We start from the raw sequence: 53,008 nt of genomic DNA, 5'->3' as shown, positions 1-53,008 counted from the left end.
AGGTACTCGATGTCGAGGCCGGATTCCTTGCAGGTCGGGATGTCGCCCCACGACATCGTGGTGGTGACGTTCTCCTTGAGGGGGATGCGCGCCTTGTCGAAGACGCAGAGCGGCTTCAGCTCGCCGGCTCGCCACTGCGCGACCGCCTCGATCGGGTTGTTGACGCTCGAGGTGATGTGACCGCCCACGAGCTGGGCCGCGACGTCGCCGCCGCCCTTGAAGGGAACGTAGGTCATCTTCGTGCCGGTCGACTGCTCGATGGCGGCGGTGATGATCTGGTCCTCCTGCTTCGAGCCGGTGCCGCCCATCTTGACCGAGTTCGGGCCGTCCGCCTTGGCGGCGTCGACGAATTCCTTGGCGGTCCTGTGGGGCGACTTCGCGTTCACCCAGAGGACGAACTCGTCGAGGCCGAGCATCGCGACCGGAGTCAGATCCTCCCACTTGAAGGGCACGCCCGTGGCGAGCGGGGTCGTGAACAGGTTCGAGAGGGTGATGATGATCTTGTGCGGGTTGCGGCTCGAGCCCTTGACGTCGAGGAAGCCCTCGGCGCCCGCACCGCCGGCCTTGTTGATGACGACGAGGGAGTGGGGCATCAGGCTGTGCTTCTGGATGATGCCCTGAAGCATGCGCGCCATCTGGTCGGCGCCGCCGCCGGTTCCGGCCGGCACGATGAACTCGACGGTCTTCGTCGGCTGCCAGGCCGAATGCGCCGGGCCGGCACAGAGACCAGCGACTGCCAAGCCGGCAAGCGCCACACCTCGCATGAGCGAACGCCCCATCTTGAACGTCATTGGTTTCCTCCAGCCGGGTCACTATGGCACCTCGAGTGGATGCACTAAGACTCTCGGACGACTATTATGCAGCCACCGTAATGTTTGTCAGCGCAAGCACAAGGGTGACTCTTAAAAATACGACAATTGTCTTTGTTGCGCCGCAATATATCTCATCGGTATTCTGTATTTCATTGTGTCTACCCGGACTCAATGCATAGCCGGTCATGAGATAAAAAATCCAATTCAGCCTCGTTTTTGATTGGATCAGCGAGGAAGGCCACTCCGCCAAGTCATTCCTCATCGACGGCAGTGCCACGATCGGTTACTCCGGATGGTCCCACCGAACTCCATCGACAACTTTGACCCCGCGCTTAAGATGTTGAGAGCGCATGAAACGGGCAGGTCGGCCCTATCTGTCGGAACCCCTGCGCAACCCTCCGGTGAGGTTTTCCATGCGCAACATCATCCTTGCCCTGTGCCTCGCGATTGCCGTTTCCGGCGGCGCCGAGGCCCAACAAGAGCCGCCGATCCAAAGCCCGCAGGATGCAGCCTGCCGGAACGATGCCCGAGACAAGGTCTTCACGGCCGCGAATCCGAACAATCTCAGCCTCTGGGATCTCGGATCGCAGATCTATCATGCTTGCATGGCCGCCTATCACGGTGGCGGTCCGAACCCGGGTCGGCGCGAGCAGCGCTTCTAGCCAGTGTCACCATCGGCACGCAGGTTGAACGATCGACGTCAACCCGCCGCTCTGCGTCCCAATCCGTGTCCCTGCATACGGGAGCCCATCGATGGCCGAATCCGAGATCGCGGTGGTTCGCGACCTTCTGCTCTCGAAGCCGCGCCCGAACGACCTCGCCGCCCGACGAGAACGGATGAATGGCTTCGGCGAACGCTATCCCTTGCCCCCCGACGTCCGTGTCGAGGTCGTCGACGCGGGTGGGGTGCAGGCCGAATGGACGACGACGCCGGCTGCCCGAGCCGATCGGATTCTCGTCTTCCTGCACGGCGGTGGCTACATCGCGGGCTCCCTCACGAGCCACCGCCATTCGGCGGCCCGGATGGGGCGCGAGGCACGGGCACGCACGCTGGCGCTCGACTACCGTCTTGCCCCTGAACATCCGTTCCCGTGCGCTCTCGAGGACGCGCTTACCGGATATCGTTTCCTGCTCGCGTCGGGCGCCGATCCGGGCGCGATCGCGATCGCCGGCGAGAGTGCCGGCGGCGGTCTCGCCCTCGCGTTGCTGCTGCGATTGCGTGAAGCCGGCGAGCCCCTGCCCGGCTGCCTCTGGCTGAGTTCGCCCTGGGTTGATCTCGCCCTGACCGGAGCGAGCCTCATGACGAAGGCCGACGTCGATCCCCTGCTCCAGGAGGCCTATCTCGCCGAACTGGCGCAGGCCTACCTGAACGGAGCCGATCCGCGGGACCCGCTCGCCTCTCCCCTCTACGCCGATCTGCGGGGCCTGCCCCCCACTCTCGTCCAGGTGGGCTCGGCCGAGACGCTCCTCGACGACGCGGTGCGGATCGCCGGTGCGGCGGGCGCGGCCGACGTCGCGGTCACGCTCCGGATCTGGCCCCGCATGATCCACGCCTGGCATCTCTTCCACCCGCAACTCGCAGAGGGACGCGAAGCCCTGGCCGAAGGAGGCCGGTTCGTGGACGGCCATCTCGGCGGCGGTGGATGAGTGCGGGGGGTCTCTGGAAGCCCGCGGACGACGTGGTCCGGCCGGCAGGCTCTGCCTCGAGGATATGCCGATGGACGCAGCACTTGGTCTGCACGACATCACCATGACCCATGTGGTCATGACGGACCGGCTCGCTGCGACGCCCAGCTGCGTCACGAGCGGAGCCGCCAGCGGCGATTGAGTTCGTCAAGATGGTGCTGCTGGACAGGATTGAACTGTCGACCTCCTCATTACCAAAAGAGCGCGTCAGCTCTTCTTCATGCTTCGTTTCCACCCCGTACACACATCGTTCTCACTTCTGAGCACTCTCTAGGACGTTACGCCCCTGATCCAGGTTCAAGCGAACCTGCGAGCACATCATAACTTCCGCGGCCCGCCGACCTCGAGGGCGTTGGCGGTCTGCCGCAGATGGCTCGGGCTGAACTTCGCATAGACCCGCTGCGTGACTAGGTCGTCGGCATGGCCGAGGTACGTCGCGATCTCCCCCATGGGTCGGCCCGCTTCCGCCATCCACACTGCAGCCGTGTGCCGGAACATATGAGGCGTGACGTTCCCGATGCCGGCGCGCTTCGCTGCCTTGCCGAGCGCCGTGCGAACGCTCCTGACCGGCTCTCCTCCCCATTCGATGACGCGGTCGCCCCGCTTGTAGGCCCTGGCGTCGCTGAGCGCCGCGCGTAGCGCGTTCGTCATCGGCACCGTGGCGCGCCCCTTCTGCGGGCGAAGCAGGTTGCGGGCACCAAGGAAGATGAGCCCGCGCTCGAAGTCGATCCGGTCCCATGTGAGCTCGAGCAGCGCCGCGTTGCGGCCAGCCGTCGAAATGGCGAGGAGCAGGTACAGGCGAAGGTGCGGGGTCTCGGCCGCGGAGAGCAGCGCGTTGAACTGGTCGCGCGTAAGGTGGCGCTCCGTGGCTTGGGGAGCACCGGGCATCTCGATGTCCGGCGCCTTGCCGATGTGCTTCGCGGCCTCGGCCCAGAGCAGAGCTGCACGAAGCTGGTTGAGCTCCGTCCGGATCGTGCCGTTGGCGACGCCGATCAGCTCGACCTTGTTGGCGTTGCGCCGCCGCTTCTGCTGCGCCTCGGACCCACGCTTGTCTGTCCGACGCTGTGCGACATAAGCCCGGCAGGTTTTCGTGCTGATCTCCCCGGGCTTCATGTCGCCGAAGAACGCCAGAACGGCCTTGCCGGACCAGCCCATGTTCTGGGCGATCCGGCGGCCGACTTTGTCCTCACGGTAGGCTTCCCAGATCCAGCGGATGTCTGGGTCTATGGGGCGCTTGGCGTCCTCAACGATCCGGTTGAACTCCGCCGCCGCTCCCGCCGCATCGCGGCATTCAAGCTGTCGACGACTGAGACGCTTGCCGCCTTCGGAGACGACGATTGCCCATCCTCCACGGAAACGTTGGAGCTTGTATTCTGGCATTGCTCGTATTCCAGGAGGGTGGCCTCGGTGATCCTAAGCAGCTTCCCGCCCGCGCGGAAAGCAGCCAGATCCCCATTGTCGATCAGGCGGCGGACGTGGTTCGCGGAGCACTTCCAGCGTGCCGCGACTTCGGCCGGGGTGAAGCAGATCATGAGCAGGTCTCCACCTTCTTCCAGTTGCGGCAGGCCGGCGCGCGGGCGAGCACGTCGGTGCCAGTTCCGCCGGTCCAGTGCGGACGCATCAGCCCGCATTTCAGGTACGTCTTCGCCATCTCCTTGCGGACGAGGTGAGCGCAGGATCGGCACGTCTCGCCGGCCGGCCCGGTACCAGGCAGGGCCGCGTAGCCCTTCGGCCGGGGCGCCGTCAGGCGCTTGCGCTCCCGAGGCGTGAGCGCGCGCGGCAGGTCGAAGAGTTCGGCCTGCAATCGGGCTTCAAGCATGGCTGGCTCTCCCCTCGATGCGCTGGCGGATGCTGCGAGCCTTCTTCGCCATGCCCTGCGCCATGACGCGGCCGGGCGGCGTGGTGCGCAGCGGCGATGGCTTCCCGACGAGGACGGCTCGCGCGTCGTCGCGGTACGTGTGGATCTCGGCCTCGGTGAAACCGGCCGCGCAGAGGTGCCCGAAGGTGCAAGCGCCCTCCGGCCCGTGCGCGTGGTACCGCATGGCCTCGGCCATCAGGAGGATGCGCTCGCGCCGATCGGGCGCGCGGCGAGCGGCGTGGATCAGGGATGGAGCGGTCATGCTGCGACCTCCTGGTTGGTGGCTTGCGTGGGCCGGACGCCGCGCTCGGCCAGGGCCTCGAGGTCCGGCACCATCTCAGCCAGGACCTCCGCCGGCTTGTAGACCCACCCGGGCAGCAGCTCGTGAGAGTAGAGGCCGTTGGTGCGGCACAGCCCGGGCAGGTTGGCCCATGTCGTGATCCAGAGCCCGCGCCGCGGATTGCTCAGATCGAGGTGTGCCGTGAACGGCTCGCCCATCTCCTCCGGGTGCATGATCGCCGACTTGATAAGCCGAGCTGAAACCCGGGCCGCGTCGCGCTCCTCCTGCGTCGGCGCCGGCAGCTTCTTCGCGCGCTTTTCCTTCTTCGGCTTGGCCGGCTTCGCCTTCGCCCATGCGCGGATTTCCGGATAGGTGACGCCGCGCAGGCAGTGCCAGGCCTCGCGGCATTGCTCGAGCGTGAACATCGCGACGTGACAGTCGGCGACGTCGAGCTCGAGGCCCGCGGCCAGGTAGGCATAGACCCGGCGCCGCGCCGTCATTCGAATAACCGTGCGGGCCTTCTCATTGTCCGGCCGATAGTCGGCGCACCGGTCCGCGCCCATCCAGATCGGATCGAGCATGTCGCGATGGAGCATGCGCCGGGCGTTGCGCAGCTCGGGCCCGGCCGGCGTGCCGAGCGCATCCTCCGTGCCCTCGTGGCAGCGCACATACGCGTCCGGACAGACGTCGCATTTCCAGATGCGGTTCTCGAACAGGTCGGCGCGGTGCGGGTAAATCTCCGCACCGTTCGTGAGCCTGGCGGCGGTGCCGCACGCGGGGCATATCGGGGCGGCCATCAGGCGCGCCCCATGGCCGGCGCGTCGACGACAACGTCGTTGTGCGCGTCGCCTGGCTCCCGCTGAAGCCTCCGCCGGGCCTGGACGTAGATGTATTCCATCGTGGTCGTGAAGGCGCGTTGCGTCTTCTCCGGATCGGTGTCGGCGAGGGTGGAGCAGAAGCTCGCGATGACGTTGCCGAGGGCGCCGCAGAACGCGCCGCCGATCTGGGCATCGTCGATGTTTCGGTCGCGCGCGTCGGCCAGCTCGAAGAGGGCGGCTTCTGTGGAGGCGATCGTCAGTGCCCGGTAGGCGCGCTCCGCCTCGGAGCACGGTGGCGGCCGTCTCGCGTCGTAGTCCCGCATCCCCTGGATGCCTTGCTCAACGCCGTCGCGGTGTGGCGTGATCGTAGCCATCAGGCGCAGCCCTCGCCGGCCCAATCCTCGCCGCTGATGCTGTGGCCTCTGCCACGCAGGGCGGCCTCTTTGTCTCGGAGCAACACGCGGAGCCAGATCAGATCGGCAGGCCAGGTCCTCGTGGCGGAAGCACCGAACTTCCTCAGAGCGTGAAGGACCGTCGTGTGATCCCGGTTGAGCAAGCGGCCGACGCTCGGCAGGCTCATCGACGAGATCTCGAGCCAGAGCGCCACCATCGCGAGCTGACGCGGCCGGACGACCTTCGCGCGTCGCCCTTCGCCTTCCACTTCCTCGACCGTGACCCCGTGATGGACCGCGATCGTGCGGATGATGAACCGGGTCCGTGCGTGCCGGCTCATCGCCGGCGTGCCCTCATATTCGCGAGCCCACGCCTGCATGGCCTGGCGCTCGGCCTCGGCCGGATCGATCGCGGGCGGCGCTGCCTCCGGGGTTACGAAGACAGGTTGCGGTACCGGCGCCGGGCGCGCGATCGGCGCCGAGCTCCTGGCCGGGGCCTCTCCCATGAGGCGCGCCTTCAACGCCTTGGCGTCGGCGCGCATTTCCTCGGCGGAGGAATACTCTCGGACGGGTGCGCCCATCAGGGAGCGATTGCTGTGCATGTTCATTCTGAGACCTCGGACTGCGACGGGGGACTAGGCGGCGAGCTTCAGGGCGAAGCGCTCGCGGATGGCGGCCTCGCGCTGGTCGAGCTCCTCGAGGAAGGCGGCGACGTCGGCCTCGATCGCCGCAATGGCCGCGTCGTCGCGCGGCACGCGCACCACCAGGAGGTCCATGCCTTCCGGGAAGCGCGGGTCGAAGCTGGCGAAATCGCACCAGGCGCGGCCGGTGCACGCCATCTGCCAGAACACTTGCGGTAGATACTCTTCCGGCACTTGGCCGGTGGCCAATGTGGTCGCGTGCGTCTTGCTCGTCGGGCACTTGAACTCGACGAGGCCGTCGGCGCCGATGAGCCCGTCCGGCGAGGCGCCGGCCATCGAGAAGCGCGGGTGCGGCACGAAGCCAGCGAGGTCGACCGTGTGGTCCGTGACGAACTCGTAGGCCGCGCGAGCGCGGGGCTCATTGTCGGTGCCCCACTGCATCTCGCGGCTGACGAAGTGGTCGACGGCGAGGCCGGTCAGGCGCTCGGCGATGAGCTCGAGCATGTAGCTCTCGCGTGCCGCACCGGGCTTCCCACTCTTCAGCTTCGCCGTCAGGTCGGCCATGCGGGAGGCCGTCACCTTGCCGACCCTGGCTTGGAGCCAGGCCGCGGAGCCTTGCTTCATCTCAACCATGGTTGCGACCTCCACGGGCTTGCTGGACCTTGCGCATGAGCTGCGCCTTGGCGCTCTCGAACTGGTGCGCGGGGATCTCCTCGATGCTGGGCACGCGGCCGTAGGCGAGGAACTTCGCGAGGTCCGTGTCGCCGGCGCGCACGAGGGCGTGGAGCTCGCAGGCCTGCGCCTCCGTGATGAAGCTCGGCTCCTCATCCTCGCGCGGGTCGGCGCGGTTGCCGTCGTTGTCCTCGTCGGTCAGGGCGATGTTGAAGACGAGGAGCGTTAGGTACCGGCGGCCGTAGCTCATCGTGGAGCCGAAGGCCTGGATGCCGGTCTTGTTAGCCTTGCCCTGCGAGCCGGCCGCGTCGGACGGGAGGTTTGCCTTGTGGTCGCGTGAGAAGCCGGCGGCGTGCGCCACCTTGCAGACCATCCGGTAGTGCCCGGGCTGGTCGCAGTCCTCGGTGTCGAACGACAGGCTGAACCCGTGCTTCGTGTAGATCGGGGTGATGGCCTTCGCGATGTGCTCGAGCTTCGCGTATCGCGACTTGGTGTGGGTGTTTTCCGCCCGGCGTAGCACCGCCGGCATTTCGGCCTGCGTGGCGCTCATCGCGGCGTTAAAGATCTCCTCGGCGGCCTGCAGGCGCATCCGCTCCTGCATCGCCATGAGGCGTTCCATCTTGTCGATGTCGATGGAGGGATCGCGCGCGGCGCGCTCGATCAGCGCGAGCACAGCGCCGGTCTCGGACGCCGGCGGTCGGGGATCGTCGTGCAGCGCGACGTCTTGCTTGAGGGCTGGGGTGGTCAAAGCAGGCTCTCCTGAGTGAGGGCGGCGAGCTCGTCGCGAACGGCCACCAGGTTGCGGGGAAGGCGGGTGTGGTCGGCGCCGTTCGCCATCAGGACCCAGACGAGGGTCCCGATCAGGCGATGGTCGGCTGTCACCTCGTCGAGGTGGATGTTCTTCTCGGCGAGCCACTGCGCCGCCAGGGCCGGAGCGATCGGCTCGGGGACCGCTGCGGCCCCCACGACGATGGCGTTGTCGACGATCTTCCAGAGCGGCCCGCGATCGATGAGGACGCCGCTGACCAGCATCGTCTGCAGCGCCGCGAGCATGGTCTCGGTAGGGCTTTCGAATGGGAGCGAGGGCTTGCGGGACATGCTCATGGGCGGACGAGCCATCCGAAGAGGAAGGCCGCCGCGGTGAGCACCCCGGCGAGCAGAGGCGCCACGAACCGACCGGCATGGCCGGCGATGACGCTGAGAGTTTCGATGGGATCGGCCGGCGTGGCGGCACCGCCGACGATGCGGCCGGCGATATCGCCGAGCGCGTAGAGGGAGCCGATGAACACGGCGCCGAGGGAAACGGCGAGGCACGCGAGTTGGGGATCGGACATGGCGGCTCAGTCCAGGGAGGGGTGATCGAGGCCGAGGAAGCCGCACGCCGCGAGGTGGAGGGCGCGGGTCTCGTCGTCGGAAGAGGGCGACGGGTAGGCGGACAGCATGAGGTTCAGCGCATCCGCGAGGGCGGTGGCGATCTCCTCGATGTTCGGAGCCTCGCCATCCCGGACGGCGCAAAGCAGGAAATCGATGGCGGTGGTCGCTGCGGACGCCGCGGCGATCAAAGCGCGGGCATCGGGATCGGTGACGTTGGGGCCTTGCTCCGACATCACGCAGCCCTCGACAGGCCGAGGTCGGACGCCGTGAGGCGGTGCTCGTCGCTCTCGTCGACGGCGTCCTCGGGCTCGTAGCGCTCGACGCCGTAGGCATCGCACGCCGTCCAGAGACAGCCCGGGACGTCCTCGTTGTGCGTGTCACGCCACCAGGCGACGGCGCCCTGTAGTGTGGCCGCGGTGACATCGGCGACGCTACCGGCGGCGAAGTCGACCGCGTGTACGGAGATCAGGGGGAACGGGAGGCCGCCGGCGATCGAGCGTGTCGCCTCGGCGAGGGTCAACCCGGCGCGGTCTTCCTGGTGGTAGGCGCCTGCTGATGCTTGGCAGGTGATGAGGTGAGAGACGAGGGACACTGAGCAGCTCCACCGCGAGAGGCGATGAAGCAAAGGTAGCGATTTCCGCTACAGTGTCAATAAGCAAGTAGCGCTTATCGCTACTTTCCGATCAGGCCGAGTAGCCACTCCCTGAGGCGAATTCGCTTGGTGTCACGCTGAAGGGTAGCAAACTCCACCTTCATGTAGCGATCATAACGCGCATGCAGATACCGCTGGGCGGTGAAGGCAGAGGAACTATTGTCATAAAATCTCGCATGTTCTCCTGCGCAGCGGCCAGCCAAGCGCCATGCCTTTTCCCGCCACTCAACCCGCATAGCACTTTGCGCCGACGGCCGAAGCTTCGCCATGGCTATGAACCCAGCGTCGATCCAGGCTTCTCTGTCTTCGTTGAGCGCATAACGGAGAATGTCAGATACGCTCATCAGCCTCGGAGAAAATAACGGTAATTGCTCTAAGATTTTGGACTGTGCTGCTGCTGTTACCTCTATATCGAACAGCCTTAGCTTCGAAACTTTTGCGACCCAATCTTCCACAAGGTTAGCGCCATCAGCTAACTCGCGGACGCTATCGAGCAGCGTTTCCTCTACAATTTTCTTCGCGCGCTGCCGGATTTCCATTTCGATAACGGCAAGGTCTTGAGCGCGAAGATCGCTCGCGGAGAGATGGCCGAGTGACCTTGTTACAGTCCCCTCGATCAGTGCATCGAGAGTGGCGCGCTCGTGCTCCGGCATATGCGGCAGCAGGCTATTCGGCGGCACGCAGAGGGCGGACGATGCCCCCAGTCCGCTCAATACGTCGCCATTGCTTCTCCGGGATGATCGCTATGATCTCAGCGACCCATTGGAGCCTAACGTCACGCATCAGGTCAGCGTTATGGCTCTGTAGATCGTAATGTCCGGGCTTGCTGCCAGGATGTAGGATCTTCAGGAAGCGGTTGCCGTCGATGTCACAGCAAGCAACCTCATCGCCAAACTGTGCTTCGGCATCAGCGACCTCCGGGCCACAGACAATTAGTGAGCCGGGCCGAAAGAACGGCATCATTGAGGTGCCGACAATTTCGTATGCGGTTGTGGCTCGTGGAAGCTGAGCTTTGATCTCGGCAACGATCTCGATGCCTGGATCAGGTTGTTCCACATCCGTGTTGATCGCCCCACCTGCACCGATGATGCCCGCAAGCCGCACAGAGGTCGGGTGAAGTGCGATGCCGGCGGTAGGAGCTGGGTAGCCCGTGATAGCCTCGATCGCGATCATCTCATCGGCGGAGACCTTTCGACCGTCCTCCTTAAGCATCTTGTTTACGGCCGCTTTATCGATGGACCTTCCGAGATGCTCAGTCAGCGAACGCGCAAGTTCCACCTGCCCCATCCCAGCATGATCCAGTGCCTGTCTGACCCAATCGTGCAGCATCCTTGAGGCGTAGCGTTTTTCGCTCCACAAGGCAGTTTCTAGATACGCTACCATCCCGCTTGCAATAGTAGCGATATTCGCTACTCTCAGCGGCATCATGGAACCAGCCCGATCAATCATCAGGACACTCGGTGGAGTGAAAGCCACGGCAGAAGTCGTTGGCGTTCACCGAACACGCGTCTCCAACTGGATGCGCCCCACCGCCGTTGGAGGCACGAACGGGACGGTGCCGCACTGGCACATTCCTAAGATCCTCGAGCACGCCCGGTCGCATGATCTCCCTCTGAGCGAGCGAGATTTCGCACCGCGCGTGAATATGCCTTCGGCTGAAACGAGCGCCGCGTAATGCGGCCCTCACGAGATTGCGCCTCTCGAGGCGCTCACCAGGCGGCAGGCGGATGGCGTCCGCCGGTTGCAGCCCACCTTGGGCGTTTCCTCCCAATGACTGGCCGGGGCTTCACCGCCTCGGCCATTTTTGGCCCGCCTCATCTCACCTCCCGCGCCGCACCACCCCGTCGCTCTGAGCACGGGACGCTGGTCGTTCGCGAACAATGTCGAGCCGCCCCATGAAGCTGGTCACGATCCAGGAAGCGAACAGCCGTGTGCTCGGGCTCGTCGAGCGGCTGGTCGCAGAGCGGTTCAAGGAAACCGGCTCGCGCATCACGGCCGCGGAGGACATCGCGGCGGCCGTCGGCAAGTCCGCGTCCTGGCTGCGGAAGCTCCGCTCCGGCTCGGCCGGCGCCGTCGTCACCCTCGCCGACGCGATGAACGTGGCCACCGCCTACGACCGTCTTTGCTCCCGCATCGAGGCCGCCGCTGAAACCGAGAAGGCGCGCGCGGCCGCCCTGCGGAGAAACACCGATGCGGCTGTGTCGAGCGCTCTGGACCTGGTGGACGGAAAGGCGCGTGCGCCGGGCCGTTCAGAAGGCCTCCGCTTCCGCAAAGCCGCCAAGCCCGCCGTCGCGCCCCGTCCGCGTCGTGCCGCGCGTGAAGCTGCCCAACACCTGAATTGCCCGGCGCTGGGCCGGGTCTGACCCCGAGGCACCATGACCAAGAAACCCGAACGCCTGATCCGCGCCCTGGTGCAGGAGGCTACGTTTACGGACCGCGCCGCGCGCGAGTTCATCGACGACCTCGATGCCCGCTATCTCAAGCCCTCCGCCGCCAGCGACGACGTTCCCGCATCCTCTGCCCTGCAGGAGGTCGAGCTTCTCCGCGCGGACATGGGCCAGCAGCTCACCACCCTGCGCGAGGACAATGCTCGCCTGACCGAGCAACTCGACACCACCCTCAAGGCCCTGACTGATCTCGTCGACCGGGTCGCCGCCCTCGAGGACGCGCCTGACCTGACGCCGGCGCCGGCCGCATCAGAACCGACCGCTGACGCATCAGAACCGGCGCCGGCCGCACCGAAGCCGGCTTCGCGCGCATCGAAGAAGCCCAAGCCCACCGCATAGCGCAAAAAAACACCCGGCCCCCGTTCGCAGCAGGGGCCGGGCTTCTTTGTTCAGTCTCAAGGTCTCAAGTATCATGGAAACCACAAGTTCCAACGACGCGCAACAACACGCGTCCTCCGTTGCTGCCGATCAACTGAAATCTTTCATCGAGCGCATTGAACGGCTCGAAGAAGAGAAGGCCGGGTTAGCCGGCGATATTAAGGACGTCTATGCCGAGGCCAAGGGAACAGGCTTCGACATCAAGGCGCTGCGCAAGATCGTGTCGCTGCGGAAGAAGGATCACGCCGAGCGCCAAGAAGAGGAGGCGATCCTCGAGCTGTACCTCCAAGCCCTCGGGATGGAGTAGCGGCCATGTCAGTCCGCATCATCACCGGTGATTGCCGGAACATCGTTCCTGCCCTTGAGCCGTTCGACTGCATCCTTACCGATCCGCCGTATGGCGAGACGTCCTGCAAGTGGGACCGTCGTGTCGCGGGTTGGCCCGCCCTCGTGCGTCCGCTGCTAAAGTCGACCGGCTCAATGTGGGTTTTCGGCTCGCTGCGCTTCTTCATGGAGACGGCGAGCGAGTTCCTCGATGCGGGCTGGCGCCTATCTCAAGATGTGATTTGGGAGAAGCAGAACGGGTCCGGCTTCATGGCCGATCGGTTCCGTCGGGTGCATGAGCAGGCCGTCCTGTTCTACCGAGACGATGCGCCCTGGTCGGGCGTCTACAAGCTGCCTCAGGTCACAAACGACGCGAAAGCCCGCCGCGTGCGTCGGCAGGTGGGGCCCGCCCACACAGGCATCATCGGAGCGAACGTCTTCGAGAGCGAGGAAGGCGGGCCGCGCCTCATGCGCTCGGTGATGTACGTACGAAACGGCCATCGCCAGGGCACCGGCCACGCGACACCGAAGCCCGAAGAGCTGCTCGAGCCTCTGCTTCGCTACTCCTGCCCGCCAGGCGGGAGGGTCCTGGACCCGTTCGGTGGCTCTGGCTCCACCGGCCTTGTCGCCGATCGGCTCGGCCTGGACTGCACACTCATCGAGGCTGACCCGGCAACGTCAGCCCTCGCTGCAGACCGCCTCGCGCGTGTCGGCGGCATGTTCGCCACCATGGCTGCGGAGTAGCGCGATGGGAAAATCTCATCGCCTACTCTCCCTGCTTGTCTCATGCCCGAAGTGCCGTGTGCCAGTCGGTGTCGCCTGTTGCGGTAAACGCGGCGCACGCAAGGCGCCACACCGCGAGCGCATGTATGCCGCCCCGGCGCACGCACCAGCCGCCCCTCCCCGGGAAGCGCCGGGCAGCTTCTACAGGTCAGACGCGTGGCGGACGCTTCGGTATCAAGCTCTCCGCCGTAGCAGCGGCGCCTGCGAATGCTGCGGCACCGGCCCATCCCCCGGGCGCCCGCTGCACGTCGACCACATCAAGTCGCGGTCGCGATTCCCGAACCTGGCGCTCGACCTCAGCAACCTTCAGGTGCTTTGCGCCGACTGCAACTTGGGCAAGGGCGCGGTCGATCAGACCGACTGGCGTCCCGTCGAAGGACGCTTGCAATGAGTGTCCAAGCGCACGCCTGGGCCAAGACGGTCCGTACTGGCTCCCCGACCCTGAAGGCGGTCCTAGTCGCGATCGCGGACTATGCCGACGCCCATGGCGTCGCTTGGCCGTCTCAGGAGCAGATCGCGGCTGACACAGAGTTTTCACTCCGCGCGGTTCGCAATGCTGTCGCCGGGCTGGAGGAACTCGGCATCCTCGTTCGCGAGGAGCGCCGGCGGCGGGATGGTTCACGGCAGAGTGACATCCTCACCCTGTTGATGGGGAAAGGTAGCAACCGGCACGACGTGCCGCATGACCAACCGGCACCACGTTCCGATCAACCGGCACGTCGTTCCGACCAAGCGGCACCTCACGACAGCCAAGCGGCACGACGTGCCGGGCTCACTTCGTTTGAACCGTCAGAGAACCACCAGAGGAACCGTCAATCCTCCGAAGAGACCTGCGCGTGGCCTGTCGATTTTCGGGAGCAGTTCCGATCGGCCTACCCGCATTGGGTCAAGGGCCCGGTGGTCTTCGCCGAGTTGGACCGGCTGCACCGCGAAGGCGACACGCCGTTCGAGGACATCCTCGCTGGGATCGCCCGGTACGTCGCCAGCAAGCCACCCGATCGAAACTGGATAGGGCCTGACCGCTTCCTTGCCGATCGCCGGTTCGAGGATCGCCCTGCCCCGGTCGCCCCGCGCCTCGTCCGATCCGACGGCGCTTCCTACCAGCCCGCCCCCACCGGCCAGGCCGCCCGCCTGGCAACCCTGCATCGCCTGAGAGCCGAGAGAGCCGAGGAGGCCGCCCGTGCAGCCGACCAAGACGACACCCGCGACTTCCTCATCATCGACGGCGACCTTGCCGGCGAACCGGATGACGCCCGAGGCGGCGGCGGCGTTGGTGGAGACCTTGCACGCCAAGCTCTCGCCGATCGACGGAGCCTGGAACCGCTACAGCGTACCTTCGCATCTCGCACCGACGACGCTCGAGCGCAGGCAGCTCTGCGCCGTCGTCGACCGGCTTGAGCGGGACCTCGCCGACATCGGCGACCCGACCGAGCGCGAGTATGAAGTCGCGACCCTCCTCCTCGGCTACGAGAAGAGCAAAGGCTCCGAGCTCAACGCGGGACTGTTGAACGAGCAGTTCCTCGAGGCGGTCGAGGATCAGCCCCTCGCGGCAATCCGCGCGGCCTGCAAGCGCATCCGGCAGGGTAAGCCTCTGACCAAGATCGAGCGCGGATGGCGCCCGTCTCCGGACAGCTTCGCGGAAGAGGTCCGCGAAGGTCTGATCCCGGTGCGCGCGAGGATGGTGCGTGCTCGCCGGATCCTCGACGTCGAGGTCGACGCCCCACCGACCGAGGAGGAGCTCGCGAGGGTCGCAGCCAGAGCGGAGGCCTACCGGCTGCGCAGGATGCCCACGCAAGACCATCCGGGGCTGGTTGTGCCGGACCTCGCTCCACCTCGCCCGGCCGACCTGGTGGCGCCGCTCCGCGACCTGCAGGTCTCCCCGGGCCTCATGGCCCGTCTCGACGAAAGGAAGGACCGCCACGCATGAGCACGCTACAAATGGTGACGCTTGCCACCGTCTGCCTCTCGTTCGGCGCCTGCTTCGGCGCGTTCATAGCCCTCCTCTTTGCCGGAGGACGGCGCTGATGGCGGCCCGGCCTAAGCTCACCGGAATGGTCACTCATGCGCCCCCGCCGCCGCCGAAGTTCCGCCCGCGCCGCTGCGCCATCTGCGCTGCTTCTGCCCCGTTCGGTTTCCGCGATTTCCTCGGCAAGCCCGAGCTTGCAGTGTTCGCCTGCAGGGAGCACCGCGACCAGGTCGCGGCGGCCGTCGCCTAACGGTGTGATGCACGTTCGCCTCGAGGGGCCGGACCCACCAGAGAACTACCCTCCCGACCGGGTCCGCCTGTGGCTTCTGGCGGCCTGGATGGGCCACGCCGAAGCCGACAACCAGGCGGGTCCGAAACCCGGCGACGTTCGCGTTCAGCGCTGGCCTGAAACCTACGTGGCCGACTGGACGATGAAAGCGCAGCTCAAGGCTTACCTCAATGCTCAAGCCGGCCGGGAGCCGAGTTTCAGGCAAGCCTGCAGTGCCCACGGATGGCACAGAGAGAAGGCTATGCGCGGTGTTGAAATGGCGCTGCAGCTCATCTCCATTGGGCTAACCAGTCGCAGATAGTCGCGCAGGTATAGGGTTTGCACATTATTCGATTGACTTCCGTCCCAGGCGCGCCGGACGCCTAAGCTTCAGGGCGGACATCGAGACCGACCCACGCATGAGGGCTACCCTAGTGAGCGCGTCGGCAAAGCAGTCGGTCGTTTCTGCGAACCTCCCGAGCATCTCCGCGCAACGGAAGCGCAAGGCCAGCCCATCCCGCCAGCGCGACACGCGCGGCGATCGGTATTCGCTGACGAACGCCTATCAGCCCGGCGCCGGTCTCGCCCGCGGCCCGCAGTCGTTCGGCATGGGATCGCCCGTCGGTCAGCCGAAATCGCAGGTCGTTGTGGTCCGCAACGACAAGGCCACCGTGGCGGTGGCGGATCCCTACGAGCCCGGCAAGCGCATCCAGGCGACGGTGAACCGGCGCGTCGACCTGCTCGAGTATGAGCGCTCGCACGGCAACATCACGGTCAGCCAGTACGAGGTCGGCCGCCAGGTGCAGGCGACGTTCGAGCGAGCCGCCGGCGCCAGGAACACGCGCGATCGTGCCGCCATCGACGAGACCATCGTCGACCGGTCCAAGCGCACCGAGCTCAAGGACCTGGCCGCGGTCCGCGCGATCGATAGCGCCCGCGAAGTGCAGGAGCTCATGGTCAAGATCGAGCGCGCCATCGGCGGCGTCCCGGCTCACTTCCTCCGCGAGCTGCTCACCCGCGGCGGCACGATCAAGGACTACGTGCGCAGCAAGGACATGCTGGCCAGCGATCGCAAGGTGACGGAGACAGCCATTCGGTTTCGCTACCTCCTCGAGGCCCTCGACGACACCTTCGCGGCCACCGGCGCCGTCGTGCGGGACCAGGAGGGCAACACCCTGATCCGCACCGAGCTCGGCGAGGCCACCGGCGAAGAGACCGACGAGAAGGGACGCCTCGTCCCGGCCGGCAAGGGGCACCGTTGGGGACGGGTCCAGGGCGAGGAAGTCTGACGCACCGAATACGGGTGCGAGGCCTTGTAGCCCTGCAACCAATCTCATATGTTCGTGTTTGTTGAAGATATGAGGTAACGCATGGCGAAAGACCCAGACGAACTCAGCGTGCTCGAGCAGCGGATAATGCTCGCTCTCACTCGTCTGCATCCAAGCGGCTACGGCGTTTCGGTGCAAGATGAGATTTTGAACCGAACGGGAAAGTCTGTCTCATTCGGTTCAATTTATTCTTCCATCGATAGGCTCGAAGACAAAGGCTTCGTCGAGCCTCGCGAGGGAGAACCAAGTCCTGAGCGGGGAGGTAGGCGTAAGGTCTATTTCACCGTCACAGGCTTGGGGCAGCGCGCCTTGCAATCATCCATGTTGGCAACCGATAGCCTTCGTGAGGGGATTAGCTGGGGAGTACTGGCATGAGTAACCTGAAGGCTTCCTCCGAAGAGCTGGCGAGATTAGTAGTAGAGTCGAGGGTTAAGCTTAATCTATTGATGGAAGAAAGAGCGCATCTCACAGAGACAAGGAACGAACTTCAGGCGCGTTACAATGCTAATCCTTTGCCAGAGTTGGCAAATAAAGTAGCCGAGATGGAAGCGACCTATGTTGATCTCATGGCAAAAGCCGATCAAATCGCTGCCGAGCAGAAAGACAGGGAGGCTGGCGCAATTCAGTTGCTGTCAACTGGAAGGCCGCATTTGGTCGCTGAGATGCTTACCAGATTGGTTTCAAAACCTAAGTTAGCGGACAGAATTATCGATGACAGGAATGAAGCCTTCGCGCGAAATTTAATAAAATATGGATCATTCAGGGCGCACGCTTATTACTGGACTGACACTGTCAGATCACTCTGGCCAGCGGGGAAGACGTTGATAGGCTGGCTTATTGCTGGCGAATTCCTCAAAAAGTGGTCTGGTTCTTGACCCGACGGGCGTTCCCCGTCACAACACCAACGTCCGAGAGACGCGCCCGCAGCCGCAAGGCCTGCGGGCGTTGTCGTTTCTAGATCCTCTCACATCGCCGGCTGCACATGACCGCTCACGAGATCGCCCACGCGATCGAGGATGAGGCGCGGGCGTTCAGCCGCGCGCCCTTCACCGATACCGCCTCGTACCTCGAGGCGAAGGACCTGCACTGCAGGCGCATCATCAACCTGTCCATGTCGATCGTGCGCGAGCTCGGCACGCCGCCCCGCCTCTCGCTCGGCACCGGCCGCCGGCAGTTCGGGGAGACCCGCTTCGATGTCCGCATCCGCGATCGGGTCCGCGACCAGCGCCGTACGGCCAACGCCGCATAGGGTCTGAAACCCTCCAAAACGTCGCCTTGTCGGAATTACCAAGACTATTCCACCAGGCCCGCGGAATCACTCTGAAAAGCTCAATAACTACAGGGGCTTATCGGTGATTTCAGGCTCTAAACGTACCTCCCGCATCAGGGGTCGAATAAAATCCCAAGAGGCCGTGAAGGCGGTCCTCTCCACTAAGGCGGTGGCCTACCTCCGGGTCTCCACCGACGAGCAAGCCAGCAACGGTTTCGGCCTCGAAACGCAGGAGCGCGCCCTCCGCGCCTTCGCCGAAAGCCAGTCTTACGACCTGGTCGAGATCATCACCGACGGCGGCGTCTCCGGCGCCACCCGACCAGCGGAACGACCAGGCTTCGCCAAGGTCCTCGAGCTCGCCGAGCTCAAGGCCTTCTCCATCCTGCTCGTCTACAAGTTCGACCGCCTCGCCCGCGAAATCCGGTACGCCGTGACCACGGTCGCCGACCTCGCCGAGCAACACGACATCGGGATCCGCAGCGTCACCGAACCGATCGATACCGCTACTCCCATGGGTCGGACGGTCTTCGCGATCCTCGCCGGCATGGCGGAAAGCGAGCGGTTCACGATCCGAGACCGGACCGCCGGCGGCAAGCTCTCCAAGGCCGGCCGCGGTGGCTTCGCCGGCGGACGCGCTCCGTTCGGATACGAGACCGACCTCGAGGGCGGCCTCCGGATCATCCCGGAGGAAGCGGCGATCGTCCGCCGGATCTTCAAGGAACGCGGACCGGCCGCCCGGCCGAAGCGCACGCTCCGAGACATCGCCGCCGGCCTCAACGCCGACGGGATCCGGTCCCCGACCGGCAAGGCCTGGCGCCATGACGGCGTTGGGTACGTCCTCGATAATCCCAAGTATCGCGGGCTCGTCGAATACCTCTTCACCTGGACCGGGACGGAACAGCACGTCCTGCAGCCAGGCACCCACGCCGCGATCATCTGATGTCCGGCCGCGAGCACACCGCGGCCGACGCAGCTCGAGCCCTTCGCGACATTCAGTTCTGCCCCGCGGCTTCGGCCTACGGCGATTGGCTCCGACGCCGAGCCGCCGGCCAACCCACGGTCCCACCCCGCCCCGCTCCGGCGGGGTTTTTTTTGGCCCAAGCGAAAGCCTCAGCATGAACGCCTTCTCCGCCGCCCTGCGCCTGCAGGAGGATCGCAACGCCTTGCTCGCATCCCGGCAAAGGGAGGTCCTGGTCGCCCTCTATCAGGGCAGGCCGGCGCCGAAGTTCGCGAAGCTGCGCCGCCTCTCGACCGAGAGCGCGACCCGTCGCGTGCTCGGCCTCAAGGGCCACCGCTGATGAGCGCCGAGACGACGTGCCCAACGTGCGGGTTCGAGCTCTCGGCCGAGTGCGAGTTCCTCGGATGCCCGACCCATACGCGAGCCGTTGGCCTCTCCGCCGCCCCGAACATCTCGCGGCCCCTCACGCCCATCGAGGCGCTGCAGCGGTACGTGAACGGCGTCGATGCGCGGACCTTCAAAGGTGACTGCCGGCCGACCCTCACCGAGTGGGCCGTCGTCGTCGAGATGGTCCTCAAGCTCGAGAGCTCGGCCGTGAACGTCGCCGGCTCCGATGGCGGTCCGCTCCCGGTACCGGCTCCGGTCGTGGCCGCCGGCAACGTCATCCCGTTCCGGAGGCGCTGACATGCAGGAGCTCATCACCATCCACCGCGACGAGGATCGCGGCCGGGTCGTCGGCGTCGACATCAACCTCGGAGGCGTCTTCGCCTTCGTCGCGCTCCTGGTCGTCGTCGCGTGGGCGTTCCGCTGATGCCCCGCCTCTGCGCCCTCCTGGTGCTCGCCGGCGTCGCCGTCGCAGCGCTGTCCTGCCGCCCTCGCGACCCCATGGCAGCGAGCCTCCTGACCAACCCGTTCCTGTCGGACCGGTACCGGCGAGAGCTGGAAGAGCGCGCCTGGGGCTACCCGATCGCGCTCACCGTGCACTGATGCGTCAGCTCGCGTTCCGCCTGGTCTGCCTGGTCGTCTGGTGCGGCTTCCTCGCAGCTTGGGGGACCGAGCTCGCACGCGCTGCACCGCCGGCGTTCGGCGTCGAGCTCCACGCCTGCCGCGCGGGCAAGTGCCATGACCGGATCCTGACCAAGGGTCCGCAGCAATTCGTCTGCGAAAGCCAAGTCCGCGTGTTCGAGCGCCTCACGGTCCCGAAAGGCTGGACGGTCTCGTTCCGCTGCGTGTCGATCCCTGGGATGCCGGAGGCCTGATGTTCAGCCAGTTCCACGAAGGCTTCGCCGGTACCGCCGACCCAACGCCGCCCCCGATCATCGAGCCCTGGCGCGTCGCCGCGCTCTTCCTCTCGGTGAGCTCGATCATCTGGTTCGTGCACAGCGTGGTGCACTCGTGATCCAACTCATCGCCGTCATCCTGGTCTGCGCCTCCGCGACCAGCCCCGCCGACTGCACGCGCGAGACCGCGCTCGATGTCGTCACCCGTCCAGTCGCGCTCCCGACCGAGTGCATGGTCGCCGGGCAGCTCGTCGGCGCCGAGGCCCTCGATGTTCGCCGCGAGGACCGGCGGTATCTCATGGTTCGCTGCGAGCGTCGGAAGAGCTGATCCGTGCTGACCGATAAGCAGGCGTCGTTCGTCCAGGAGTACCTGGTCGATATGAACGCCTCGGCCGCGGCTCGCCGCGCCGGATATAGCGCCGACACGGCTGGATCGATCGGCCACGAGAACCTGACGAAACCTGAAATCGTGGACGCGATCGCCGTGGCGCAGGCCGCTCGAGCTGACCGCGTCCAGATCACCGCCGACCAGGTCCTCCGCGAGCTCGTCGACATCGCTCAGACGGACGCAAATGAGCTGATCGAGCACCGCGTCGGATCCTGCCGGTTCTGTCATGGCGACGGCTTCCGGTACCAGCGCACGCCCCGCGAGTTCGAGGAGGCGCTCGCCGACCACGACGCGGTCTGTGACGCCATCATCGAGAAGGGGCGGGATGATCCCCTCCCCGTCTTCAACGAGAAGGGCGGCGTCGGCTTCAACCCGCGCAAGGCTCCGCATCCAGACTGCCCCGAGTGCTTCGGTGAAGGCGTCGGCCGGGCCGTGTTCAAGGACACTGGCAAGGCCAGCGCTGCAGCTCGTCGGCTCTATGCAGGCGTGAAGCTGACCAAGGACGGCATGGAGATGAAGCTCCATCCGAAGATGGACGCCGTCGAGAAGCTCTTCCGTCACCTCGGCATGGCCGCACCGACCAAGGCCGAAATCACCGGCAAGGACGGCGGCGCCATCAAGACCGCGGACGTCACCGACGCCGAGCTCGCCCGTCGCATCGCTTTCACCCTCCGCCGATCGACGATCGCCGGCTCCAAGCCCAAGGACTGACACCATGATGACGCTCGAGGCCTTCACGCCGCGCCCCAAGGCGACGGTGCAAATCTCTGCGACCACGACCTCGGCCAACGTCGCCTTCCCCACCACGATCGGCGACCAGGTGCTCGTGAGCGCCGGCGCCTCCGACGTCCGCATCGAGTTCGGCAAGGACAGCTCTGTCGTTGCGACCAAGGTCGCCGACGGCGCGCCCTTCTCAATGCAGGTTAAGGCCGGCTCCTCGCAGATCTTCGGCGTGCCAGCCAATACCGCCTACGTCGCCGCCGTGACTGATGCTGGCGCTTCACTCGTCGAGTTCACGCCAGGCATCGGCCTCTAAGCCATGACCCTCCGCGTAGGCATCGGCCGAGGACCTCGGTCGACACGCGGCGGTCCTCTCGCTCTGAGCGGGCTTCCGCCGACAGCGTTCGTCGGCGAGGCGTTCGCCTACCAGGTGGCCATTCGCGGCGGTAAGGCGCCCTACAGCGTCGCCGCCTCGAACCTCCCGGCCTGGCTCACTGCCAACACGGCAGGCCTCGCCACAGGCACCCCGCCAGCCGTGGCAATCGCGTCCGTCACCTTCACCGTGACCGACAGCCTCGGCGCTACCGCCACCCTCACCGTCCCCTTCTCGTCCGTGTCGCGCGCTTCTGCGCTCCTCGGCGAGGCGGGCTCCTACCTGCTGCTCGAGAGCGGCGGAAAACTCCTGCTGGAGAGCTAAGCCGTGCCCGATCGTAAAATCTCAGTCCTCGATGCCCCCGGAACACTCACCGGCAACGAGAAGCTCCCAGGCGTCCAGGGCGGGGCCAACGTCTCCCTCTCCCTGTCGCAGGTCCGAGATTACATCCTCGCCGGCGTCCCGGTCCTGGCAGATCTGCCAAGCACCAACCCCGGCGTTGTCGGCAAGTTCTGGAACAACAACGGCGTGCTCAGCATCAGCAGCGGTGGCGCCCCAACTGTTGGCCCGATTACCTACGGAGCAGAATACGTCCCGACGCAAAACCTGGCTGACGCCGGGCAGTTCTTCACCGGGCGCGGGATGGTCGTGGGCGGCACCGACACGCTGACGGCGCCGGCGTCAGTCAATCCGGCCGGGCCGGCATATGGCATTTATTCGCTGATCCTGCCGTCGAAGGTCTTTTTCCTCGACTTCGATGTCGAGTGCGTCACGCCAGGCGCTTTCAACGCCGTCTTTAACGGCTCCGGGACTGAGATCGCGGTGGCTGTTTCAGGCATGATCGCCGGGCAGAAGCGCCACTATCAGATTGCGTTCGATCACCGGGCCGGCGGTCCGGAGCACGTCTGGGGCTTCACGTTCCCCGGCACGGCCGGATCGTACAAGCCGACGAACATCAAGTTCCGTGAGTACGTCAGCGGCGCTCTGCCGGCATTCAATACGGCTGTCGTCACCAACGACACGCCTCCCGCGGCGGTCACACCACCGACGAGTTGGGCGGCTGAGTTCGTGGCGCCGGGCGGTCCGGCCAATTACACGGCGGTTCCGGCCAACGCGACCAACCCGTTCAACATCGGCGTGTTCAGTGCCTACTCCGGCGGGCGCACGGCGGCGTTCAACACATGGTTCGGCCGTCAGGTCGACGAGGGCGAAATCCACATCGGGCGCGGCGCATGGTCGGAGCTAGAGAGCGGCTCTGGCGATCAGCTATTCAATCAGCTCCAAGCGTCAGACGCTAAGACCATCACGTTTTGCCCGCCGCTGTTCCCGGTCGGATCGAACTTCGCCGAAGTGACCGGCGGCACGCACGACAACGAGATCCGGGCCGGCGTCCGCAACATGCTCAACTCGGTCCGTCCCTCGGGCGGCAAGTGGCCGTCAGCCCGTGCGATCATCCGCATTGGTCAGGAGATGAATATTCCCGGCTATCAGCCGTGGCGCATCACCAACGACAGCACGGGAGAGATCGACGAGACGAAGGCCAAGGCGTCGGCTGCGGCTCGCCGTCATTGGGCCAAGCTGGTTCGCCAGGTCGAGACAGAGCTAGGGTTGGCGAACGGCTTCACGCTATTTGACCTGTGCATGTCGTTCCGCTGCAAGGTCAATCACGCTGACTGGTGGTATCCGGGCGACCAGTTCACGGACATTATCTCAGTCGATACTTACCAGAACTCGGAGTACGGCGACCCAGCTACCGGTCCGGAGAGCTTCGTCTATCACCGTGACGATCCGCGCGGCGGCTGGGCGTGGTGCGCCGACTTCGCCAACAATGCCTCCTCGCGTCCGCCGATCACGTATGTCGACGCGGGTGGGGTCACTCGCACGGACACTCCGTCCGGCAAGCTGCTGTGGGGCATCCCTGAGCTTGGTCTGAAAGCAGAAGCCGACAGCGCCGCGTTTGCCGGTCCGTACCTTACCGGCCTCCGCAACTTCATAGTCGCGAATGGCGGAGCCTTCATCCGCTATTGGGATGATCCGGGCGATTACTCCTCGCAGATCTCCAACGGTGCGCTGCCGAACATCGGGGCGGCGTTCAAGGCCGCGTTCAACCGGGCCACGGCAGGCGCGCCCGCCTACGTCTCGAAGTACACAGGGCCGACTGTTCCGGCCTACGTGCCCCCGGCTGGCGGTACGAACCTCCTGGTTGCGCCTAGCGATTTCAACAACGCCGCTTGGTACACAGAAAATGGCGCCTCTAAGCCTGCCGCTAACCGGATGGCGTTTTCCGCAGGGCAGGTCGGCGAGTTTGGTCAGAAGGCCGATGCCGGTTTCGGCGCTCAAGGTGCAAGCGTAACCTACACGTCAACGCTTACGCTGAAGTTGATCTCTGGAACGCCCGGACCTCTTGAGATTTTCTGGTTCGATAACTTCGGCGACAACCAACAGCCTCTTGGCACGGAGGCTGTACAAGTTGGTCAGTCGATTACTGTAACGAAAACCTACAATTCTTCAGGGTCCGGCGGCGGTCGCAACTGGAGCATCCGCAACACCGGGCAACAGCCGTGCGTATGGGAGCACACGGTCGCTCCCTCGGTCACGTAGCCAAAGCCCTCGCCCCCCCTTCCTCACCCCACCCCAGCACCAACCAACCGGAGCACACCATCATGGCTGACCAGGTCGTCTACACGCACGCCCGCACTCTCACCGCCGGCGCCGCCCTCGTCGCACCAGGCCAGGCCGTCGGCGTCGCGCCGACCGCGACCGGCACCGTCACGCTCCTGTTCTCCGATGGCACCGAGTATCCCGTCGCCGCGACGGCTGGCATCCATGGCCAGTTCGACGGCCTCGCGATCGCCGGCGTGAAGTCTGGCGGCGCGGCCGCCGTCGTCACCATCCTGAGCTGAGGCGAGCGCCATGACGGGCTTTCACACACCCTTCGACGGCGCCGGTGGCGGCTCATCGGGCGCATTAGTGCCTTACCCTGGACAGGGCGCCACGCGCAGTTTTCCGCCCGACTATTTCTATAACGTCAACAAGCAGCAGAACTCTCGCATCCTTCGCTACGCGAGAACGGACATAATCAACCCCGTTCTGAGATATGCGAATTACTATATTGACGGACCCCGTATGGGCTCGACCTTCGCTAAAATCGCATCCGGCGCCGCGGCGGCTATCGATTGCGGCATTGAGTTTCCGCTTGGGACATACACGCAAGGCACGTTCGGCGGGGTCGTCGGGGGAACGATCGCGAACGGCGGCGAACTGTCCTCCGACCCCATCACGATCACGATCCCCAAGGGATCGATTTTTGTTGAACGCAACAACTTCCAATGCGCGGCTGGTATCATCATCACCGAAAACGGCGGTTATGCTGCTTTGGGGGACAAGTGGGAAGGCGCGGTTTCTGGTCTCGCAAATAAGGTGATGGGCGGCACTATCTCTAACGCCAGCTTTGTTTATGCGGCAATTAGCATCACGTCGCAGATCGATCAGCCGTCTTGGATGCCGTTGGGCGACAGTCTAACGCGGGGCCTCGTAGACACAATTGACCCGCCGGGCGACAAGGGGTTTCTAGCTCGCCTGATTGGGCCTTCCGCTGGGTATATTCTTGCAGCCGAGGAGGGATTGCAGGCCGCGCATGTCGTTGCCAATAACGACTATCTCATCAGCTTGGCGTCTTCGGTTTCTCATGTCCCCGTTGCGCTTGGCACTAATGATATTTTGATCGGCGGCAAAACAGCGGCGCAAATCATCACTAGCCTTGCCGCCATTTATAATCTCTTCCCAACAAAGAAGGTCCTAGGATGCACGATCATCCCATCGCCTGTTTTTACTGCGCCTCAACATGTCATACGACAGACAGTGAATGACTTTATCCGCAGTCGCACACACTTCGAATTAGCCGATCCGGTTGAGACTGATCGCAACTCGAACACCGCGAAAACCGGCATGTTCAATGCGGACAACATTCACTTGAACCAAACAGGTTTTAAGACGGTGGCGGCATACCCGCCGAACGTGGCGCTTCTCAATCGCCTCATGGCCGGGTGACGAGTTGATCCGCCTCGCCCTCGCCTGCCTCATCGCCATGGCGTGCCTATCGCCGGCCTCGGCCTGTCCTCGCCGCCTCTTCTGCGTGTCCGTCGCCATCGAGGGGATCCCGTCCCTCGTCTGCGCTCGGCCCGCCAAGCGACGCCCTTGACCCGACGGGCCTTCCTCGGCGAATAGTCAGGCTCTCCGGGTCGGTAGGCTTCGAACCCCTGCACGGCAATCGGAGTGAAGGGGCGGTCCTTATGTGGCCGCCTCTTCTCGTTTGGAGACCACCCTCACCGCATGTCGCTCCTCGACGAGCTCCTATCCAGCCTCGGCGCTTTGCCGGACGCTGATCGGGAAGCCGTGACCGCTGACGCCCTCGAGGCGACCAGGTCGCTCCTGATGGTCCCGAACCCGGGCCCTCAGACCGAGGCCTACTTCTGCGAGGCGGACGAGCTCTATTACGGCGGCCAGGCCGGCGGCGGTAAGTCGGGCCTCCTCCTCGGCCTGGCGCTCAACGAGCACACCGACAGCCTCATCCTCCGGCGCGTGAACGACGACGCCAAGGAGCTCGCCAAGGAAGCGCAGGAGTTCGCCGGCGACCACGCGGCCGGCTACAACGGGACGGACAAGATCCTCAAGCTCGACACGGGCGCGCAGGTCCGGTTCGGCGGATGCCAGTTCGAGCAAGACAAGGAGCGCTACAAGGGCAGGGCCAAGGATTTCTACGGCTTCGACGAGATCCCGGATTTCACGAAGTCGCAATACAAGTTCATCACCACCTGGAACCGCTCGAGTAAGCCAGGCCAGCGATGCCGCGTAGTCTGCGCAGGCAACCCGCCGACCACGCCAGAGGGCCTATGGGTCCTCGAGTATTGGGGCGCCTGGCTCGATAAGAACCATCCGAAGTACCCGACGCCGTTCGGGGCGCTGCGCTGGTACACGAGCGACGAGAAGGGCGAGGAGGTCGAGGTCGAGGGCCGCGGGCCGCACATGATCGGCGGCCGCGAGACCTACGCCAGGTCGCGGACCTTCATTCAGGCCAAGCTCTCCGACAACCCGTTCCTGTCAGGGACGAACTACCAGGCCTCGCTGGACGCGCTCCCCGCCGAGCTGCGGGCGGCCTACCGCGACGGAAACTTCCAGGCCGAAATCCGCGACGACGCGATGCAACTGATCCCCACGGATTGGATCATCGCAGCACAGGACCGGTGGAACGAGGACGGCCGCCGCGGCCTCGCGATGACGGCCCTCGCGGTCGATCCCGCCGGCGGTGGCGCCGATGCGCAGGAGATGGCCGCCCGCTACGGCGGATGGGTCTCCGAGTTCAAGACGGTCAAGGGCAAGGAGACGGCCGACGGATCCGCGATGGCCGGCCAGGTCGTCGCCTTCCGCCGTGATGCCTGCCCCGTCATCGTCGACGGCGGTGGCGGCTACGGCGGCGCGATCACGATGCGCCTCAAGGACAACGACATCGAGGCCATCGCCTTCAAGGGCGGTGACGGCACCATCGAGGTCACGAACGACGCCGCGAAGCTCAAGTTCGCGAACAAGCGCGCGATGGCTCACTGGCGACTGCGAGAGGCCCTCAACCCCGACCAGGAGGGCGGCTCCATCGTCGCCCTGCCTCCCGGCAACGAGATCAAGGCCGACCTCGCCGCGGTGCGCTGGAAGCTCACGCAGAAGGGGATCCTGATGCAGAGCAAGGACGAGATCCGTGAACGCATCGGCCGATCGCCCGGCAAGGGCGACGTCGTCGTGATGCTATTCTCGGAGGGCGATCGCGCTGCAAAGCGCGCCAAGGCCAGGCGCGGAAGCGGCCGGCAATCAACTGCCAACATGGGCCACCAGGCCGTAAGGAGACGATGACATGGGCGGACTATTCGGCGGCGGTAAGAACCCGCCCCCTCCCCAAGTGAAGCCACCGGCGCCGATGCCTGACGACCAGGATCCCGCGGTCCTCGCCGCCAAGCGTCGCCAGATGTCGGACATCGCCGCTCGCGGCGGCCGCGCCTCGACCATCATGTCGGGACCGCAGGGCGCCACCCTCGGCGGCGGCACGATCGGCGCCGGCAACGCCATGTCGGGCAGCATCAACGTGCAGTCGGACGATTACGCCAACAAGACCTTGGGCGGCCAGTAATGACCTGGCTCGACCAAGTCGTCGCGAACACATACGGGATCGCGGCTCACCGCGGTCACGTCATCGACAACCTGACCGTCGGTCACTGGCGCGACGACCTGACGAACACGTTCACGCTCCGCGCCGCGTGGGACGGGCCCAAGGGCCGCGTCGTGCGTGAGCTCGGGCCGTTCGACCACCACAAGGTCAGCTACATGGAAGCGGCGGAGAGCATTTACGGCCTCTTCCCCGAGCCCGTGGTCGACCCCACCACCGACGGACCACGGATCTAACCACCATGAAAACTCGCGTCCGCGAGCTTGTCGGACAGGGCGATGCCCTGTTCGCCGAGCGTAGCCCTCTGCTGTCCTTGTGGCAGGAGATCGGCGACAACTTCCACCCCATCAGGGCGGAGTTCACGCGGACGCGCACACCAGGCGAGGAGTTCGCCGCGCACCTGATGACCGGCGCGCCCGTGCTCGCTCACCGCGAGCTCACCGACCAGTTCGCCGCCATGCTGCGCCCGCGCGGGAAGAAGTGGTTCAGCGCCACCGTCGAGCGCGAGGAGATCGCCAACAACACCGCGGCGAAGGCCTGGATGGAGGCCAAGTGCAACACGATGCGGCGCATCATGTACGACCGCACCGCCATGTTCACCCGCGCCACCAAGGAGGCGGATGGCGACTTCGCCGCCTTCGGTCAGGCCGCCATCACGGTCGAGGTCAACGGCGATCGCAACGGGCTCCTCTACCGGACCTGGCACCTTCGCGACGTCGTCTGGTGCGAGAACGCGCTCGGTCAGATCGACACCGTGCATCTGCGCTGGAAGCTGCCGGCGCGCTCGGTGATGAAGCTGTTCCCCAAGACCCATGACCCGAAGCTGGCCGAGCTCTGCCAGAAGAACCCGAACCAGCTCATCGAAATTCGGCGGATCATCATCCCGGCGGATGAGTACGACTTCACGAACACGGAGGCCGCCCGCAAGGCCGCGCGCTTCCCGTTCCTCTCGATCTACGTGGACACGGTTCACGACACGATCCTCGAGGAGACGCCGCTCAAGCGCTCGCCCTTCATCATCCCGCGCTGGGCCACGGTCTCGGGCTCGCAGTACGCGCACAGCCCCGCCACCGTCGTCGGCCTGGCTGACGCTCGGCTCCTGCAGCGCATCACGCTGACCCTCATCGAGGCCGGCGAGAAAGCCGTGAACCCGCCGATGATCGCCGCCGGCGACATGGTCCAAGGCGGGATCAACACCTATGCGGGCGGCCTGACGTGGGTCGACGCGGACTATGACGAACGCACCGGCGAGGCCCTCCGGGTGCTCGGCGCCGAGGGCAAGGGGCAGCTCGCGTTCGGCGTCGACATGGCCGACCGCTACGAGAACCTCATCAAGCGGGCGTTCTACCTCGACCAGCTCAACATGCCCCAGACCGAAGGGGACATGACCGCCACCGAGACCCGGGTCAGGGTCGAGGAATACATGCGCGCTGCGCTCCCGCTCTTCGAGCCGATGGAGCTCGAATACAACGGCGCCCTCGTCGAGGAGACGTGGAACCTGGCGCTCGAGAACGGCGCGTTCGGCAACCTCTCCGACATGCCCGACGAGCTCCAAGGGCAAGAGATGAAGTGGACCTTCGAAAGTCCGCTGCAGGCCGCGCAGTCCCGCGACAAGGCGGTCGCCTTCCAGGAGGCCGGACAGCTCCTCGCCATGGCCGCTCAGATCGATCCGCAGTCGGCCGTTGAAATCGACATCCGGACCGCGTTCCGTGACGCCCTCGATGGCGCGCAGATCCCGGCCAAGTGGATCGTTGCCGACGAGGTCGCGCAGAAGGTCCGCGGCCAGGCTGCGCAGGAGAAGCAGATGCAGGACGCGGCGGCGCAGATCGGCGCCGCGGCACAGACTGCCGGCATGGTTGGCGATGCGGCCTCGAGGCTGCAGGTCGCCGGCCTGGTGCCGCAAGCTGCCGGCCTGGCTGGCGTCCAGGCCGCGCCGGTCTGATCCATGACCACGACGTACCACCGCGTCACGCGCCGCCTCGATGCGGCGCAGGCCGTCGTCGTGTCCGACCCCTATGGCGGAACCGCCATAGTGCCGGACCTCACCGTGTTCGAGGACCGCAGCGAGTGGTCCGATAGCGGCCTGCTCGATGCCGACGGCACGCCGCTGATGCGCCGCACCAGGCACGCGCTCGGCTTCATCCACCACCAGGACCGCGACGCATGAGCCGCAAGCCGATCGCCCCGGCCAAAGAGCCCTGGCACCTGGTCCCGTTCGAGCCGGCCGACGTCTACGCGCTGAAGAACCTCGCGGCGGGCAACGCCTCCGAGGGGCAGCAGAAGCGCGCCCTCGACTTCATCATCCACACCGTCGCCGCGACCTATGACCTGCCGTTCCGGCCGGGCGGCGCCGAGGGGGACCGGGCGACCGCCTTCGCCTCGGGCAAGCAATTCGTCGGGCAGCAGCTCGTCCGCTTGCTCAACTTCGACGTAGCCAAACTGCCAAAGAGCGAGAGCACATGAGCACCGACACACTCGCCGGCTCCCCGCCGGCCGAAGACACCACCCCCGCCACCGCGGCCGCCCCTGAGGCGGCCGTTGTCGTTTCAGCCCCTCCGGCCGCAACGCCGCCCGCTGGCACGCCTCCGGTCGTTCCGCCGGCCGCTGATGCCGTGACACCGCCCGCGGCCGCCCCTGGCGCTCCTGTGACGCCTCCGGCCGCCGACCCGGCCAAGCCCGCAGCTGCCAGCTGGCCGGACGACTGGCGTCAGAAGATCGCCGGCGAGAACGCCGAGGAGCTGAAGAAGCTCGAGAAGTTCGACAGCCCGCTCGCCATGGCGGCCGCGCTCAAGGCCGCCGAGGAGAAGGCCGCCGGCGTGAAGCCGACGCTCCCGAAGGACGCGACCCCCGAGCAGCTCGCCGCCTTCCGCAAGGAAGCTGGCATCCCCGAGAAGCCCGAGGCCTACGAGATCAAGCCATCGAACGGCTACGTGTTCGGCGAGATCGACAAGCCCGCGCTCGACAGCTTCAAGAGCTTTGCCCACGCCAACAACTGGACCCCTGACCAGGTGCAGCAGGGCGGCGAGTGGTACGCCCAGATGCAGGAGGAGGTCGCAGGCCAGCAGGCCGAGAGCGACAGCACCTTCAAGGCCGAGAGCGAGGACAGCCTCCGCCAGGTTTGGGGCGCCGACTTCCGCCGCAACATCGGAGCCGTCCAGAACTTCCTGGCGACCGCACCCGATGGCATGGCGGACCGCCTTCTCGGTGGCCGCAGCTCCGACGGCCGCCGCCTCGGCGACGACCCGGCCTTGCTGCAGTGGCTCGCTCGCACCTCGCGAGAGATCAACCCGATGGCGACCGTGGTCCCGGCCGGCACCTCGAACCCGGTCAAGGCCGTCGACGAGGAGCTCGCCGGCATGCGGGCGATGATGGGAGACCCCCACAGCGCCTACAACAAGGGACCGCAGGCCCAGGCGATGCAGGCCCGCTATCGCGAGCTCATCACCGCCAAGACCAAGGTTGCGGCCCGGTAAACCGTGCCGGCTCGACTGTTGAGCCGACGGGCGTTCCGTGTCAGATCACTAAGGCGGGGCGAGCGCCGATAGTACGGCCGCCCCGCTTTCCGAATGGCGTCAGGTGCCGAAGCTCTTGGGTTAAGAGCCTCGCGATCGGTTGGTGGTTCGAGACCGCCCGGCCCTGACCTCGCGTCCTAGATCGCATCCCCTTTAGCCGCCCCTCGCCGGGCGGCTTTTTCGTTTCCGGCACCCGCCGGAGAACCCCGCCAAAGCGCGATCCGTAAGCCCCGCCAGGCCTCCGCGCCGGGCGCTGGGGATCTGTGGCGTGTCGACCGGACAATCGTGTCGGAGGCTTTCCAAACAGGAGAAGCCCTCGATGGCTGACACCTCTTATTCCGTCCAGTACCGCGACGAGTTCATCGCCGGTTTCGAGCAGGGCATGTCTCAGCTCTCGACCGCCGTCACCAACGACGCACAGACCAAGGGCAACCAGGCCGTTTTCGACATCGTCGATAGCGGTGGCGCTTCCGCCGTGACCCGTGGCGTGAACGGCCTCATCCCTGCCCGCGCTGACAACGAGACCCAGGTCCCGATCACGCTGCAGGAGTGGCACGACAAGCCCCGCAAGACCGGGTTCAACATGTTCGCTTCGCAGGGCGATGGCCGCGCGAAGATGCAGATGTCCACCCGCAAGGTGATGAACCGCAAGATCGACGATGACATCATCGCCGCTCTGAACCTGGCGACCAACTCCGGCACCGGCGGCGCGGCTACCCTCGCCCTCGTCCAGAACCTCGTCGCCAAGCTCGGTCGTCAGGACGTCGACGTCGACGATGACACCAACATGTTCGCCCTCGCGACGCTCGCGTTCCGTGCGGAGCTCTACCAGATCAAGGAGTTCAACTCCCATGATTGGGTCGAGGACAAGCCGCTCGTCGGCCCCGTCCGCAAGGTCCTGCGCTGGAACGGCATCAACTGGATCTTCTCGAACCGCCTGCCGGGCGCCGGCACGGCCAACGAGAAGTGCTTCATCTACCACCGCGCTGCCGTCGGCCACGTCGCCAACATGACCGAAGCCAAGATCGTCGCTGGCTACAACGAGGAGGACGATTACTCGTTCGCCCGCAGCTCGATCTTCATGGGCTCCGCTGTCCTGCAGAACAAGGGCATCCTGTCCTTCCCGCACGACGGTTCCGCCATCGGCTAACCTGCCGTTGATCCTGCCTTGATCGTCACTTGATCTTGGCTTGATCGACCCTCCCCTCGAGGCCGGGCGCTAGTACCTGGCCTCGAGGCGGCCCCTTCACCTATTCCAGCTTCTCAACCCCAGGAGGGCCCACCATGGCCTATTCCAAGCTCAACCCACCGACCCAGCGGCACCAGGACATCGGCAACCAGGGCTCCGCCGAGTGGGCCTACACGAGCGCCGACGCGGCTTCGGTCGTTGCGGCCTCGGGCTACATCAGCAACGCCAAGGACCTCGGCATGAAGCGCGGCGACATCGTCCGCGTCATGCAGACCGGTGTCACCCCGAACGTCATCACCACCCACCAGGTCGCTTCGATCACGGCCGCCGGCGCTTCGGATCTGACCGACGGTACCGCGCTGACCGTCACCAACGCAGGTTAATCAGGCCTCACCGCCTGAACGCCATGAGGGGCGGTCCTACGGGGCCGCCCTTTCTCATTTCACGCACCCCGGAGGGCCAGCATGGGCCGCCAAATGACAAGCCCGCGCTTCAAGCTCGCCGAGCATGCGCGCAACGTCCACCGCTGCAATCTCGAGGTCGGAACGACCGTCGACGAGCTGCTCAACCCGACGTTCTTCGTGAACGTGGCCGGCACCGTCCGCGCCGGCGACATCATCGAATGCCTGTGGGACGATTACTCCCGCTTCCTGCAGCTCATGGTCCGCAAGGCCGATCGCATCTCCGTGGTCGTCGCCCCGTTCGGTGGAGCCGACCTCGAGCGCGTCGAGCGCGACGAGACCGAAGAGGCTCCCGCCGAGGACTACCGGCACGAGTTCGCCGGCGCGCAGGAGCAATGGCGCGTGATCCGCGTCGCCGACGGCCAGGTCATCAAGGCCGGCCTCGCCAGCGAAGCCGCGGCCAAGCGAGAGATCGCAGCCGCCCGCAAGACCGGCCGGTAAGTCATGGCCGCCGACAAGCTCGCAATCTACAACGAGGCCCTCGGGCACCTCGGATCCCGCGAGCTCGCGAGCTTGTCGGAGAACCGGGATAGCAAGCGCCGCCTCGACCAGGCATGGGCGCCCGCCATCCGCTACGCGCTCGAGCAGGCCCCATGGGGGTTCGCGACCAGGTCCGTGGTCCTGGTACCGAGCGAGAGCGTCTCGCCGGCCTTCGGGTACGGCTATGCCTACGCCAAGCCCGACGACTGGCTCAAGACGGTCGAGCTCTGCGTCGACGCCCGCTTCAAGTCCCCGCTCCGCGACGAGTTCACGGACGAGGGCGGATACTGGTGGACCGACGTGAAGCCGCTCTTCGCGCGGTACGTCTCGGTCGCGCCGGCGCACGGCCTCGATATGTCGAAGTGGTCGCCGAGCTTCGCCGATTACCTGGCGATCCGCCTGGCGCAGAAGTGCTGCCTGCGCATCACGGGATCGGACGCACTCGAGCAAAGGCTCCTCAAGGAGGAGATCACAGCTCGGAAGCGCGCCAACGCCAACGACGCCCTCAACAAGCCGCCGGCGGTACCGCCCACGGGATCGTGGGTCATGGCCCGTCGTGGCCAGGCCCTTCGCGGTGAGGGCGGATCCTCGGGCAGCGGAGGCCTCGTCTCAGGCGTGACGCCGCCGAGCTCCGGCAATGGTGGCGGCAACGGCGGAAGCGTCGTCGTCGACATCGACGTCGTCATCGATGGCGGCGTGGAAGGCTGATCCATGACTACCGAAAGCGTCACGAAATTCCGGTTCCGCCGGTCGCGGACGGCTGGCTATCGCCCGTCGACACTCCTCGATGGCGAAGTCTTCCTGCAGCTCGCCGACCTCAAGTGGATCATCAGCAATAACGGCACGCAGATCGATGTGCCGTTCACCAGCCTCGGCGGTCCCGGTGGCGCCAGCTACACCCTGCCAGCGGCCACGGCCGGTGCGCTCGGCGGCATCAAGACCGGCGCACCTGGTGCGGGCAAGTTCGTCATCGGCTTCGACACCGACGGGACGGCGCTCTACGCGGCTCCGGCTGGCGGTACCGGCGGGTTAACAAGTGTTAACACCAAGACCGGGCCGGCAGTCACCCTCACCGGCTCCGACATCTCCGCAAGCTCGATCGACAGCACGACGATCGCGGCGGTTCTGCAGGACAAGGTCGGCACCTCGGCCTTTACCGCCGCGATCGCGGACAAGGCCAACCGCAGTACGGCCAACACCTTCACGGCCGCTCAAACGCTCTCGTATACTTACCCGGGCTGGGCCTTCAACTATGCAGGTGTCGGCCTGAAAGTCATTGCGCTCAATGCGCAGAATGAACTCGAGATCTCGACCACGGGCGGGACCAAGCTTTTCCGCTTCACCAACGGCGGCCGTTTCTGGTCCGCCGAGTGGGCGGAAGGCTTCGTCCACGATCGCATCGAGGCCCGGTGCGCGGCGTACGCGAACCAGCGCCAGGCGCAGCTTACCGGCGTGCCCATCAAGGGCGGGCGCTGGATGTATTCCGGCGATTACACTGCCAACCAGATGGCGGCGAGCTACCCGGGCGGCGGCGAGCCCTTCGCGGGCGGGCTCATGTCCGGCTTCGCCGCATCGGGCGGATACGTGACCGTAGGCCGGTTTCGCTACCTGCAGCTTCTCAATGACCAGGGAAGCTACATTACTATCGGTTACGGCAACTGATGTTCAATACAGTCTTAGATCACGGCCTATGGGAGCTTTACCGCCCCGAGGTCGTTCCCGACGGCTATCCGGAGGGGGCCGCCTTCGCGCGTCGCGTCTCCGATGGGCAGGACTGGTACGGCTACGTCTACGGGGAGGTCGGCAGCTTCACCGACGAGGGCGTCAAGGCCACGGTCTCGCCTGACGGCCGCGTCCAGGCGATCTACCGGAACGCGTCCTGCCTCTTCCCCGCCGGCCATCAGCTCATCGAGATCCTCGGCGTCGACCCTTCCATTCCCGACGGTGGTCCGGACGGCGTCCATAAGCTGTTCGAGCGCACGACGTTCGACGCGGCCGCTGCTACCTTCACCCCCTACGAGCTCGAGCGCCTGCCGCCGAGCCTCTCGGACTGGCGCGTCGGGCTGATCGAGAACGGCCGCTTCGCTGACGTCCAGGCCCGCGTGATGGCCGCCCGTAACAGCGGCTCGGTTATCGGCGCGATCGCGTGGGAGCGCTTCGAATACGCGAACACGGTGCGTCGCAAGGAGCTCATGCGCCTGCGCCCCGTCCTCAACTTCACCGAGGAGGAAGTCGACCTCTCCCTCGCCTGGGCCTACGCCGTTGAGGACGCCGCCTGATGGGTCGGATGAACGCGCCGCTGCAGGCCTTCAACCGCGGCGAAATCGGCAAGCTGGCCCTCGGCCGCGTCGACATCGATCGCCTCCGCCTCAGTGCTGAGGAGGTCGTTAATTGGGTGCCGCAGCTCGTGGGCCCGATGTCGTTCCGCCCCGGCACGATCTACCTCGGCGGGACCAACGGGAACCTGCGCTCCTACGACGTGCCCTTCATCTTCTCGACGAAGGACACGGCCGCGCTCGAGCTCACCAACAACGCGATGCGGATCATCGTCGGCGAGGTCCCGCTTCGGCGGACCCCGACCGGGTCGACCTTCCTCGCCGGCCCGATGGACGACACGACGAAGTGGCAGAAGACCGTCACGGCGAATGGGCAAGTCACCGTCGCCCTCGGTGAGATGTCGCTCGACTGCAATGCGATCGGCGAAGTGGTGCGAGCGACGGCGCCGTTCATCCCGGCCGCCGGCGACATGCTCCATTCATTCCGGATCCGGGTCTTCCAGCAGCCCGTGATTTTCCGGGTCGGGCCCAACGACGGCCGCGACGAGATTTTCCGCGAGACCACCCTCGGGATCGGCGAGCACTCCCTCACCTTCTCGGTGCCGGCCTCCGGGTGCGCGATCCAATTCGAGAACACCACGCCCGGCGTCTGCAAGGTCTACGGATGCGTGCTCGAGGACGGCGCCGGCGACCTGGTCATTGGCACGCCATGGGGCGAAGGGGACCTCCCGCTGGTGCGCTCGGAGCAATCCGGCGACGTCGTCTTCCTGACCTGCAAGGGGCAGAAGCCGCGCCGGGTCGAGCGCCGCTCGAATAACTCCTGGTCGCTCGTCGAATTTACCCCCGATGACGGCCCCTTACAGGCCTTCCCGGCCAAAGAAACGTCGGTCAGTTGCAGCAACCCGACAAGCTTCGGCGTCGGGAATATCACCATCGCGGCGAAGACGAATATCTTCAACCTCAACCACGTCGGCGCGCTCTTCTCCGCCTTCACTCCCGGCTATAACCTGCAGTATCCGGTCGCCGGCGAGCAGAGTTTTTGCCCTGCGATCCGCGTCAGCGGCGTCGGCGTTACTCGCCAGTTCTTCTACGCCATCGAGGGCACGTTTCAGGGGACATGGGCGCTGCAGCGCTCGTTGAGCTCGGAGTTCACGGGTTTCACGACCGTCGCCTTTGGCACCGCCGCGGTGCTCAACACGGCGCAGGTCTTCCTGAACGACGGCCTCGACAACTCGGTGTGCTGGTACCGCATCGGCTTCCTCGAATACGAGAGCGGCAAGGCGGACATCCGCATGTCCTACAACGGCGCCGGCCGTACCGGCGTCGCGCGGATCTACGAGGTGCTCAACGGCTCGACCGTCCGCGCCAAGGTCCTGCAGCCGTTCTCGTCCTTCACCAACACCAAGGATTGGTATTTCGGCGAGTGGAGCTCGGACCTCGGATGGCCGGACGCCGTCGGCCTCTCGGATGGCCGTCTGTGCTTCGCCGGCCGCGATCGCTTCTGGACCTCGGTCTCGGACAGCTACGGGTCCTTCGCCAGGACCCTCGACGGCTCCACCGTCGGCGATGCCTCGGCGATTTCACGCAGCGTCGGTTATGGCCCGGTGGCCATCATCAACTGGATGCTGCCGCTCACGCGCCTGATCCTCGGATCGGAAGGCTCCGAGATTTCGGTGCGCAGCTCGGCACTCGATGCGCCGATCACGCCCGCCGGCGGCGTCACGATCAAGGATTGCTCGACCCAAGGCTCGGCGCGCGTCTCTGCCGTGAAGGTCGATAAGCGCGGCCTGTTCGTCCAGAAGAGCGGCCAGAAGCTCTACCAGCTCGCCTACGACGTGAACTCGCAGGACTACGAGCCGAGCAACATGAATAGGCTCCATCCGGACCTGTTCCTCAATAACCCGATCGTGCGCCTGGCCGTGCAGCGCCAACCCGACACGCGCATCCACTGCCTGCGTGCCGACGGCACCGTCGCGGTCCTGACGTTCGAACCGCGCGACGAGGTCGAGGCCTGGTGGCGGGTCGAGACCGACGGGTTCGTCGAGGACGTCTGCGTGCTGCCGGGCCTGGTCGAGGACCGGGTCTATTACACCGTCCGCCGCCAGGTGAACGGGCAGCAGATCCGGATGCGCGAGCGCTTCGCCCGCCAGGACCAGGCGCGCGGCGGCGAGTTCAACCGGATCGCGGATTGCCACAAGCTTTACTCGGGCCCGGCCACCGCCACGATCACGGGCCTTGGACACCTCGAGGGGCGCACCGTCTGCGCCTGGGGCAACAGCAAGGACCTCGGCACCTTCACGGTCCAGGGCGGCGCCGTGACCCTCCCGGAGGCCGTCACGGTCGCCTGCGTGGGTCTGCCGTACGAGGGTCGGTTCAAGTCCGCCAAGCTCGCCTATGCGGCGCAGGGCGGCACGGCCCTCAACCAGATCAAGCGCGTGGTCGAGGTCGGATTGATCCTGGCCAACACGCACGCCCAAGGCCTGCAGTACGGCTCAACCTACGAGACGCTCGACGACCTGCCGTGGACTGAGAACGGCGGCGAGATCGACCTCGAGGCGGTCAACGAGAGCTACGACGAACAGATGATCGAGGTGCCAGGCGACTGGAACACCGACGAACGTCTGTGCCTCAAGGCTGCAGCTCCTCGGCCGGCGACCGTCATGGCCTGCAGCGTCAAAGTCGAAACGAACGGCTGACGCTCACCGCGATGATCGAAATTGTCCCGACCACGTCGGAAGACTGCGAGCGCATGCTCGGCGGTCCGCCGCTCACCCGCATCCGCGCCATGTCGGCCCGGGTCGACGGCGAGCTCGTGGCGATCGGCGGCCTGGCGTACCTGCCCGACCTGACGGTCGTCGCCTTCCTCGAGGGCCACAGCGCCGTGAAGCGCTGGCCCATCACCATTCACAAAGCGGTTCGAGCCGGGCTGGCCGATGCCAAGCGACGAGGCGTCCGCCGGATCGTCGCCATCGCTGCAGACGACGTCGAAGCGGCCCCGCGCTGGCTCGAGCGGCTGGGGTTTCGGTCGGACGCAGCGCCCGGCGTCTATCTCTGGGAGCAAGTCTAATGGCCGCCTTAGCCGTCATCGGTACCCTCGTTTCTTTCGTGGGGACGATCGCCAGCGCGAACGCGCAGAAGCAGGCCGCCGCGGCCGAGCGGGACCAGCTCGAATACAAGGCGAGGCAGGAGGAGCAGGCTGCGCAGCAGTCCCGCGCCGCCTCGCAGCGATCCGCCATGGATCAGCAGAAGAAGACCGCCCTCACTCAATCGACGCTCCAAGCTCGGACCGCCGCAGACGGTGGCGCCACCACCGACGGGACCGCCGTCGCGCTCGGCGAAAGCATCGCAGGTCAGGGTGAATACAATGCGCTGGCCGCCTTGTTCCAAGGCGAGGACAAAGCCCGCGGCCTCGAGATGCAGGCCGAAGGCGACCGCATGACGGGCGCGGCCAAGGTCCAGGGCGCCAAGGCTGCAGCTACCGGCACGATCATCGGCGGCATCGGGTCCGCCTTCGGCGGTCTCGCCAAGACATTCGGATAAACGCACATGCCTCGTCTTCCGACTGCCGAGGATCTCGGCGTCCCGAGCAATTACAACTCGGGCCGTCAGATCGCCTCCTATGACGTGACCGCGATCGGCCGCGGCGCCGAGAAGGGCGCCGAGGGGATCATGCGCGCGGGCAACGCGATCGCGTCCGCCGGCGCCGGGCTCTACGAGAAAGAGAAGTACGAGGGCCGGACCCTCGAGGACGCGCAGGCCCGCGCCGACCTCCTCACGGCGAACGCCAAGCGCCGCTCTGAAATCTCCGACGCCACCGACGCTGAGAAGCTGCAGGAGACCCACGCGGCCGGCGCGCAAGCCGACCTCGAGGCCGCGGCGAACCGCATCCAGGATCCGACCAGGCGCGCCCTGTTCCTCGAGAGCAACCGGCCGACGGTCACTGGCACCGAGCTCGTCGCCAAGGATCGCGCGTTCAAGCTGCAGACCGACACGAAGAAGGCGGCCGCCTTCGAGCAGCTCAACACGCTGAAACAGACCGCCATCGAGGACAGCGACGAGGCGAAGAAGGGCGAATACATCAAGACCGGCCAGGACATCATCACTGGCCTCGAGAAGGAAGGTTACATCACCGCCGAGGAAGGCGCTCGGCAGCGCAAGTCGTGGGGCGAGAGCTACGCGGTTTCGGCCATCGAGAAGATGAGCCCGGTTGCCCGTCTCGCTGCCGTGCGCGGCGGATGGGAAGGCGCCCTGATCCAGAAGGAAAGCTCCGGCAATCCGCGCGTCGTGAACTCGCTCGGCTACACCGGCCTCTATCAGATGGGCGCGCCGCTCCTGACCACGCTCGGGATGTATAAGCCCGGCGCCAACGAGAACCTGCAGACCTGGTCGACCGACCCGAAGGGCGCCCCGGGCAAGTGGTCCGGCACCTTCACCATCCCGGGCTTCCCCGGCGTGAAGACCCTCGACGACTTCCGCGAGAGCCCGGAGGCGCAGCGCGCGACCTTCCTGCAGTCGCAGACGTACTATGACGGGCAGATCCAGAGCCGCGGCCTCGACAAGTTCATCGGAACGACCGTGCAGGGCGTGCCGATCACGCGCGAGGGCATCTACTCGATGATGCACCTCGGCGGAGCCAAGGGGGCGGAGAACGCCCTCAAGAACGGCGCCAACGCCAAGGATGCGAACGGCTCCGGCGTGCTCGATTACGCGCGCATGGCGGCCAAGGCCGGACCAGGCGTGGCGACCTTCCTGTCGCCCGAGCAGAAGACCCGGGTTGCCGACGGCGCGACGCGCGAGCTCGTGCAGCAGGATCGCAAGGCGCAGCAGGCGCAGGCGAACGAAGCCGCGACCGTGAAGAGCCTTCTTCGCGACGACGAGGGGTCCATCATCACCTCCGGTAAGCCGGTGGCGGAGCTCACCCCGGAGCGGGTCGAGAGCGCGCTTGGACCGGCGGCCGCGGAGGCCTTCACGATCAACCGTGCGCAGGCCACGCGCTACCACCAGGAAACGGCCGATTGGGACCAGATCCCCCTTGAGGAGATCCGCGCCCGGCTCGGCACCCTCAAGCCCGAGGACGGCGTCAAAGGCTTCGACAGCGGGCAGAAGTATTTCAGCCAGGCGGAGAAGCAGGCCGATGCCATCCGCAAGGAGCGCCAGGCTGACCCGGCGGCCGCCGCGGACAAGATGCTCGGCGTGGACCAGGACAAGCAGGGCGCCACCCTCGATATGCCGGAGAGCTATCAGCCGATCTTGAAGGCTCGCCGCATCGCGTTCGATCAGCTCAAGATCCCCGAGGATGCGCGCCTCAACCTGACCCGCACCGAGGCGCAAACCCTCTGGCGGCCGATCGACCTGGCGCGGAAGGGCGGCGACGCCCGCGAGCTCAAGGAGACGCTGCAGGCCACCATCGAGCAGCTCAAGACGGCGTTCGGCGGCGACGAGGAGGCGGCGACGCAGGCCTGGCAGCAGGTCCTTCGCGAGGGCCACGCGGACAAGGAGACGGCCGCGGTGGCCGGAAGCATCCTCAAGAAGCTGGCGCGTAACGAGGTCCCGACCCGCGAGGATATGCGGGCGATGGACGAAGCGCAGAAGAACGCCGGCGCCGATCGCGCGACGAGCTCGGTGCTCGAGCAGCTCGGCCTTGGCACGCTCGACGAGTATGGCCAGCCGATCGACACGACGCCGAAGCCGAAGACCTTCCCGACGCCGGATCCCGAGGCAATCAAGATGCTCAAGGGCAAGCCCGAGCTCGGCCCGATGTTCGACGAGACCTATGGTCCCGGCACGGCCGCCAAGATCCTCGCCATCACCGCCGGTAAAGCACCCGCCCCCGAACGCCCGCGACCATGAACTCGCCCTCGCCCAAGTGGGGCGCGGGCATCGTGACCGCCTGGTCGAGGTCTGAGGCCATCGCGAGCCGAACCCGGTGCGCGGTGTAGGCGTCCCGACACAGGATCTCTAGCTCGACATCCTCGGCCGCGAGGCTGTGCTTCATCAGCCAGTGCGCGAAGCGGAGACCCCAACTGGTCAAGGCGTCGTGACCGTGTGGGCAGGGACGGCATAGCCGAGCAGGTTCGCGGCCTTCGCCAGCCGGTAGTGGGCGAGGCGGTACTTCTCCGGGACCGGCCGCTCCTCCTCCGGCAGCGAGGCCCGGCGGAACGGGTCCATATTGTCCTCGAGGTCCGAGAGCTTAATCAGGATCGCCCCGAGGTTCTCGCTGACCACCAGGCGCCCGATCGCGGCGCTGTAGACCTCCCCCGGCCGCTTCGTGACCAGGCCGACCATGTCGGCGATCTCGTCGCCGTAGAGCGCGCGGACCGTGGTCAGGCGCAACGGCGTGTCCTCGACGATGTCATGCAGGACCGCGGCGCACGCGATCGCCGAAATCTCCCCGTCCGAGAGGAGATGCCCGACGTGGGCGACCTTCTGCATGGTGGCTTTGCCTACGCGCTCGAGGTGCTCCACGTAGGGGCGCCCGATCTTGTCGACCTGCTTCGCGTGCGCCTCCCTGGCCAGGTCGAGTGCGCGCATGAAATCTGGCGTCATCGTCAGTCCTCAATCCCGAGTGCGTCAAAGACCTGCGCAGGCGTGGCGCCGGTCGCGATCAGGTATCGGAGAAAATGCGCGGCAGGCCCCGGCGGACCCGGCGGCTTGCTTTGTGGCGGGGGGGCGTTCGGCGCGACAGGCGGGCGGCGAAGATCCGCCCAATCCCTCGACGTCTTCTCGTTCACGCCTAGCAACTTGGCGGCCTTTCGCTGACTGAGGCCGAGAGCCTCGAGCGCGTCGCGATACTCTTGGGGCGTCATGGCCAGCGTCCTGATCTGCTCTTGCAGCAGTGAGGGTGTTAGACCCTAGCCTGTCAAGCTCTGGCTTGACCCGACGGGCGTTTCCCCACCAATAGCTAGCCTACGGCCGGCGATCACTTCGCGGCGCCATCCCCTGACAATTTGACCTGCGCGACCCCGCACCTCCAGCGGATGCGTTCGCGTGCCTCGTCGAGGACCTTCCCACCGCATGGCAGACGACGTTCTCGACGCAGGCGCACAGCCCGCGGCGCCCGCGCCCGTGCGCGAGGCAGAGGTCAATCCGTTCGCGGAAAGGCTCAAGGCGGACCCGTCGATTGGCGAGGTCTCGAACCTCGAGCGCGCCCGCCTGGATGCGGTCGAGAGCTACGCCCGCGGGACGTTGCTCGGTGCCGGCAATATGCCCGTGCTGCAGCGCGACGCCGTCGGCGGTGGCGAGGCGACCGACGAGTTCGGGAACATCGTCGGCACGATCCCGGCGAGCCCCATGGCGGGCAAGCGCCTCGAGACCATCCGCGAGGACCTGGCGCGACAGGAGACCATGCGCGGGTTCGAGGGACCGCTCGAGGGCATGTCCGCTCTGGCCGGTTCGCTCGGCGGTTCGCTCGCCTCTCCCGAGAGCTTCATCAACCGACTGCCAGGCCTCACGAGCCTATCGGAGAGCGTCATCGGCAAGGGCGCGGCCCGCGTCTTCACCGACGGCTTCTCGAACCTGGCGGCCCGCATCGGCGGCGCCGGCGCGACGCAGGGCGTGGTCCAGGGCGCCGTCAATCCGGCCGTCCAGGCCCTCGAGAACAAGACCGGCGCTCGCGACGGCTACAGCCCCGGCGAAGTCGTCGGCGCCGTCGCCGGCGGCGTGCTCATCGGTGGCGTGATGCACAGCGCCGGCGAGGTCGTCTCCGCCCTTGTCGCGCGTGGCGCCAAGCCGAAGGACGCGGCGGCCGATGTCGCCCTGATGCAGGCCAACGACGCCAAGCGCGCGGCCGAGGCTCGCAACAGCGAGGAGCTCGCGGCCGAGGATCCCTCGATGCGCCCCGGTGGCGCGGTCGAAGGTGAGCTCGCCGTCACCCTGCCAGAGCAGGCCGTCGCCGCGGATCCGGCCGTTGTGTCAGGTCCGGAGGCCGCTTCCGTTAAGCCGGAAGCCGGATCGGTTAACGAAACGGCCGTTGTGTCAGGCGAAGCGCTCCGTGCGCAGCAGCTCGAGGCCGAGGCCGTCGCCAGAGAACAGGCGTTGAGCGAGCAACCCTCGCCGGCGCGTGAGGTCGCCGCCAGGGAGGCTCGAGCACAGGCCGAGGAGGCAAAGGCCAAGGCCGGAGAAGTCCCGGCAGTCTCGCTCGGAGAGACCGGCGATCCGGGACCGGATGGCATGCGTAGAGCGATGGTCGATCGCGGCTACACGGCAGAGCAGCTCGCCGGCATGTCTGATGAACAGGTCCGCACCAGCATCGCCTACATGTCGATGCTGCAGAAGGATGCGGAGTTTCGCGCCTCCGGGATCAACGACGGCGCCGCTTGGGCCGAACGTCAGCAGATGGCGGCAGAGCTCGCCCGGGACATGGCCGCCGGAAAGGTCGTCCTCCCGGCGAACCCGCAGGCGCTCGAGCTCAAGACCCGGAGCTCTTACCAGGATGGGCAGCTCGACGAGGCCGCGAGCCAGGCCCTCGAATGGGGGAAGGGCGAGGGCCTCGACCGCGACGGCGTAATCCAGTCCCTCAAGGATGACATCGCGAACGGCATCACCAACGACGGCAATGGGATCTACCACCAAGACCTTATTGACCGCCTCGAGGCTCCGCGCGGAACCATCGACGGTACCGCAGCACCGGCGCCAGAGCTCAACCCGGAGGTCCGCCAGGTCCTCGACCAGGTCGACCCCGAGCTCGCGCCGGCGATCGAGGCCGCGCTCGCCGCCGATGGCGCCGTCGCACCCGAGGCACCGACCCGCCCGGCTCCTGCAGACGACCCGGAGGGGCGCCTCGAGGCCTGGAAGGCGGAGAACCCGCTCAAGACCGTGCCCGAGCTGATGGCCCGCGCGGAGGCGAACAAGAAGACGCTCGCGAGCGCCATCAAGGCGGTGGCGAAAGCCACGGGCTCGGAAGGCAAGATCGGCCCGAACAAGCTCGAGGAGACCGTTTTCGAGAAGGTCTCGCGGAAGGGATACCCTGACGCCGGCCACGTGACGGACGTCGTTCGCGGTGGCTTCAAGCCCACGACGCCGGCGCAGGCCGACGCGGTGGTCGCCGAGCTCGCGAAGAGCTTCGACGTGATCGACGAGGGATGGGCGATGACGCCCGTGGGCTACGCCGACCGCAAGGTCCTGGTGCGGTTTGAAGACGGCTCAATCGGCGAAATTCAGGTCTGGGAGCCGACGCTCCTCAAGACGAAGAGCCAGGGCGGGCACAAGCTCTACACGCAGGCTCGCTCGATGCCGAAGGGTCCGGAGCGGGACGCCATCGAAGCCAAGATGCAGGCGCTCTACTCGGACGCGCTGGCTTCGCTCTCCGACGACTGGAAGGCGCTTTTCGGCAGGGGAGGGACATCCGAGAACTTGGCTCTCCAAGCGGCCTCGGACACGACGCGCGATCCGTTGCCGACCTCGACGCTGTCCGCCTCCGACCAGGCGCCATCGGCGCAGACCCAAGCCTCGCCGGGCATCCAGACCGCCGACTTGCCTTCGAACACACAGAATTTCACGGGGATCACCTCCGCTTCTTCTATAGGGTCTGAGACCCTGACACGCAATGGACCGCCGCTGATCGGCGCGGCCGTTCCAGGTATTCCAGCGCACAAGGTTAGCACGGCCGCCGGACGCTCCATCGAGGTCGAGGCCGTCGTCATCGAGGCTCGCGACCTGGTGACGTCCGCGGATGGCGGTTTCGACCAGGCGGTCCAGCCGCGGCAGCGCGATCGCGCCGCCAGCCAGGCGCAGATCCGAGACATCGCCACGCAGCTCGACCCCGAGCGGCTCGGCTACTCGGCGGAGGCCGATCGCGGCGCGCCGATCGTCGGGCCCGACGCGATGGTCGAGAGCGGCAATGGACGAGTGCTCGCGATCCGCCGCGTTTACGACCAGGGCGGCGAGGCCGCGGCTCGCTACCGGGCCTGGCTCGAAAAGCAGGGCGTGGACTTGTCCGGCTTCCAGGAGCCAGTTCTCGTCCGCCAGCGGTTGACTTCTATGTCAACCGAAGAGCGTGGCGCCTTCGGCATGGAAGCCAACCAGGCCGCGACGCTCTCGATGTCGGCCGCCGAGCGCGGGCTCGCCGACGCGCGCCTCATCACCCCCGAGATGCTCGACCTCATCCGCAATCCGGATGACCTCGGCGCCCTGGCGAACCTCGACTTCCGCAAGGCCTTCGTGCGGTCGCTCCCGTCGACTGAGCACGGCTCGATGATCGCCGGCGGTGGCGAGCTCTCGAGCGAGGGCCTCACCCGGATCCGGAACGCCATCCTGGCCCGGGCCTATGACAACAGCGGCGTGCTCGCGCGCATCGCCGAGGCGACGACCGACGACGCGAAGAGCTTGAGCAACGCCCTGGTGGCGGCCGCGCCCGAATGGGCGAAGCTGCGCTCGGACATCAAGTCAGGCCTGGTTCGTCCAGACATGGACGTGACGCCGGCGCTCCTCGAGGCCGTCACCCGCACGGCGGACCTGCGCGCGAAGGGGCAGAAGCTCGACACGTTCCTCTCTCAACAGGATGCGTTCGACCGCCTCGACCCCATGGTCGAAGACTTCATGCGGATGTTCTACGACACGAAGGGCCGCCGCGCCGCCGGCGCGCCCGTGGTTGCGGAGCGTCTCAAGGCCTACGCGGCAGAGGCGAAGAAGGTCTCGGCCGACGGTGGTCTCGACCTCGGCATGGCGCCGGTCTCGGTGCCGGAGCTGATGGCGTTCGCGGCGCAGAAGGGAACGAAGAATGTCAGCGAAGGGCAAAACGGTCTCCAATTCAGGCGAGCCGCCGGCGACACCTCAGACGGTGCCGGGACCGATGGCCTACAGCTCCGCCGCGGCCCTGGCGATGGGGCGGGCGATGCAGTCGGCGAGCCAGGGGGACCAGGAGCTCGACCGCCGGGGGCAGACGTTGGAAGCGCGGGCGATCGCGGCGATGCAGGCGGGCGAGGCAGTGCTTCCGAGGCTGAACTAGAACCCCTCATCTCCCTGCAGCAGCAGGCGCAGAACCTCGCCGACGCGCTCGATTTCCCGTTGCGCGGCGGCCGGATCCGGGGCGGCAAGACCGCCCTCGGGCAGTACGACACCGGGCAGGACGTGGTCCGCGTCCGCAACGTGGCGGATTTCGAGACCGTCGCGCACGAGGCCGGGCACGCGCTCGAGAAGCACATCGGCCAACCGCTCAAGGACCTGGTCCAGAAGTTCACGCACGAGCTCGGGCCGCTCGATTATGAGCCGCAGCGCGGCGATGCGAGCGAGGGCTTCTCCGAGTGGATCCGCCTCGGGATGACGAACCCCGCGACCCTCAACGCCAGCGCCCCGGGCTTCAACGCGGCGTTCCGCGCGCTGATGGCCAAGGAGGCGCCGGCGATCCTGGCGAAGCTCGACGAGGCCGCCATCACGTTCCGCGCCTACGAGGACGGTACCGGTGCGCAGCAGGCCGCCGCGATCGTCCGGCCGGCCGAGCGTGAAGGCATCCTCAACTCGATCCGGAAGGATGGCGTTGTCTCGACCATCCGCATGGTGATGTCGCGGATCTACGAGAACCTCGCCGACGACAAGACGGACGTGAGCAAAGCCGTCCGCGAGATGGCGCGCTCGATCTACGTGGCCACCGGCAAGCGGGTGACGCTCGAGGGATCGGCCAACCCGGAGATGCTCCTCCGGCAGTTCGGCCGTGCGCAGCAAGCCGCCATTCAGGACATGATGCACGGCGTTCGCCCGTACCGCGGCACCGTGCCGGAGGGGCCGTCCCTGCATGACGCGATCGCCACCGCCACCGGCGCGCCTGGCGCGCTCGGGCGCTGGAATGAGACGGCCGTGAAGGCCTTCGACGATTACATGGTGATGCGTCGCGCGGAGGTCCTGTACGACCGCTTCGACGCCGGCGAGATGCCGAACCGGCCGGTCGCGATGTCCAAGGAGAAGGTCAAGGCGGCGATCGCCGAGGCCGAAGCCGCGAACCCGAAGTTCCGGGAGGGCGCCGACCAGGTGCATGGGTTCACGCGCGAGCTCCTGCGCAAGCAGTTCGAGGGCGGGCTCATTACCCGCGAGGTCTTCGACAACCTGACCAAGGAGACGTTCTACGTGCCGCTCTTCCGGCACATGGACGACAAGCCCGGCGGAGGCTCGAGCTCGAGCACGACGGACGGGCCCGGGACTGTCGACACCATCAAGAAGATCAAGGGATCGGACCGGGACGTGATCCCGCCGACCCAAAGCCTGATGACGCAGGCGTTCCTGGTCAACCGGACCCTGCAGCACAACGACATCATCAAGTCGCTGGTCTCGCTCTCGCGCCAGGTGAAGGACGCCGGAGGCCTCGGCGCCGGGCGCCTGGTCGAGGAGATCCCGGCCACGCAGCTCGTCGGGAAGAAGTTCGACCTCGAGGAAGTCGTCCGCGCGGCCGCCAAGCAGAACGGCATGACGAACGATGACACGGCCATCCTGACGGGCGCCCTGACCGACGTGTTCGGGGATGACCCGATCATGGCTTCGATCTTCCGCGCCGAGCCCACGGGCAAGCGCAGCGAGCCGATCGTCTTCTACAAAGAGGGCGGCCAGATGCGGGCCGTGCGCCTCTCGGCGAAGTCGGAGGGCCTCGGCATTTACGAGGCGGTCGCCGGCCTGCCTCCGGTTGGCCAGGACATTGCGCTCAAGATGGTGGCTTACGCCTCCGGCGTGACGCGCTCCGGCATCACGGCGGACCCGACCTTCATCCTCTCCAACTTCGTCCGCGATCAGTTCGCCGTCGGCATCCTGCGCACCGATTACATCCCCTTTGTCTCCGGCTTCCGCGGGATCAAATCCGAGCTGCAGCAGGACCAGTGGGCGCAGATGTACGCCTACGCCGGCGGCGTCTCGCCTGGCGCCGGCGCGGCCGGCCTGTCGGATGCGATCCAGGGCGACATCAACGCGCTCGCTCGGAAGGGCTGGCTTGTCCAGAAGGTCGGCGGCCTGGCGGACCTGCAGCACGGCAACGCGGTCAGCGCCTTCAAGGCCTTCGCTGAGATCGGTGGATCCTCCGAGAGCGCGACCCGTCTCTCGGTCTTCCGGAGCGTCTACGAACAGAAGATCAAGCAGGGCCTCTCGCAGTACGATGCGATGATCGAGGCGGCCGGCCAGTCGACCGACCTCATGGATTTCGGGCGGCACGGCTCGGGCACGATGTACCTCCGCGCGCTGGTCCCGTTCTTCAACGCCCACGTCCAGGGCCTCGACAAGTTCCGGCGCACCGCCCTCGAGCCGCTGTACCGCGCCGCGATGGGGGACATCGTCTCCGAGAACGACGCGGCCGCGCTCCGCAACGCGATCCCGACCTTGGTCAAAATGGCCGGCGTCGGTGGCGCTCTCGGCTTCGGTTACGGGCTCTGGGCCTCGCAGTATCGGGCGCACCAGGACGCCTCGCCGGAGCTCCGCGCCTCGCACCTCATCATCCCCGGGGAGCCCTTCGGCTTCTCCGCCAACTCGACCCTGGTCATCCCGAAACCCTTTGAGCTCGCGATGGGCTTTAACCTCGGCGAGATGCTCGGCCTGCACGTGGAGACTGGCGATCCGCGGGCGGCCGAATGGGCGATCAAGGGCATGCGGGAGGTCATCCAGCCGCCGAACCCCCTGACCAATATCCCGCTCGCCAAGACCTATCAGGAGCTCGCGCTAAACCGCTCGTTCTTCACCGGCCGGGACATCGTTGCAGAGAAGGACCAGAACAAGGAGCACCCCGAGCTCGAGTTCACGGACAAGACCTCCGGCCTGGCGAAGCTGATCGGCAAGGCGATCGGCGTGTCCCCCATCAAGGTCGATTACGCGATCGGCTCGCAGTTCGGCACGCTCGGCCGCAACCTGGTCGCCGCCACGAACGCCGCGGATCCGAACGCCCCGGATGCGAGCTGGCAGGACACGATGTTCCTGAAACGCTGGATCAAGGGCGCGGACCGGTCGTCGGAGACCACCAAGGAATTTTGGGACAACGCGGCGGCGCAGACCGGCCACTACGCCCAAGCGAACAACACGTTCAGCAAGATGACCAAGGTGGGCAAGGACCGCGAGGCCTACGACTATCTCGGCAAGCTCCCGGCGCCGCAGCGGGCCTACGTGACGCTCTTCCAGGGTGCATCCGGCGAGGACGGCAAGGCGGCGTTCAAGGCCGAGGACCGCCGGCTCCACCCGATCGCCCGCGGCGCGCTCGCGGCGCAGCAGATCGGCGGGCTCATCAAGGACCTCACCGCCGACACGGTGAAGACGTTCGAGGACGGCACCCCGATCAAGCTGACGCCGACGCAGCGCCGGGATGCGATCGACAGCCTGCGCGAGCTGCAGGCGATGGAGATGCAGAACGCGCTGACGATGTCGGAGACCAAGGGCTACGCCGGCCGGAAGCTCCTCTCGATCCCCGACCAGTTCAACGTCCTCAAGGCGAAGAGCCCTGAAATCGCGGGCGAGCTCGCGACCCGCTACGCCACCGCCAAGGTCCTGCCGACCGAGGCCGTCGCCCGGCTCTGGCTACAGGCGCAGAAGGCGCTGGTGAAGGACGGCAGCGACGCGGACATCCACGACCTGGCCATCGACGCGACCATGGACGGGTACGAGCTCGGCGGCGATCGCGTGAGGAAGCCGGACAAGCGCCGCGTCTCGATCAAGCCGGGCACCCGTCCGGAGGCACCACCGCCCCGAACCCCGATCCGCCCCGGCGGCATCGGTGAACCGACCGTGACGACCCCCACGGTGAACCCCTTCCAGTAATCGCCGGCACTCCGCCGACGTCTCGTCTCTCCCCCAAGGCCGCCCCTCACCGGGCGGCCTTTTTCATTGGTGCTGCCTTCTCATGTCTACGATCATCGACCGTTACGCCGGGGTCTCCGACGCCCTCGGCCGGAAGGCGCCTGCGCGTTGCGCAACGACCGCCAACGTCCCGCTCTCCGGCCTGACGGCCCATGACGGCTACACCCCGGGAGAGGGCGAACGCGTCCTGGTCTGGAAGCAGACCGCCGCTTCCGAGAACGGCATCTACGACGCTTCGTCGGGGCCCTGGACGCGCTCGCTCGATTTCGACGGACCGGCTGACGTGGTCGAGGGGACCGGCGTCGTCATCACCGAGGGGACGCTCTACGGCAGCAAGGAGTTTTTCCTCACCACCAGCCCGACGCAGTTCGGCACCTCCCTGATCCTGTTCACGTACAGCGGGATCGGCGGCGACGTGACGCCCGTCGATGGTGGCGGTGAGCTCCCGCCGGGCGGCGTCGCGAGCGACACCTTCACACAGACCGACGAGCCTGGCGCTCTGGCGATCCCGCTGGTGAAGAAGCTCCGCCAGTTCGCGTTCTTCGGCGACCGCAAGTCGATCACGGGCAACGGCACCAGCGACGACACGACCGCGGCGCAGAACGAGATCACCTACGCGAGCGCCCACGGCATCCAGCTTCTCATCCCCGACGGCATGAAGATCCGGACGACGTCGACGCTCACCGCGACCGGTTGGACCCGGATCAAGGGCCGCGGCGGCCACCTGATGAAGAACAACGCGAACCCGAACGCCCTCGGCAATTACACGGGCTTCCACTTCGACCACGCGGCGATCGGCATCAACTGCCTGGCCTTCGACACGAATACTTTCGACAGGGCGGACCTCGAGGACTTCCTCATCGTCCGGCCGCAGCCGACCGCGGTGGACGGCTTCGCCTGGACCCCCAACCCGCACGACTTCGACATCAGTCTCACGCAGACGTCGGCGAACATCCTCGGCGTCGAGTGCCTGCGCTCGAAGAACTTCCTCCGGATCGACCGCAACGTCGGCAACCAGGTCGTCATCGACCGGGTGAAAGGCCAGGTCTTCGACGTCGGCATCCAGATCAAGTGCGCGCTCGACAGCGTGTACGTGAAGATGGCCCACTTCTGGCCGTTCTGGACGGGCGGCTACGGCTTCCCGAAGGCGGACCCGGTCCTCGAATACATGCTGCAGGCTCACTTCGCCCTGCACATCATGCGCTGCGACGGCCTGTCGGTCGGCGACGTGTTCGCCTTCGCCCCGCGCTCGACCGTGCTCATCGATCGCTTCGACGGTGGCGGCATCCCGAGCATCGCCGGAACACTGAATAACGGGTCGTTCCACAAGATCTACAACGACAACGGCGCCAGCGCGATTACTGCACTCGGCACGGCTGCGGGCTTCATTTTCCGCGGAAACCTGGTCGAAAACTACGGATCGCCCAAGACCTACAACTCGAACGGCATCGACAACAACGCCCCGAACTCGCTCCTCGAGATCGGGGCCTACTGGTCGAACAACGCCCGCAACAGCCACGCGGCCGCCACTGCGTCGTTCGCGAACGTCGAGATCGAGCGGTACATCGAAGGAAGCTGGGGCGGATCCGGCGGCGGTGCCGTCGGCCTGGTCGGCAGCGGCGGCGGCCGGATCGACGTCAATTCCTGGCGTCGGGCGGATGCGGTCTCGGCTCCGTACAGCGGCTTCCCGATCACGAACGGCCGCGCCACCGGCAAGGTCTTCGGCAAGCTCTCCGAGGGCCTCACGACCGTCACCACGGACGCGAACGGGATGGCCTTCTGGCCGCACGGCGCGGGTCAGATGCCGGTTTATTCGGAGATCCACATCCACAGCGGCGGCTCCGCCGGTGCGGTCGGACATCGTCTCTCCGGCTTCGACGCCACCAACCTCGGCTACATCTTCACGAACGCCGCCGGGACGCCTTGCGCGAGCAAGACAGACATCATCGTCGCCTACAAGACCTTCATCTCCGGCTGATCCGTCCGCCTGAAACCTGTCCGCATGGCCCGCCTCGAGCGGGCTTTTTTTATGCTCGGAGCCATCCAATGAAACTCAGACACGACTGGCGGGCGGTCCTTCGCCACGCTTGGAGCCTTCGCTTGTCCGTGGTCGCGACCCTCCTCTCAGCGGGGGAGGTGGCGATCGGCGTCCTGGCCAGTGACCCGCCGCTCCCGCGCGGGTCCTTCGCGGCCCTCGCGGCCGTCGTGACCATCGGCGCCGCCGGCGCTCGCCTGGTCGCTCAGAAGCACCTCCCGACGGGAGGCGACGCATGAGCCGCTTGGCCAAGAAGTCGATGTGGGGCGGTGCTCTGGCGGCGACGGCCGCCGGCATGCTGGCGCTTTCGAGCGTCGGAAGCGACGAGGGGCTCAAGCTCCGGACCTATAAGGACATCGTTGGCATCCCGACGTTTTGCTACGGCGAAACGAAGGGCGCCAAGATGGGGCAGACCTTCACCAAGG

The 53,008-nt window shown here is 66.3% G+C and carries 65 protein-coding genes and 2 pseudogenes; 49 read left to right on the top strand and 18 right to left on the bottom strand.

The features are described 5' to 3' along the window. Positions 1-791 (bottom strand): Bug family tripartite tricarboxylate transporter substrate binding protein (locus ACFE7U_RS04625; RefSeq protein WP_375408561.1); only part of this gene is annotated, 791 nt, incomplete at its 3' end. 434 nt (positions 792-1,225) lie between these two features. Between ACFE7U_RS04625 and ACFE7U_RS04620 the strand changes: the two genes are divergently transcribed. Together ACFE7U_RS04620 and ACFE7U_RS04615 are read left to right on the top strand one after the other, a co-directional pair. Beyond that, a complete protein-coding gene (locus ACFE7U_RS04620) occupies positions 1,226-1,474 on the top strand; it encodes a hypothetical protein (protein ID WP_375408560.1) in 249 nt (82 codons plus the stop codon). Between the two features lie 91 nt (positions 1,475-1,565). Next, on the top strand, positions 1,566-2,459 hold the full coding sequence (locus tag ACFE7U_RS04615; RefSeq protein ID WP_375408559.1) for an alpha/beta hydrolase fold domain-containing protein: 894 nt from the start codon (positions 1,566-1,568) through the stop codon (positions 2,457-2,459). Positions 2,460-2,816: 357 nt separating this feature from the next. On the opposite strand, the gene ACFE7U_RS04610 is transcribed toward ACFE7U_RS04615, so the two are convergent. From ACFE7U_RS04610 to ACFE7U_RS04540, 15 genes and pseudogenes are all read right to left on the bottom strand, one after another. Continuing rightward, positions 2,817-3,878: a tyrosine-type recombinase/integrase gene (locus ACFE7U_RS04610; RefSeq protein ID WP_375408558.1), complete on the bottom strand. Its 1,062-nt coding sequence runs from the start codon at positions 3,876-3,878 to the stop codon at positions 2,817-2,819. Between the two features lie 17 nt (positions 3,879-3,895). Further along, a pseudogene (locus ACFE7U_RS04605) lies at positions 3,896-4,030 on the bottom strand (helix-turn-helix domain-containing protein); the annotation flags it as partial. After that, complete coding sequence (locus ACFE7U_RS04600; RefSeq protein WP_375408557.1) at positions 4,027-4,317, bottom strand: hypothetical protein; 291 nt, start codon at positions 4,315-4,317, stop codon at positions 4,027-4,029. The pseudogene ACFE7U_RS04605 and the gene ACFE7U_RS04600, both read right to left, overlap by 4 nt. Next, positions 4,310-4,618, bottom strand: a complete 309-nt coding sequence (locus ACFE7U_RS04595) for a hypothetical protein (protein WP_375408556.1) — start codon at positions 4,616-4,618, stop codon at positions 4,310-4,312. Before ACFE7U_RS04595 ends, ACFE7U_RS04600 begins: the two co-directional genes overlap by 8 nt. Continuing rightward, positions 4,615-5,433, bottom strand: a complete 819-nt coding sequence (locus ACFE7U_RS04590) for a zinc-finger-containing protein (protein ID WP_375408555.1) — start codon at positions 5,431-5,433, stop codon at positions 4,615-4,617. Before ACFE7U_RS04590 ends, ACFE7U_RS04595 begins: the two co-directional genes overlap by 4 nt. After that, entirely contained in the window at positions 5,433-5,828 is a 396-nt protein-coding gene (locus tag ACFE7U_RS04585) for a hypothetical protein (protein WP_375408554.1), read from the bottom strand. Before ACFE7U_RS04585 ends, ACFE7U_RS04590 begins: the two co-directional genes overlap by 1 nt. After that, positions 5,828-6,388, bottom strand: a complete 561-nt coding sequence (locus ACFE7U_RS04580) for a helix-turn-helix domain-containing protein (protein ID WP_375408553.1) — start codon at positions 6,386-6,388, stop codon at positions 5,828-5,830. Before ACFE7U_RS04580 ends, ACFE7U_RS04585 begins: the two co-directional genes overlap by 1 nt. 93 nt (positions 6,389-6,481) lie before the next feature. Continuing rightward, the gene (locus ACFE7U_RS04575) at positions 6,482-7,120 is read right to left on the bottom strand and encodes a lambda exonuclease family protein (protein ID WP_375408552.1); all 639 of its coding nucleotides are present in this window, start codon (positions 7,118-7,120) and stop codon (positions 6,482-6,484) included. After that, a complete protein-coding gene (locus tag ACFE7U_RS04570) occupies positions 7,113-7,907 on the bottom strand; it encodes an ERF family protein (protein WP_375408551.1) in 795 nt (264 codons plus the stop codon). Before ACFE7U_RS04570 ends, ACFE7U_RS04575 begins: the two co-directional genes overlap by 8 nt. Further along, positions 7,904-8,263 (bottom strand): hypothetical protein, encoded by a 360-nt coding sequence (locus tag ACFE7U_RS04565; protein WP_375408550.1) that lies wholly within the window; start codon positions 8,261-8,263, stop codon positions 7,904-7,906. The genes ACFE7U_RS04570 and ACFE7U_RS04565 overlap by 4 nt, the downstream gene beginning before the upstream one ends. After that, positions 8,260-8,493, bottom strand: coding sequence for a hypothetical protein (locus ACFE7U_RS04560; protein ID WP_375408549.1), 234 nt, complete (start codon positions 8,491-8,493; stop codon positions 8,260-8,262). Before ACFE7U_RS04560 ends, ACFE7U_RS04565 begins: the two co-directional genes overlap by 4 nt. Before the next feature lie 6 nt (positions 8,494-8,499). After that, positions 8,500-8,766, bottom strand: coding sequence for a hypothetical protein (locus ACFE7U_RS04555; protein ID WP_375408548.1), 267 nt, complete (start codon positions 8,764-8,766; stop codon positions 8,500-8,502). Next, the gene (locus ACFE7U_RS04550; RefSeq protein ID WP_375408547.1) at positions 8,766-9,125 is read right to left on the bottom strand and encodes a hypothetical protein; all 360 of its coding nucleotides are present in this window, start codon (positions 9,123-9,125) and stop codon (positions 8,766-8,768) included. Before ACFE7U_RS04550 ends, ACFE7U_RS04555 begins: the two co-directional genes overlap by 1 nt. An 80-nt stretch (positions 9,126-9,205) precedes the next feature. Continuing rightward, a complete protein-coding gene (locus tag ACFE7U_RS04545) occupies positions 9,206-9,838 on the bottom strand; it encodes a hypothetical protein (RefSeq protein WP_375408546.1) in 633 nt (210 codons plus the stop codon). Between the two features lie 13 nt (positions 9,839-9,851). After that, positions 9,852-10,634, bottom strand: coding sequence for a S24 family peptidase (locus ACFE7U_RS04540; RefSeq protein WP_375408545.1), 783 nt, complete (start codon positions 10,632-10,634; stop codon positions 9,852-9,854). A 446-nt stretch (positions 10,635-11,080) separates the two neighbouring features. Here ACFE7U_RS04540 and ACFE7U_RS04535 point away from each other — a divergent pair, with 446 nt between their 5' ends. The 43 genes and pseudogenes from ACFE7U_RS04535 to ACFE7U_RS04325 all read left to right on the top strand — a co-directional run bounded on the left by ACFE7U_RS04535 (position 11,081) and on the right by ACFE7U_RS04325 (position 41,647). Continuing rightward, a complete protein-coding gene (locus ACFE7U_RS04535; RefSeq protein ID WP_375408544.1) occupies positions 11,081-11,548 on the top strand; it encodes a hypothetical protein in 468 nt (155 codons plus the stop codon). 12 nt (positions 11,549-11,560) lie between these two features. Then, a complete protein-coding gene (locus ACFE7U_RS04530; RefSeq protein WP_375408543.1) occupies positions 11,561-11,971 on the top strand; it encodes a hypothetical protein in 411 nt (136 codons plus the stop codon). Between the two features lie 73 nt (positions 11,972-12,044). Next, positions 12,045-12,317, top strand: coding sequence for a DUF2312 domain-containing protein (locus ACFE7U_RS04525; RefSeq protein WP_375408542.1), 273 nt, complete (start codon positions 12,045-12,047; stop codon positions 12,315-12,317). Between the two features lie 5 nt (positions 12,318-12,322). After that, positions 12,323-13,078, top strand: a complete 756-nt coding sequence (locus ACFE7U_RS04520; RefSeq protein WP_375408541.1) for a DNA-methyltransferase — start codon at positions 12,323-12,325, stop codon at positions 13,076-13,078. A gap of 4 nt (positions 13,079-13,082) precedes the next feature. Then, the gene (locus tag ACFE7U_RS04515) at positions 13,083-13,508 is read left to right on the top strand and encodes an HNH endonuclease (RefSeq protein WP_375408540.1); all 426 of its coding nucleotides are present in this window, start codon (positions 13,083-13,085) and stop codon (positions 13,506-13,508) included. Then, positions 13,505-13,693 (top strand): annotated as a pseudogene (locus ACFE7U_RS04510) (helix-turn-helix domain-containing protein); the annotation flags it as partial. The gene ACFE7U_RS04515 and the pseudogene ACFE7U_RS04510, both read left to right, overlap by 4 nt. Positions 13,694-14,297: 604 nt before the next feature. Next, positions 14,298-15,044, top strand: coding sequence for a hypothetical protein (locus ACFE7U_RS04505; protein ID WP_375408562.1), 747 nt, complete (start codon positions 14,298-14,300; stop codon positions 15,042-15,044). 97 nt (positions 15,045-15,141) lie between these two features. After that, positions 15,142-15,333, top strand: a complete 192-nt coding sequence (locus ACFE7U_RS04500; protein ID WP_375408539.1) for a hypothetical protein — start codon at positions 15,142-15,144, stop codon at positions 15,331-15,333. Between the two features lie 626 nt (positions 15,334-15,959). Further along, positions 15,960-16,640: a hypothetical protein gene (locus ACFE7U_RS04495; RefSeq protein ID WP_375408538.1), complete on the top strand. Its 681-nt coding sequence runs from the start codon at positions 15,960-15,962 to the stop codon at positions 16,638-16,640. Positions 16,641-16,721: 81 nt separating this feature from the next. Then, positions 16,722-17,054, top strand: a complete 333-nt coding sequence (locus ACFE7U_RS04490) for a PadR family transcriptional regulator (protein WP_375408537.1) — start codon at positions 16,722-16,724, stop codon at positions 17,052-17,054. Next, on the top strand, positions 17,051-17,554 hold the full coding sequence (locus ACFE7U_RS04485; protein WP_375408536.1) for a hypothetical protein: 504 nt from the start codon (positions 17,051-17,053) through the stop codon (positions 17,552-17,554). The genes ACFE7U_RS04490 and ACFE7U_RS04485 overlap by 4 nt, the downstream gene beginning before the upstream one ends. Before the next feature lie 107 nt (positions 17,555-17,661). Continuing rightward, positions 17,662-17,928, top strand: a complete 267-nt coding sequence (locus tag ACFE7U_RS04480) for a hypothetical protein (RefSeq protein WP_375408535.1) — start codon at positions 17,662-17,664, stop codon at positions 17,926-17,928. 163 nt (positions 17,929-18,091) lie between these two features. Further along, complete coding sequence (locus ACFE7U_RS04475; protein WP_375408534.1) at positions 18,092-18,889, top strand: recombinase family protein; 798 nt, start codon at positions 18,092-18,094, stop codon at positions 18,887-18,889. 175 nt (positions 18,890-19,064) lie between these two features. Further along, on the top strand, positions 19,065-19,247 hold the full coding sequence (locus tag ACFE7U_RS04470; RefSeq protein ID WP_375408533.1) for a hypothetical protein: 183 nt from the start codon (positions 19,065-19,067) through the stop codon (positions 19,245-19,247). After that, the gene (locus tag ACFE7U_RS04465; RefSeq protein ID WP_375408532.1) at positions 19,247-19,591 is read left to right on the top strand and encodes a hypothetical protein; all 345 of its coding nucleotides are present in this window, start codon (positions 19,247-19,249) and stop codon (positions 19,589-19,591) included. The genes ACFE7U_RS04470 and ACFE7U_RS04465 overlap by 1 nt, the downstream gene beginning before the upstream one ends. A gap of 1 nt (position 19,592) precedes the next feature. Further along, a complete protein-coding gene (locus ACFE7U_RS04460) occupies positions 19,593-19,718 on the top strand; it encodes a hypothetical protein (RefSeq protein ID WP_375408531.1) in 126 nt (41 codons plus the stop codon). After that, a complete protein-coding gene (locus ACFE7U_RS04455; protein ID WP_375408530.1) occupies positions 19,718-19,894 on the top strand; it encodes a hypothetical protein in 177 nt (58 codons plus the stop codon). Before ACFE7U_RS04460 ends, ACFE7U_RS04455 begins: the two co-directional genes overlap by 1 nt. Then, on the top strand, positions 19,894-20,166 hold the full coding sequence (locus ACFE7U_RS04450; RefSeq protein ID WP_375408529.1) for a hypothetical protein: 273 nt from the start codon (positions 19,894-19,896) through the stop codon (positions 20,164-20,166). Before ACFE7U_RS04455 ends, ACFE7U_RS04450 begins: the two co-directional genes overlap by 1 nt. After that, the gene (locus ACFE7U_RS04445; RefSeq protein ID WP_375408528.1) at positions 20,166-20,306 is read left to right on the top strand and encodes a hypothetical protein; all 141 of its coding nucleotides are present in this window, start codon (positions 20,166-20,168) and stop codon (positions 20,304-20,306) included. The genes ACFE7U_RS04450 and ACFE7U_RS04445 overlap by 1 nt, the downstream gene beginning before the upstream one ends. Next, positions 20,303-20,515 carry a hypothetical protein gene (locus ACFE7U_RS04440; protein ID WP_375408527.1) on the top strand — a complete coding sequence of 71 codons (213 nt, stop codon included), beginning with the start codon at positions 20,303-20,305 and terminating at the stop codon, positions 20,513-20,515. The genes ACFE7U_RS04445 and ACFE7U_RS04440 overlap by 4 nt, the downstream gene beginning before the upstream one ends. A 3-nt stretch (positions 20,516-20,518) precedes the next feature. Further along, a complete protein-coding gene (locus tag ACFE7U_RS04435; protein WP_375408526.1) occupies positions 20,519-21,286 on the top strand; it encodes a terminase small subunit in 768 nt (255 codons plus the stop codon). Between the two features lie 7 nt (positions 21,287-21,293). Beyond that, positions 21,294-21,611: a hypothetical protein gene (locus ACFE7U_RS04430; RefSeq protein ID WP_375408525.1), complete on the top strand. Its 318-nt coding sequence runs from the start codon at positions 21,294-21,296 to the stop codon at positions 21,609-21,611. A gap of 3 nt (positions 21,612-21,614) precedes the next feature. Then, positions 21,615-21,992: an Ig domain-containing protein gene (locus ACFE7U_RS04425; RefSeq protein WP_375408524.1), complete on the top strand. Its 378-nt coding sequence runs from the start codon at positions 21,615-21,617 to the stop codon at positions 21,990-21,992. Positions 21,993-21,995: 3 nt separating this feature from the next. After that, positions 21,996-24,269, top strand: coding sequence for a hypothetical protein (locus ACFE7U_RS04420; protein WP_375408523.1), 2,274 nt, complete (start codon positions 21,996-21,998; stop codon positions 24,267-24,269). Positions 24,270-24,331: 62 nt separating this feature from the next. Next, positions 24,332-24,571, top strand: a complete 240-nt coding sequence (locus ACFE7U_RS04415) for a hypothetical protein (protein WP_375408522.1) — start codon at positions 24,332-24,334, stop codon at positions 24,569-24,571. Between the two features lie 10 nt (positions 24,572-24,581). After that, positions 24,582-25,718: a hypothetical protein gene (locus ACFE7U_RS04410; RefSeq protein WP_375408521.1), complete on the top strand. Its 1,137-nt coding sequence runs from the start codon at positions 24,582-24,584 to the stop codon at positions 25,716-25,718. Positions 25,719-26,063: 345 nt separating this feature from the next. Further along, complete coding sequence (locus ACFE7U_RS04405) at positions 26,064-27,569, top strand: terminase (RefSeq protein ID WP_375408520.1); 1,506 nt, start codon at positions 26,064-26,066, stop codon at positions 27,567-27,569. Position 27,570: 1 nt separating this feature from the next. After that, the gene (locus ACFE7U_RS04400; protein ID WP_375408519.1) at positions 27,571-27,843 is read left to right on the top strand and encodes a hypothetical protein; all 273 of its coding nucleotides are present in this window, start codon (positions 27,571-27,573) and stop codon (positions 27,841-27,843) included. Beyond that, positions 27,843-28,115 carry a hypothetical protein gene (locus ACFE7U_RS04395; protein WP_375408518.1) on the top strand — a complete coding sequence of 91 codons (273 nt, stop codon included), beginning with the start codon at positions 27,843-27,845 and terminating at the stop codon, positions 28,113-28,115. The genes ACFE7U_RS04400 and ACFE7U_RS04395 overlap by 1 nt, the downstream gene beginning before the upstream one ends. A 5-nt stretch (positions 28,116-28,120) precedes the next feature. Next, positions 28,121-29,821, top strand: a complete 1,701-nt coding sequence (locus ACFE7U_RS04390; protein ID WP_375408517.1) for a portal protein — start codon at positions 28,121-28,123, stop codon at positions 29,819-29,821. 3 nt (positions 29,822-29,824) lie between these two features. Continuing rightward, positions 29,825-30,046: a hypothetical protein gene (locus tag ACFE7U_RS04385; RefSeq protein WP_375408516.1), complete on the top strand. Its 222-nt coding sequence runs from the start codon at positions 29,825-29,827 to the stop codon at positions 30,044-30,046. Next, entirely contained in the window at positions 30,043-30,342 is a 300-nt protein-coding gene (locus ACFE7U_RS04380) for a hypothetical protein (RefSeq protein WP_375408515.1), read from the top strand. The genes ACFE7U_RS04385 and ACFE7U_RS04380 overlap by 4 nt, the downstream gene beginning before the upstream one ends. Continuing rightward, positions 30,339-31,352 (top strand): hypothetical protein, encoded by a 1,014-nt coding sequence (locus ACFE7U_RS04375; RefSeq protein WP_375408514.1) that lies wholly within the window; start codon positions 30,339-30,341, stop codon positions 31,350-31,352. Before ACFE7U_RS04380 ends, ACFE7U_RS04375 begins: the two co-directional genes overlap by 4 nt. A 358-nt stretch (positions 31,353-31,710) precedes the next feature. Beyond that, positions 31,711-32,541, top strand: a complete 831-nt coding sequence (locus ACFE7U_RS04370) for a phage capsid protein (RefSeq protein WP_375408513.1) — start codon at positions 31,711-31,713, stop codon at positions 32,539-32,541. Between the two features lie 134 nt (positions 32,542-32,675). Then, positions 32,676-32,963, top strand: coding sequence for a hypothetical protein (locus ACFE7U_RS04365; RefSeq protein WP_375408512.1), 288 nt, complete (start codon positions 32,676-32,678; stop codon positions 32,961-32,963). 81 nt (positions 32,964-33,044) lie between these two features. Then, positions 33,045-33,482: a hypothetical protein gene (locus ACFE7U_RS04360; protein WP_375408511.1), complete on the top strand. Its 438-nt coding sequence runs from the start codon at positions 33,045-33,047 to the stop codon at positions 33,480-33,482. Positions 33,483-33,485: 3 nt separating this feature from the next. Then, on the top strand, positions 33,486-34,229 hold the full coding sequence (locus tag ACFE7U_RS04355) for a hypothetical protein (protein ID WP_375408510.1): 744 nt from the start codon (positions 33,486-33,488) through the stop codon (positions 34,227-34,229). A gap of 3 nt (positions 34,230-34,232) precedes the next feature. Then, the gene (locus tag ACFE7U_RS04350; RefSeq protein WP_375408509.1) at positions 34,233-35,183 is read left to right on the top strand and encodes a hypothetical protein; all 951 of its coding nucleotides are present in this window, start codon (positions 34,233-34,235) and stop codon (positions 35,181-35,183) included. Beyond that, positions 35,183-35,800, top strand: a complete 618-nt coding sequence (locus ACFE7U_RS04345; RefSeq protein WP_375408508.1) for a hypothetical protein — start codon at positions 35,183-35,185, stop codon at positions 35,798-35,800. Before ACFE7U_RS04350 ends, ACFE7U_RS04345 begins: the two co-directional genes overlap by 1 nt. Beyond that, positions 35,800-38,493 carry a hypothetical protein gene (locus tag ACFE7U_RS04340; RefSeq protein ID WP_375408507.1) on the top strand — a complete coding sequence of 898 codons (2,694 nt, stop codon included), beginning with the start codon at positions 35,800-35,802 and terminating at the stop codon, positions 38,491-38,493. The genes ACFE7U_RS04345 and ACFE7U_RS04340 overlap by 1 nt, the downstream gene beginning before the upstream one ends. Positions 38,494-38,546: 53 nt before the next feature. Continuing rightward, complete coding sequence (locus ACFE7U_RS04335; RefSeq protein WP_375408506.1) at positions 38,547-38,864, top strand: hypothetical protein; 318 nt, start codon at positions 38,547-38,549, stop codon at positions 38,862-38,864. Continuing rightward, positions 38,864-39,337, top strand: a complete 474-nt coding sequence (locus ACFE7U_RS04330; RefSeq protein WP_375408505.1) for a hypothetical protein — start codon at positions 38,864-38,866, stop codon at positions 39,335-39,337. Before ACFE7U_RS04335 ends, ACFE7U_RS04330 begins: the two co-directional genes overlap by 1 nt. Positions 39,338-39,343: 6 nt before the next feature. Continuing rightward, positions 39,344-41,647 (top strand): hypothetical protein, encoded by a 2,304-nt coding sequence (locus ACFE7U_RS04325; protein ID WP_375408504.1) that lies wholly within the window; start codon positions 39,344-39,346, stop codon positions 41,645-41,647. Here the strand turns inward: ACFE7U_RS04325 and ACFE7U_RS04320 are convergent. Together ACFE7U_RS04320 and ACFE7U_RS04315 are read right to left on the bottom strand one after the other, a co-directional pair. Further along, on the bottom strand, positions 41,604-41,828 hold the full coding sequence (locus ACFE7U_RS04320; RefSeq protein ID WP_375408503.1) for a hypothetical protein: 225 nt from the start codon (positions 41,826-41,828) through the stop codon (positions 41,604-41,606). The two genes, ACFE7U_RS04325 and ACFE7U_RS04320, sit on opposite strands and share 44 nt — an antisense overlap. Then, positions 41,825-42,343, bottom strand: a complete 519-nt coding sequence (locus ACFE7U_RS04315) for an HD domain-containing protein (RefSeq protein ID WP_375408502.1) — start codon at positions 42,341-42,343, stop codon at positions 41,825-41,827. The genes ACFE7U_RS04320 and ACFE7U_RS04315 overlap by 4 nt, the downstream gene beginning before the upstream one ends. Before the next feature lie 468 nt (positions 42,344-42,811). Between ACFE7U_RS04315 and ACFE7U_RS04310 the strand changes: the two genes are divergently transcribed. The 4 genes from ACFE7U_RS04310 to ACFE7U_RS04295 form a co-directional block, all read left to right on the top strand. Beyond that, positions 42,812-50,509 carry an LPD38 domain-containing protein gene (locus ACFE7U_RS04310; protein WP_375408501.1) on the top strand — a complete coding sequence of 2,566 codons (7,698 nt, stop codon included), beginning with the start codon at positions 42,812-42,814 and terminating at the stop codon, positions 50,507-50,509. An 82-nt stretch (positions 50,510-50,591) separates the two neighbouring features. Further along, positions 50,592-52,526 (top strand): hypothetical protein, encoded by a 1,935-nt coding sequence (locus ACFE7U_RS04305; protein WP_375408500.1) that lies wholly within the window; start codon positions 50,592-50,594, stop codon positions 52,524-52,526. A 68-nt stretch (positions 52,527-52,594) separates the two neighbouring features. Continuing rightward, a complete protein-coding gene (locus tag ACFE7U_RS04300) occupies positions 52,595-52,822 on the top strand; it encodes a hypothetical protein (protein WP_375408499.1) in 228 nt (75 codons plus the stop codon). Then, positions 52,819-53,008, top strand: a 190-nt coding sequence (locus ACFE7U_RS04295) for a glycoside hydrolase family protein (RefSeq protein WP_375408498.1), incomplete at its 3' end; no start/stop codon positions are given. The genes ACFE7U_RS04300 and ACFE7U_RS04295, both read left to right, overlap by 4 nt.

The organism is uncultured Methylobacterium sp., from assembly GCF_964251405.1.
In the GTDB taxonomy this organism is placed as follows: Bacteria; Pseudomonadota; Alphaproteobacteria; order Rhizobiales; family Beijerinckiaceae; genus Methylobacterium.
The sequence above is the reverse complement of the archived record's forward strand: the minus strand, read 5'-3'. Positions and strand labels throughout refer to the sequence as shown.

What these genes read in the sequence shown, in the direction of transcription:
- ACFE7U_RS04620 (WP_375408560.1), top strand. Translation starts at nt 1,226, where the DNA reads ATGCGCAACATCATCCTTGCCCTGTGCCTCGCGATTGCCGTTTCCGGC.
- ACFE7U_RS04615 (WP_375408559.1), top strand. Translation starts at nt 1,566, where the DNA reads ATGGCCGAATCCGAGATCGCGGTGGTTCGCGACCTTCTGCTCTCGAAG.
- ACFE7U_RS04610 (WP_375408558.1), bottom strand. Translation starts at nt 3,878, where the DNA reads ATGCCAGAATACAAGCTCCAACGTTTCCGTGGAGGATGGGCAATCGTC.
- ACFE7U_RS04600 (WP_375408557.1), bottom strand. Translation starts at nt 4,317, where the DNA reads ATGCTTGAAGCCCGATTGCAGGCCGAACTCTTCGACCTGCCGCGCGCG.
- ACFE7U_RS04595 (WP_375408556.1), bottom strand. Translation starts at nt 4,618, where the DNA reads ATGACCGCTCCATCCCTGATCCACGCCGCTCGCCGCGCGCCCGATCGG.
- ACFE7U_RS04590 (WP_375408555.1), bottom strand. Translation starts at nt 5,433, where the DNA reads ATGGCCGCCCCGATATGCCCCGCGTGCGGCACCGCCGCCAGGCTCACG.
- ACFE7U_RS04585 (WP_375408554.1), bottom strand. Translation starts at nt 5,828, where the DNA reads ATGGCTACGATCACGCCACACCGCGACGGCGTTGAGCAAGGCATCCAG.
- ACFE7U_RS04580 (WP_375408553.1), bottom strand. Translation starts at nt 6,388, where the DNA reads ATGCGCGCCGACGCCAAGGCGTTGAAGGCGCGCCTCATGGGAGAGGCC.
- ACFE7U_RS04575 (WP_375408552.1), bottom strand. Translation starts at nt 7,120, where the DNA reads ATGGTTGAGATGAAGCAAGGCTCCGCGGCCTGGCTCCAAGCCAGGGTC.
- ACFE7U_RS04565 (WP_375408550.1), bottom strand. Translation starts at nt 8,263, where the DNA reads ATGAGCATGTCCCGCAAGCCCTCGCTCCCATTCGAAAGCCCTACCGAG.
- ACFE7U_RS04560 (WP_375408549.1), bottom strand. Translation starts at nt 8,493, where the DNA reads ATGTCCGATCCCCAACTCGCGTGCCTCGCCGTTTCCCTCGGCGCCGTG.
- ACFE7U_RS04555 (WP_375408548.1), bottom strand. Translation starts at nt 8,766, where the DNA reads ATGTCGGAGCAAGGCCCCAACGTCACCGATCCCGATGCCCGCGCTTTG.
- ACFE7U_RS04545 (WP_375408546.1), bottom strand. Translation starts at nt 9,838, where the DNA reads ATGCCGGAGCACGAGCGCGCCACTCTCGATGCACTGATCGAGGGGACT.
- ACFE7U_RS04540 (WP_375408545.1), bottom strand. Translation starts at nt 10,634, where the DNA reads ATGATTGATCGGGCTGGTTCCATGATGCCGCTGAGAGTAGCGAATATC.
- ACFE7U_RS04535 (WP_375408544.1), top strand. Translation starts at nt 11,081, where the DNA reads ATGAAGCTGGTCACGATCCAGGAAGCGAACAGCCGTGTGCTCGGGCTC.
- ACFE7U_RS04530 (WP_375408543.1), top strand. Translation starts at nt 11,561, where the DNA reads ATGACCAAGAAACCCGAACGCCTGATCCGCGCCCTGGTGCAGGAGGCT.
- ACFE7U_RS04525 (WP_375408542.1), top strand. Translation starts at nt 12,045, where the DNA reads ATGGAAACCACAAGTTCCAACGACGCGCAACAACACGCGTCCTCCGTT.
- ACFE7U_RS04520 (WP_375408541.1), top strand. Translation starts at nt 12,323, where the DNA reads ATGTCAGTCCGCATCATCACCGGTGATTGCCGGAACATCGTTCCTGCC.
- ACFE7U_RS04515 (WP_375408540.1), top strand. Translation starts at nt 13,083, where the DNA reads ATGGGAAAATCTCATCGCCTACTCTCCCTGCTTGTCTCATGCCCGAAG.
- ACFE7U_RS04500 (WP_375408539.1), top strand. Translation starts at nt 15,142, where the DNA reads ATGGCGGCCCGGCCTAAGCTCACCGGAATGGTCACTCATGCGCCCCCG.
- ACFE7U_RS04495 (WP_375408538.1), top strand. Translation starts at nt 15,960, where the DNA reads ATGGGATCGCCCGTCGGTCAGCCGAAATCGCAGGTCGTTGTGGTCCGC.
- ACFE7U_RS04490 (WP_375408537.1), top strand. Translation starts at nt 16,722, where the DNA reads ATGGCGAAAGACCCAGACGAACTCAGCGTGCTCGAGCAGCGGATAATG.
- ACFE7U_RS04485 (WP_375408536.1), top strand. Translation starts at nt 17,051, where the DNA reads ATGAGTAACCTGAAGGCTTCCTCCGAAGAGCTGGCGAGATTAGTAGTA.
- ACFE7U_RS04480 (WP_375408535.1), top strand. Translation starts at nt 17,662, where the DNA reads ATGACCGCTCACGAGATCGCCCACGCGATCGAGGATGAGGCGCGGGCG.
- ACFE7U_RS04470 (WP_375408533.1), top strand. Translation starts at nt 19,065, where the DNA reads ATGAACGCCTTCTCCGCCGCCCTGCGCCTGCAGGAGGATCGCAACGCC.
- ACFE7U_RS04465 (WP_375408532.1), top strand. Translation starts at nt 19,247, where the DNA reads ATGAGCGCCGAGACGACGTGCCCAACGTGCGGGTTCGAGCTCTCGGCC.
- ACFE7U_RS04460 (WP_375408531.1), top strand. Translation starts at nt 19,593, where the DNA reads ATGCAGGAGCTCATCACCATCCACCGCGACGAGGATCGCGGCCGGGTC.
- ACFE7U_RS04455 (WP_375408530.1), top strand. Translation starts at nt 19,718, where the DNA reads ATGCCCCGCCTCTGCGCCCTCCTGGTGCTCGCCGGCGTCGCCGTCGCA.
- ACFE7U_RS04450 (WP_375408529.1), top strand. Translation starts at nt 19,894, where the DNA reads ATGCGTCAGCTCGCGTTCCGCCTGGTCTGCCTGGTCGTCTGGTGCGGC.
- ACFE7U_RS04445 (WP_375408528.1), top strand. Translation starts at nt 20,166, where the DNA reads ATGTTCAGCCAGTTCCACGAAGGCTTCGCCGGTACCGCCGACCCAACG.
- ACFE7U_RS04430 (WP_375408525.1), top strand. Translation starts at nt 21,294, where the DNA reads ATGACGCTCGAGGCCTTCACGCCGCGCCCCAAGGCGACGGTGCAAATC.
- ACFE7U_RS04425 (WP_375408524.1), top strand. Translation starts at nt 21,615, where the DNA reads ATGACCCTCCGCGTAGGCATCGGCCGAGGACCTCGGTCGACACGCGGC.
- ACFE7U_RS04415 (WP_375408522.1), top strand. Translation starts at nt 24,332, where the DNA reads ATGGCTGACCAGGTCGTCTACACGCACGCCCGCACTCTCACCGCCGGC.
- ACFE7U_RS04410 (WP_375408521.1), top strand. Translation starts at nt 24,582, where the DNA reads ATGACGGGCTTTCACACACCCTTCGACGGCGCCGGTGGCGGCTCATCG.
- ACFE7U_RS04400 (WP_375408519.1), top strand. Translation starts at nt 27,571, where the DNA reads ATGGGCGGACTATTCGGCGGCGGTAAGAACCCGCCCCCTCCCCAAGTG.
- ACFE7U_RS04395 (WP_375408518.1), top strand. Translation starts at nt 27,843, where the DNA reads ATGACCTGGCTCGACCAAGTCGTCGCGAACACATACGGGATCGCGGCT.
- ACFE7U_RS04390 (WP_375408517.1), top strand. Translation starts at nt 28,121, where the DNA reads ATGAAAACTCGCGTCCGCGAGCTTGTCGGACAGGGCGATGCCCTGTTC.
- ACFE7U_RS04385 (WP_375408516.1), top strand. Translation starts at nt 29,825, where the DNA reads ATGACCACGACGTACCACCGCGTCACGCGCCGCCTCGATGCGGCGCAG.
- ACFE7U_RS04380 (WP_375408515.1), top strand. Translation starts at nt 30,043, where the DNA reads ATGAGCCGCAAGCCGATCGCCCCGGCCAAAGAGCCCTGGCACCTGGTC.
- ACFE7U_RS04375 (WP_375408514.1), top strand. Translation starts at nt 30,339, where the DNA reads ATGAGCACCGACACACTCGCCGGCTCCCCGCCGGCCGAAGACACCACC.
- ACFE7U_RS04370 (WP_375408513.1), top strand. Translation starts at nt 31,711, where the DNA reads ATGGCTGACACCTCTTATTCCGTCCAGTACCGCGACGAGTTCATCGCC.
- ACFE7U_RS04365 (WP_375408512.1), top strand. Translation starts at nt 32,676, where the DNA reads ATGGCCTATTCCAAGCTCAACCCACCGACCCAGCGGCACCAGGACATC.
- ACFE7U_RS04360 (WP_375408511.1), top strand. Translation starts at nt 33,045, where the DNA reads ATGGGCCGCCAAATGACAAGCCCGCGCTTCAAGCTCGCCGAGCATGCG.
- ACFE7U_RS04355 (WP_375408510.1), top strand. Translation starts at nt 33,486, where the DNA reads ATGGCCGCCGACAAGCTCGCAATCTACAACGAGGCCCTCGGGCACCTC.
- ACFE7U_RS04350 (WP_375408509.1), top strand. Translation starts at nt 34,233, where the DNA reads ATGACTACCGAAAGCGTCACGAAATTCCGGTTCCGCCGGTCGCGGACG.
- ACFE7U_RS04345 (WP_375408508.1), top strand. Translation starts at nt 35,183, where the DNA reads ATGTTCAATACAGTCTTAGATCACGGCCTATGGGAGCTTTACCGCCCC.
- ACFE7U_RS04340 (WP_375408507.1), top strand. Translation starts at nt 35,800, where the DNA reads ATGGGTCGGATGAACGCGCCGCTGCAGGCCTTCAACCGCGGCGAAATC.
- ACFE7U_RS04335 (WP_375408506.1), top strand. Translation starts at nt 38,547, where the DNA reads ATGCTCGGCGGTCCGCCGCTCACCCGCATCCGCGCCATGTCGGCCCGG.
- ACFE7U_RS04330 (WP_375408505.1), top strand. Translation starts at nt 38,864, where the DNA reads ATGGCCGCCTTAGCCGTCATCGGTACCCTCGTTTCTTTCGTGGGGACG.
- ACFE7U_RS04325 (WP_375408504.1), top strand. Translation starts at nt 39,344, where the DNA reads ATGCCTCGTCTTCCGACTGCCGAGGATCTCGGCGTCCCGAGCAATTAC.
- ACFE7U_RS04315 (WP_375408502.1), bottom strand. Translation starts at nt 42,343, where the DNA reads ATGACGCCAGATTTCATGCGCGCACTCGACCTGGCCAGGGAGGCGCAC.
- ACFE7U_RS04310 (WP_375408501.1), top strand. Translation starts at nt 42,812, where the DNA reads ATGGCAGACGACGTTCTCGACGCAGGCGCACAGCCCGCGGCGCCCGCG.
- ACFE7U_RS04305 (WP_375408500.1), top strand. Translation starts at nt 50,592, where the DNA reads ATGTCTACGATCATCGACCGTTACGCCGGGGTCTCCGACGCCCTCGGC.
- ACFE7U_RS04300 (WP_375408499.1), top strand. Translation starts at nt 52,595, where the DNA reads ATGAAACTCAGACACGACTGGCGGGCGGTCCTTCGCCACGCTTGGAGC.